General features: G+C 41.9%; 39 protein-coding genes (1 of these 39 cut by a window edge). 8 read left to right on the top strand and 31 right to left on the bottom strand.

Features of this window, described 5'->3' with window-relative positions; genetic code table 11:
* On the bottom strand, nt 1-293 hold a 293-nt coding region (locus tag BLS28_RS03590; RefSeq protein ID WP_143020685.1), incomplete at its 3' end, for a transposase.
* 35 nt (nt 294-328) lie between these two features.
* A complete protein-coding gene (locus tag BLS28_RS03585; RefSeq protein WP_091162895.1) occupies nt 329-2,350 on the bottom strand; it encodes an ABC transporter permease in 2,022 nt (673 codons plus the stop codon).
* Between the two features lie 10 nt (nt 2,351-2,360).
* Between BLS28_RS03585 and BLS28_RS03580 the strand changes: the two genes are divergently transcribed.
* Nucleotides 2,361-3,242 (top strand): type I glyceraldehyde-3-phosphate dehydrogenase, encoded by an 882-nt coding sequence (locus tag BLS28_RS03580; RefSeq protein ID WP_218134337.1) that lies wholly within the window; start codon nt 2,361-2,363, stop codon nt 3,240-3,242.
* 447 nt (nt 3,243-3,689) lie between these two features.
* On the opposite strand, the gene BLS28_RS03575 is transcribed toward BLS28_RS03580, so the two are convergent.
* From BLS28_RS03575 to BLS28_RS03555, 5 genes are all read right to left on the bottom strand, one after another.
* Nucleotides 3,690-5,084, bottom strand: coding sequence for a TolC family protein (locus BLS28_RS03575; protein WP_091162894.1), 1,395 nt, complete (start codon nt 5,082-5,084; stop codon nt 3,690-3,692).
* On the bottom strand, nt 5,081-6,424 hold the full coding sequence (locus BLS28_RS03570) for an HlyD family secretion protein (protein WP_176844357.1): 1,344 nt from the start codon (nt 6,422-6,424) through the stop codon (nt 5,081-5,083). The genes BLS28_RS03575 and BLS28_RS03570 overlap by 4 nt, the downstream gene beginning before the upstream one ends.
* An 18-nt stretch (nt 6,425-6,442) precedes the next feature.
* The gene (locus BLS28_RS03565) at nt 6,443-8,104 is read right to left on the bottom strand and encodes a peptidase domain-containing ABC transporter (RefSeq protein WP_091162892.1); all 1,662 of its coding nucleotides are present in this window, start codon (nt 8,102-8,104) and stop codon (nt 6,443-6,445) included.
* Between the two features lie 4 nt (nt 8,105-8,108).
* Nucleotides 8,109-8,387, bottom strand: coding sequence for a hypothetical protein (locus BLS28_RS03560; RefSeq protein ID WP_091162891.1), 279 nt, complete (start codon nt 8,385-8,387; stop codon nt 8,109-8,111).
* 114 nt (nt 8,388-8,501) lie between these two features.
* Nucleotides 8,502-8,687, bottom strand: coding sequence for an isocitrate/isopropylmalate family dehydrogenase (locus tag BLS28_RS03555; RefSeq protein ID WP_091162890.1), 186 nt, complete (start codon nt 8,685-8,687; stop codon nt 8,502-8,504).
* A 208-nt stretch (nt 8,688-8,895) separates the two neighbouring features.
* Here BLS28_RS03555 and BLS28_RS03550 point away from each other — a divergent pair, with 208 nt between their 5' ends.
* Complete coding sequence (locus BLS28_RS03550; RefSeq protein WP_091162889.1) at nt 8,896-9,834, top strand: LysR family transcriptional regulator; 939 nt, start codon at nt 8,896-8,898, stop codon at nt 9,832-9,834.
* 256 nt (nt 9,835-10,090) lie between these two features.
* Here the strand turns inward: BLS28_RS03550 and BLS28_RS03545 are convergent, their stop codons facing one another.
* The 9 genes from BLS28_RS03545 to BLS28_RS03515 form a co-directional block, all read right to left on the bottom strand.
* Nucleotides 10,091-10,306 (bottom strand): hypothetical protein, encoded by a 216-nt coding sequence (locus BLS28_RS03545; RefSeq protein ID WP_091162888.1) that lies wholly within the window; start codon nt 10,304-10,306, stop codon nt 10,091-10,093.
* Between the two features lie 210 nt (nt 10,307-10,516).
* Complete coding sequence (locus BLS28_RS31525) at nt 10,517-10,681, bottom strand: hypothetical protein (protein ID WP_369596618.1); 165 nt, start codon at nt 10,679-10,681, stop codon at nt 10,517-10,519.
* Nucleotides 10,682-10,689: 8 nt separating this feature from the next.
* Complete coding sequence (locus BLS28_RS30460) at nt 10,690-10,845, bottom strand: Sua5/YciO/YrdC/YwlC family protein (RefSeq protein WP_143020683.1); 156 nt, start codon at nt 10,843-10,845, stop codon at nt 10,690-10,692.
* Nucleotides 10,846-10,887: 42 nt separating this feature from the next.
* Nucleotides 10,888-11,739 (bottom strand): DUF6671 family protein, encoded by an 852-nt coding sequence (locus BLS28_RS03540; RefSeq protein WP_218134336.1) that lies wholly within the window; start codon nt 11,737-11,739, stop codon nt 10,888-10,890.
* Nucleotides 11,740-11,749: 10 nt separating this feature from the next.
* Nucleotides 11,750-14,098, bottom strand: coding sequence for a DUF2309 domain-containing protein (locus BLS28_RS03535; RefSeq protein ID WP_091162946.1), 2,349 nt, complete (start codon nt 14,096-14,098; stop codon nt 11,750-11,752).
* Nucleotides 14,095-15,252: a proton-conducting transporter transmembrane domain-containing protein gene (locus tag BLS28_RS03530; RefSeq protein ID WP_256337332.1), complete on the bottom strand. Its 1,158-nt coding sequence runs from the start codon at nt 15,250-15,252 to the stop codon at nt 14,095-14,097. Before BLS28_RS03530 ends, BLS28_RS03535 begins: the two co-directional genes overlap by 4 nt.
* A gap of 561 nt (nt 15,253-15,813) precedes the next feature.
* Nucleotides 15,814-16,995 carry an MFS transporter gene (locus BLS28_RS03525; RefSeq protein ID WP_091162886.1) on the bottom strand — a complete coding sequence of 394 codons (1,182 nt, stop codon included), beginning with the start codon at nt 16,993-16,995 and terminating at the stop codon, nt 15,814-15,816.
* 64 nt (nt 16,996-17,059) lie between these two features.
* Complete coding sequence (locus BLS28_RS03520; protein ID WP_091162885.1) at nt 17,060-17,515, bottom strand: heme-binding domain-containing protein; 456 nt, start codon at nt 17,513-17,515, stop codon at nt 17,060-17,062.
* A 9-nt stretch (nt 17,516-17,524) separates the two neighbouring features.
* Nucleotides 17,525-18,226: a VIT1/CCC1 transporter family protein gene (locus tag BLS28_RS03515; protein ID WP_091162884.1), complete on the bottom strand. Its 702-nt coding sequence runs from the start codon at nt 18,224-18,226 to the stop codon at nt 17,525-17,527.
* Nucleotides 18,227-18,463: 237 nt separating this feature from the next.
* Here BLS28_RS03515 and BLS28_RS03510 point away from each other — a divergent pair, with 237 nt between their 5' ends.
* Nucleotides 18,464-18,946, top strand: a complete 483-nt coding sequence (locus BLS28_RS03510) for a 5-fold beta-flower protein (protein ID WP_091162883.1) — start codon at nt 18,464-18,466, stop codon at nt 18,944-18,946.
* Between the two features lie 416 nt (nt 18,947-19,362).
* Here the strand turns inward: BLS28_RS03510 and BLS28_RS31520 are convergent, their stop codons facing one another.
* The 3 genes from BLS28_RS31520 to BLS28_RS03495 form a co-directional block, all read right to left on the bottom strand.
* On the bottom strand, nt 19,363-19,572 hold the full coding sequence (locus BLS28_RS31520; RefSeq protein ID WP_176844356.1) for a TnsB C-terminal domain-containing protein: 210 nt from the start codon (nt 19,570-19,572) through the stop codon (nt 19,363-19,365).
* 21 nt (nt 19,573-19,593) lie between these two features.
* Nucleotides 19,594-20,703, bottom strand: a complete 1,110-nt coding sequence (locus BLS28_RS03500) for a deoxyribonuclease II family protein (protein WP_091162881.1) — start codon at nt 20,701-20,703, stop codon at nt 19,594-19,596.
* A 289-nt stretch (nt 20,704-20,992) separates the two neighbouring features.
* On the bottom strand, nt 20,993-23,731 hold the full coding sequence (locus BLS28_RS03495) for a bifunctional YncE family protein/alkaline phosphatase family protein (RefSeq protein ID WP_091162880.1): 2,739 nt from the start codon (nt 23,729-23,731) through the stop codon (nt 20,993-20,995).
* A gap of 158 nt (nt 23,732-23,889) precedes the next feature.
* Here BLS28_RS03495 and BLS28_RS03485 point away from each other — a divergent pair, with 158 nt between their 5' ends.
* Nucleotides 23,890-27,279, top strand: coding sequence for a DEAD/DEAH box helicase (locus BLS28_RS03485; RefSeq protein WP_256337331.1), 3,390 nt, complete (start codon nt 23,890-23,892; stop codon nt 27,277-27,279).
* 56 nt (nt 27,280-27,335) lie between these two features.
* Here BLS28_RS03485 and BLS28_RS03480 read toward each other — a convergent pair whose 3' ends face one another.
* Together BLS28_RS03480 and BLS28_RS03475 are read right to left on the bottom strand one after the other, a co-directional pair.
* Entirely contained in the window at nt 27,336-27,650 is a 315-nt protein-coding gene (locus tag BLS28_RS03480) for a hypothetical protein (protein WP_091162878.1), read from the bottom strand.
* A 95-nt stretch (nt 27,651-27,745) separates the two neighbouring features.
* On the bottom strand, nt 27,746-28,897 hold the full coding sequence (locus tag BLS28_RS03475) for a beta-1,2-mannosidase (RefSeq protein WP_091162877.1): 1,152 nt from the start codon (nt 28,895-28,897) through the stop codon (nt 27,746-27,748).
* 187 nt (nt 28,898-29,084) lie between these two features.
* Here BLS28_RS03475 and treA point away from each other — a divergent pair, with 187 nt between their 5' ends.
* Nucleotides 29,085-30,677, top strand: a complete 1,593-nt coding sequence (gene treA / locus BLS28_RS03470) for an alpha,alpha-trehalase TreA (RefSeq protein ID WP_091162876.1) — start codon at nt 29,085-29,087, stop codon at nt 30,675-30,677.
* A 136-nt stretch (nt 30,678-30,813) separates the two neighbouring features.
* Here the strand turns inward: treA and BLS28_RS03465 are convergent, their stop codons facing one another.
* On the bottom strand, nt 30,814-32,853 hold the full coding sequence (locus BLS28_RS03465; RefSeq protein ID WP_256337330.1) for a kojibiose hydrolase: 2,040 nt from the start codon (nt 32,851-32,853) through the stop codon (nt 30,814-30,816).
* 30 nt (nt 32,854-32,883) lie between these two features.
* The gene (locus BLS28_RS03460) at nt 32,884-34,212 is read right to left on the bottom strand and encodes a vanadium-dependent haloperoxidase (protein ID WP_091162875.1); all 1,329 of its coding nucleotides are present in this window, start codon (nt 34,210-34,212) and stop codon (nt 32,884-32,886) included.
* A gap of 246 nt (nt 34,213-34,458) precedes the next feature.
* Between BLS28_RS03460 and BLS28_RS03455 the strand changes: the two genes are divergently transcribed.
* A complete protein-coding gene (locus BLS28_RS03455) occupies nt 34,459-35,388 on the top strand; it encodes a GyrI-like domain-containing protein (RefSeq protein WP_091162874.1) in 930 nt (309 codons plus the stop codon).
* A 7-nt stretch (nt 35,389-35,395) separates the two neighbouring features.
* Here BLS28_RS03455 and BLS28_RS03450 read toward each other — a convergent pair whose 3' ends face one another.
* The 5 genes from BLS28_RS03450 to susR all read right to left on the bottom strand — a co-directional run bounded on the left by BLS28_RS03450 (nt 35,396) and on the right by susR (nt 48,811).
* Nucleotides 35,396-38,743 (bottom strand): FG-GAP repeat domain-containing protein, encoded by a 3,348-nt coding sequence (locus BLS28_RS03450; RefSeq protein ID WP_176844355.1) that lies wholly within the window; start codon nt 38,741-38,743, stop codon nt 35,396-35,398.
* Entirely contained in the window at nt 38,730-42,032 is a 3,303-nt protein-coding gene (locus BLS28_RS03445) for a VCBS repeat-containing protein (protein WP_091162872.1), read from the bottom strand. Before BLS28_RS03445 ends, BLS28_RS03450 begins: the two co-directional genes overlap by 14 nt.
* 70 nt (nt 42,033-42,102) lie before the next feature.
* Complete coding sequence (locus tag BLS28_RS03440; RefSeq protein ID WP_218134335.1) at nt 42,103-43,641, bottom strand: RagB/SusD family nutrient uptake outer membrane protein; 1,539 nt, start codon at nt 43,639-43,641, stop codon at nt 42,103-42,105.
* Nucleotides 43,642-43,651: 10 nt separating this feature from the next.
* The gene (locus BLS28_RS03435; protein WP_091162870.1) at nt 43,652-46,693 is read right to left on the bottom strand and encodes a SusC/RagA family TonB-linked outer membrane protein; all 3,042 of its coding nucleotides are present in this window, start codon (nt 46,691-46,693) and stop codon (nt 43,652-43,654) included.
* A gap of 507 nt (nt 46,694-47,200) precedes the next feature.
* Complete coding sequence (gene susR, locus BLS28_RS03430; protein ID WP_143020682.1) at nt 47,201-48,811, bottom strand: SusR family glycan utilization regulator; 1,611 nt, start codon at nt 48,809-48,811, stop codon at nt 47,201-47,203.
* Between the two features lie 456 nt (nt 48,812-49,267).
* Here susR and BLS28_RS03425 point away from each other — a divergent pair, with 456 nt between their 5' ends.
* Both BLS28_RS03425 and BLS28_RS03420 read left to right on the top strand, forming a co-directional pair.
* The gene (locus BLS28_RS03425; protein WP_091162868.1) at nt 49,268-49,516 is read left to right on the top strand and encodes a hypothetical protein; all 249 of its coding nucleotides are present in this window, start codon (nt 49,268-49,270) and stop codon (nt 49,514-49,516) included.
* A 171-nt stretch (nt 49,517-49,687) separates the two neighbouring features.
* Entirely contained in the window at nt 49,688-50,098 is a 411-nt protein-coding gene (locus tag BLS28_RS03420) for an RNA recognition motif domain-containing protein (RefSeq protein WP_091162867.1), read from the top strand.
* 81 nt (nt 50,099-50,179) lie between these two features.
* Here BLS28_RS03420 and BLS28_RS03415 read toward each other — a convergent pair whose 3' ends face one another.
* The 3 genes from BLS28_RS03415 to BLS28_RS03405 all read right to left on the bottom strand — a co-directional run.
* A complete protein-coding gene (locus BLS28_RS03415) occupies nt 50,180-51,916 on the bottom strand; it encodes a phospho-sugar mutase (protein ID WP_091162866.1) in 1,737 nt (578 codons plus the stop codon).
* 277 nt (nt 51,917-52,193) lie between these two features.
* The gene (locus BLS28_RS03410) at nt 52,194-54,344 is read right to left on the bottom strand and encodes a hypothetical protein (RefSeq protein ID WP_091162865.1); all 2,151 of its coding nucleotides are present in this window, start codon (nt 54,342-54,344) and stop codon (nt 52,194-52,196) included.
* Nucleotides 54,341-55,426 carry the 3' portion of a S8 family peptidase gene (locus tag BLS28_RS03405; RefSeq protein ID WP_091162864.1) on the bottom strand. The gene runs 15 nt beyond the window's last position, so only the last 1,086 of its 1,101 coding nucleotides appear in the window; the start codon falls outside the window, past its right edge; the stop codon is at nt 54,341-54,343. Before BLS28_RS03405 ends, BLS28_RS03410 begins: the two co-directional genes overlap by 4 nt.

Here is a 55,426-nt window from a genome sequence, read left to right as displayed (position 1 = left end):
AAAATGCCCAATGCTTTTTTTAAGATATCCCTTTCCTGCTCCACTTCTCGCAGACGTACCTTCATTCGTTCATATTCTTCTACCGATACAATCGGCGTTTCTGACCCTGGCGATTTCAGCGCCGATGATCCCGTTGTTTCTTTATAACGGCTTTTCCATTTGTGGATCAAATTCTCCCTGATCCCCAACGAAGCGGCCACGTCCACAACCGAACGACCACTAAAAACCATCTTCAATACATCCGACCTAAAATCCGCATCGTAAACACGGCGGCTTGACTTTTTCTTGTCCATTGATTTGCTAAGTTAAGCATCTCGACTGTCCGGCTTTACCGATGCATCTCAGGGAAGCTAACAGTTAGCAAGGCAATGACGATTGCAGCCAATCCTGATAATAAGAAAACCCATAAATTTATGTTAATGCGGTAGGCGAAATCCTGTAACCAATTATGCATTAAATAAAAGGCAATCGGCGAGGCCACTAACAATGAAATAATAATCAATCCTAAAACCTCTTTACTCAACATCGATACAATGCTTACAGCAGTTGCTCCAAGCACCTTCCGGATGCCTATTTCTTTTACGCGCTGCTGTGCGGTAAAAGTTGCAAGGCCAAACAGCCCCATACATGAAATAAATATCGCAATCAGCATGGCCGTATTCATCAATTGCGAAGTTTTCTGTTCCTTGTTATAGAAATTAGCGATGGTCTGGTCGAAAAAAGTATATTCGAATTTTTCATTTGGATACACTTCCTTCCACGCTTTGTTAATTTGGTCTATAGTTGTTTTAAAATCATTGATTCCTTTCCCGGTTGATAATTTGATACTAACAGTCCTTTCACTTTTTGTAACCGAGGCCATAAAGAAAGGGGTAACCGTTTCATGCAACGATTTTGAATTGAAGTCTTTTACGACCCCAACTATTTGCCTTGTAGAATTGGGCATGCCTATCCCGACAAATTTCCCTACAGCATCCTCCGGTTTTTTAAACCCAAGGGCTTTAGCACATGTCTCATTTATCAAATACTCCTTAATAGTATCCGAATGGATAAGATTGCGACCCGCTACAATCTTTAAGCCGAATAACGACACATAATTTTCGTCGCAAAAATCAAATGAAGCTTCGGTCTTTGAGTTTTCCGCCCCCTTGTTAAAAATGATTGTTCCGCCGTGCCGCTCTGCCGCGGGTGTCGTACGGTGGCGGCTTACTACTTGAACTCCCGGTATTTCTTTAACTTTATTGCAAAAAACATTTAGTTGATCGATGCTATTATTCCATTCTGTATGCATCGTTATAATTGCATCTTTGTTAAAACCCAGATCCTTATTTAATATAAAATTGATTTGCTTACCAACGATAAGCGTACCGATAATAAACACCAGTGATACAGTAAACTGGAATACGATCAATGTTTTCCTGAGATAACTCTTATTATTAAATTGTGTGGCCCCCTGTCCTTTCAGGCTTAATACGGGCAGATAAGATGATAACAGTCTTGCAGGGTAGAAACCGGCAAGTATGGAAGTTACGATAAGGATTAAAACCAAAAACAAAGACAATGCCGGGCTGAATAAACTCAAGTTTGCCCCCGGTGGAATAAAGGGATGAAATAAGAAGATTACCAGGTGTATGGCGAACAACGCAATAACTACAGCGATGAGGGTTAGTATAAAGGTTTCCACCATGAATTGCACCGTTAGGCTTGTTTTACTCCCGCCCAATACTTTATGTACACCCACCTCCCTGGCTCTTGCCAGGGATTGGGCAGTAGAAAGGTTTATAAAGTTGATAACCGCTATGAGTAAAATAAAAACCGCTATGGCTATCAGGGCATATAACGTTGGCAAATGTGTTTGCCTGGAATAGACATCGTGGTAGCGATTGTTAAAGTGAATATCAGCCAGGGGCTGCAGCAATAACCGCGGTGGCTTACCATACCCCGTTATATGAGCTTTTACAAAACCCGGAAATTGTTTTTCGATCTGTGCAGGCGTAACTCCTTTCGCAAGTTTCACATATCCCTGCGAATTAAATTCCCACATCCCCCAGTTATGCAGGTCGATATCGTGCTTTAAAAAGCTGTGTTCAACCGTTGCAAACGAAATAAAATCTTTAAAAGCGAGATCAGAGTTCTTAGTCCAGTCTTCCACTATCCCGGAAACTGTAAGACGTAATGAATCATTGTAAATAACCTGTTTACCTATAATAGCTGCTAATGGCACGGTGCCAAAATACCTCAATGCTTCGCTTCTGGACAATACTACCTTAAACGGCTCTTTTAAAGCTGTAGCAGAATTACCTTGTAGCCACTGGTATTTAAAAATATTGAAGTACTGTGGTTCGGTCACAATAAACGATTTGACTGATATAGATACATTGGTGCATTTGCTTAAATACGATACAGCCCACAGCCGTTTTCCTGGTGAGGTTAGCGCTGATGGCGACTACATGGTTGTTAACAGAAACCGAATTAAACTATTGAGCGAAAGAGATCCTGAAAAACTGCCTTGGGGTAAGTTAGGAATTGAACGGGTGATTGAGTCGACCGGAAGATTTACAGATAAAATATCTGTCGAAGCTCATATCCGTGCAGAAGCCAAAAAAGTGTTGATCACGGCACCTGCTACAGGCGGCATCAAGACCGTTGTACATGGTGTAAATAATGAATTAATTAGTGATGACGAGATTTACTCTACAGCCTCATGTACCACAGGCAGTATCGCACCGATGCTGCACATATTAGAAAAAGAATACGGAATAGAATCAGGCTTTATGGTTACGGTTCACGCATTTACAGCTGACCAAAACTTACAGGATGCGCCGCATAAAGATCTTCGCCGGGCTCGTGCCGCCGCTTATAATATTATTCCAACAACTACCGGCGCGGCAAAGGCTATAGGCGATGTTTTACCGAATCTTAAAGGTAAGTTGGACGGTTACTCATACCGTGTTCCGGTAATTGACGGTTCAATTGTCGACCTGTCGATCAACCTGAAAAACGAGGTATCAGTTGCTGAACTCAATGAGGTATTAAAGCGCTATTCAGACACCACATTAAAAGGAATTATGCAATATACTGAGGAGGCTTTTGTATCGTCCGATATTTTGGGTAATACACACTCTTCAATTGTAGATGGCACTATGACCAAGGCTATCGGAAAATTGGTTAAAGTGGTAGCCTGGTATGATAACGAAGTTGGCATATCTAACCGGATCTCAGAACTGATCAGCTCAATATAAATGAGATAGTCACGATTTAATCTGACAGTTACGATAAATTAAAGAACGTAACTGTCAGATTAAATCGTGACTATCTCAGAGAAAAACATGCACTTGTCAGATTAAATCGTGACTATCTCACATTATTTATTCCTATTACATCATTTGAGAGATAAACTTTACTGCTTTCATTTATTATTATTTTATTATACAAATCAGTAATTTATAATCAAAGTCTGCGTTTGTTTTGAAAATATCTATAGACGCTAGCTTCGGTAGAATATTTTTCACAAGCTAATTTCTTGAAGGTAAACTCTTCAAAACCCAGTTAAAAAATTAGATATACTGCCTTTTTCAGCATTGACCGCCCTGATACAGTACTTTGCGGATCTCCTAAATATAAAATTTCATTGATAGAATGCTCGGCCTCTACGTTCGTGTTATATTAAAATTTAACTTTTGAGCCGGTCACCAATTGTTGGTCAGCCAATTAAGGTATTGTATTGTTTTAAATCGCTTGGTATAAATTTCATTCAGCTTTTCCTGTGTATCCAGCACTTTTTGTTCCCGCGAATTCACCAGGAACAAAGAACTTTCGCCCATCTTAAATTTCGTCTCCTCGCCTGTCAATAAAGTCCTGTTGTTGTTTTGTATCGCATTATTGATCAGAATCTGCTTTTCGAGGTTCATAAATTCGTTACGGTAATTATTCCACTTTACAGTTATTAGGTTTTGCTTGTCTAAAAGGTAATATTCCGCTTCCTTTATCTTTATTTTACTTAAACTGTAGGCGGCCCGTTGTTTGGTGAACGTCAACGGCATCGCAATAGTGAAACCAAATTTCTGGTTGTTTTGCAACCAATTTGAATTCAGGTTATTAAACAACGCGCCGCCCGAGTTCAGGACACCGATATTTACGTTGAATATTGGTTTGACCTCTTCTAATTTCAGTTTCCTTTCAATATTTAACTGATCTATTTTAAACATATATGCTTTTACATCCGGATTTTGGGCATACACCGCAGCCGGTTCTTTTAAAAGCAGGCTATCGGATACAGCCATTTTAAGAAGGCTGGTATCTGGTTTAATTTTTAATTTTTTCGGGTCTGCAGGTTTTAAATTATCCAACCATAAATAGGCAGCCAGTTCATTCTTTTTGTTTAAAACCAAATTCTGATATTCGGTTAGCTTTTGCTGCCTGCTTTGAAGAAGCGTCAGCGCCTCTAAGGTGTCAATTGCCGGTCTGTCCCCATTTTTATAAAGCAGATTTACACCCTCAAGCCTTACTAAGGCCAGATCAACTGCTCTTTCGTAAACCTTTGTATTTAACCAGGCATTTAGCCATTCTGCATAGGTATGTGTAGCATTCACAAACAGATCGTTCAGCATTTGCCGCTGTTCGTTGGCTGCGATGTTTTGGTAGATCGCAGCCCGCTTCAGCGCAGCTCTGCGTTCATCAATCAATAATCCGCGGCCCAATGATAAGCTTACTCCTAAGTAACTTAGTCCTTCTTTGGGTACCTTATTTTCGGAATTTACGTAATAACCGTCATAGTTTGTATAACTTCCTTTCAAATCGATGCCATACCAAAGCGGCAATTTAATCTCCGGTGTCACGTAATCGTAGTAACTGATTCCTCCAAACACTTTTTGCTCCCGGTTAACTTCCAGCTTTGGGTCAAAACCACCAATCGCTTCCCTGCGCGTGTACCGGGCTTTATCTGTATTTAATCCCGCCTGCAAAGCAATAGGATGATAACGCTTAATTGCTGCCAGGTATTCATTTAGCGTTAATAACTCATCTTGCCCTAGCGCATGTAAACAAACCATACACAGGGCAAAGGCTAACGGTATTCGTTTCATTTCTTGTTAGTAGTTTTACCTTTATCTGTAATAGTTGATGTATAAAAATTGGGCGGAAAACCGTTGAGCTGGCGCCACAGTTCATACCATACCGGCACATTATTGAGCAAGGCGATAACCTGGCAGCCGGTGCCATAACGTACTCCAGCAGGCCATTTCTTGCCTCCTTCATCCGGCTGTATCCATACTTTAAATTTGCCAGATGCGTCGATACTGTTATCGATGGCGGCAACACGGCCGGTAAATAAACCGTAGGATGCCTGCGGCCAGCCCGAAAAAACAATGGCCGGGAAACCGTCAAATTGAACACGGACCAGCTGTCCGTTACTTATTAGTGGCATATCGTTAGGTTCAACCGCTATCTCGATAGCTTTTTGAAAATGCAGGGGCACTATGGTGAGCAGTTGTTCGCCATCCTTAACAGTTTCGCCTATACCCGCCTTGATGCTTTGTAAGACCTGGCCATTTTGCGGGGCGATAATGTAATGGAAATTACTCCGGGCATTATAATTGAATAATTGGTTCTTGAGCTTTGAGATCTCACCTTCGCCGGTTGCTGCCTGAGAGAGTGCGGTAAAACGATCTCCTGACACTTTAGATATCTTCTCTGTGTAATCCTGAGACGTGGCCGAAAGTTCCAGCTTAATATTTAGCAGTTCATTTTTGCTGTTGTAAAATTTATTTTCGGTACCTGTTCTTTTAGCTAAAGCATCCTGATAATATTGCTGCCGCTGCTCATACTCGGTCAGCGATTTTAAACCTGCCTGATAAAGTTCCTTTTGCCTTTTTAATTGAAGATCTGCTATATTTAGCTGGTTGGCAGCGGAGACCATAGCTATACTGTCTGATTGTACCTGTAGCCCATATTGCTTAAGCTTATTTTGTAATTGACGTATTTTTAGCTGCAGGCTCTGCTGCAGGGCAGAAATCTGGCTATCAGCTGTTTCTACTTTACTTTTATAAAACTCAGTCGCATCGTTTTTAGCACGAAGTTGTTCGGAAGTCCGCTGGATAAGTTCCGGATCCAGGTATTCGTCTTTAGTTTCGGTAATTTGCAGCAAAGTATCCCCTTGCTTTACCATGGCGCCATCACGTACATACCATTTGGCTATTCGCCCTGCTATCATGGTATTTACCTGTTGGGGGCGCTGTTGCGGTTCAAGGGTGGATACATTTCCTTTTGAACGGACATTTTGCGTCCAGGGCAGTAGCAATGCTACTAGCATGATGATGAGCATAGCAGCCATCCATTTCACCTTGGGTGTGTCAGGGCTGGCATCCACCGCTTTTTTGAATGAACGGTAACCCAGAAAGCGGCTGGTATTTGTATTTTTTTCCAAAAACATCTATTTATCAGTTTATGTATTCAGTGTAATTAGCTTATCACATACGCCGGAGAACTCTTCCGAGTCAGATATGGCGATCAGACTAAAACTTTTATCATTGATGAGTTTATCAATTATCAGCCTTCGGTTTTCGGTTTCTATCCCCTGCAAGCCGTTTTCCATAACGAGAATTGCCGGTTTTAATAGAAAGCATCTTGCCAATAATATTTTTTGTATTACGCTGTAAGAAAGCTTTTGACCCTGCGGGTGAAGCACTGTTTGATAGCCATTTGCGTTCGCGTCGATAAAAAGTTGTAAGCCTACTAGCTGACAAATATCTGCGACAAACGTAAAGTCTGATTGCTCGTTACCCAGGGTAAGATTATCCCAAAGCGTGCCGCTGAATAATTCTTCCCTTGCAAAAAATATCGCCACACGGGAGCGCCAAACTTCGGCAGGTATGTTTTGAAGTGGCAGGCCGTTGATCAAAATTTGTCCGCTGTAACCGCTGTATAACCCGGCGATTATCCGCAGCAGGGTGGTTTTGCCGGAACCTTCTTTCCCGTTGATGCAAATTTTCTCTCCTGGTTTAACTTCAAAAGTCAGCTGATCAATAACAGGTTTGCGATGGTTAAAAGAAAAGCTTAGGTTTTGAACAGCGATCGTTAAAGGCTGATTAAGATCGATATTTCCGGCAGTTGCGGTGCTTAATTCAATATCGTGCGGTTTTTGCAAAACCTTGTCCAACTTTTCAATCGAAGTAAGCACATCATACAGCGTTTCCAGGCTGATAATCAATTTCTCTACCGAGTTGAGTACGGCAATAATAATGATCTCCGAAGCTATGAACTGGCCAAGGTTAATCTGCTGTTTCAGGAACAGCAGCGTGCCAATTATTAACATGGCGGCTGTGATGATGACTTTGAACGCTATTAACGCCCGGTATTGAAATACAAGTACCTTAAAGTGCGCGCTACGTGCATCAAGATACCCGACCGTAAGTTCGTCGGTTCTTTTGATGTGCAACTGATGCTTCTGTGAATACTTGAAGGTCTTGATGGCCCGTGAGATCTCTTCCAGCCAGTGGCCAACCTCATACTTGTACTCGCTTTCTTCCATACTGGTGGTAAAGCCTTTATGGCTGCTAAAATAAAATATCATGCAAACTATGGCCAGCAACATCAGGCCTAATATGATGAAAACCGGGTGGTAGAAACTTAACAGAACCAGACCGAACAATATCTGAATAGAAGCTGCGGGGATATCAAGCAACAGTTTAGAAAGCCCTTTCTGCAAACTTGCTGTATCAAAAAAGCGGTTTACGAGTTCGGGAAGATAATAGCTGTCAACGCTCAAAAGATCGATACGGGGTATGCGATATGCATAAGCGAAGGTTAGGCGTGTGAAAATACGCTGCTGGATACTTTCTGTTACCCGCATTTGCAACACTTGTATCATGCCGTTTAGCAGCACACCTCCTACGACAAACGAAATGAGCACTACTAATGATGCAGATAATACACCGCCAAAAAGCATACCGATTATTGCTTGTATACCTAAGGGTAGCGAAAGCTGAATCATTCCGGTTAGGGTCGCAAAAAAGTATATCTGCCCAACTTCCTTTCTTTCCAGGTTGATAAGTTGAAAAAGCTTTTTTCCTGCACTTCTTATAGATGCCTGGGAATTGTCAGACATAGGACTAAGAATTTAAATCAATTTCGATATATCCCATCACTTCTACCTGATGGTCGCCTTCAATGCCATCTGTTAAAAGTTTTCTTATTTCTTCCCGGGTGTTTTGCAAGCTTTTTAATTTTTGTTCAATGGCGCTAACGGAACTGTCATTATGTTCCATGGCACCTAGAAGCTGAATATTATGGTAATTTATTTTATGATTATAAAAACTCATAATGATAGACAAGGCCTCATTGGAGTTGAATTTGCCTGAAATAAGCGGATAACTTTTTTTGCCGTACATGATTTAATTTTTTAATTGATATGTTTAATAGTTATTTATATTTTCTTCATGTATGATTGAATTTATTGGAAATTTACAGGATATTCTCCCGATAATATGCCGGATATCAACGAGTCATTGTGTAACTACAGTCGCCTGTATAGATACATTCCCCGAAGTATTTCCTGATAAATATACTTGCTCACCCACCGATACCTCTTGGATTTCGATTTTTGCACCTGCTGCCAGAGTGATGGATAAAGTGGCGTCCATGATCTCGGGGCCTATTCCGTCACCTTTAGCTACAGTAATTGTTGTCATACGCTTTTAATTTATTTCAACAAAATTCGGGATTGCAAATCATAAATTTTCATTTATATTTGTAATTTTATGTATTAATATTTTTTATAAGTTAACTTGAAGAAGATATGTCCAGTTTCGTTCATCACTTAAAAAATATCAATTTTAACCAAGCAGCAGTTTTGTGTTAATGGTTCTTATTCATTTTTTCTTACTTCTATAATCAATTATGCAATATACCCTGCACCAGTTACAAATATTTTTGAAGATCACACAGACGATGAGTATCACCAAGGCTGCTGAAGAACTTCATCTGACACAGCCCGCCGTATCCATCCAGCTGAAGAATCTGCAGGACCAGTTTGAGATACCGCTTACTGAGGTCATTGGAAGACAGTTATACGTGACGGATTTTGGTGCGGAGATCGCTGTAGCGGCTGAAAAGATCCTCGCTGAGGTTCACGCGATCAACTATAAGACCCAAGCCTACAAAGGCCAGCTTACCGGCAGGCTAAAGTTGTCGGTAGTCTCGACCGGAAAATACGTTATTCCTTATTTCCTTTCTGATTTTTTAAAGCAACACCAGGGCATCGAATTGGTGCTGGACGTAACCAATAAAGCACGTGTGATCGAAAGCCTGGAAAAAAATGAAGTCGATTTTTCGCTGGTATCGGTATTGCCCGATAAGCTGATGGTAGACGCCACAGAGCTGATGCAGAATAAATTGTATCTGGTAGGCGGAAAAGATACGGAATCATCAAAAGGCAGTACGCATCATATATTGGAACAACTTCCGATCATTTACCGTGAAGAGGGCTCAGGCACCCGGCACACCATGGAAAGATACCTTTCCGCTCATAACCTTAAGGTCAGAAAAAAAATGGAGCTGACATCTAATGAAGCGGTAAAGCAGGCGGTCATCGCGGGCCTTGGCTATGCGATCATGCCGCTGATCGGCATCAAGAACGAACTTATCAATGGTGAAGTTAAGATCATTCCGGTCAAAGGGCTTCCGCTGAATTCGGTCTGGAAAATGATATGGCTTAAAAGCAAAGCCTTTTCTCCTGTAGCAGCAGCTTTTCTGCTGCACCTGCAGAAAGAAAAGACCAGGATCATCCATGAGAAATTTTCCTGGTTCGAGCAGTATGTAGCGCAGCTGGAGGCCTGAATACTATCGGACCTTTTTTAAAAACAAGGCGCATCTTTGCACTATGGTCAAACTTTCTGTTATGAAAAGCCAGCCTGCCGTTTATCCAGGTATGGCTTACTCGTGCTTTGAAAGGTTTCGTCCTACAAAGACGTCCAGCTGCACTTGTAATAGAACGGATCCTGCTGTAACTGTGGCCGGCAAATCCGGGCCTGCCAGTACGAGATCTGCGTAATATCACTCCCGGATATACGCCCGGTCCAGAATTCGGTAAACTTCAGCAACATGATGGCTTTTCTTCTTTACGATTTCCGTCAGTCTGATTTTCCCCTGGTGATATAGTTCCATCATCATCTGCAGCGCATGCCGTACAAGCGCCCTCCGCTTTTCCATCCAGGTAGCTGCCTTGTTTTTCCGCCGGCAGGTGCGGCGCATGATCGGTCGCGATCATGCCCAGGTGACCGGCTAACACTTTTTGACCGCCGGGTTCCACTTTTTGATGTTCCCCGGTCGATCATAATCCTGATCTGAGAAATATAAATGGGGCAGTCAGGCCTCCGCAGTGATATGCTTTTCACGTACATGCTTGTTGTCCAAAAGCAGCGCCTCCTCCAAAGTGGAAGTGTGCAGCAAATGTAACCGGTCAGCATTTTTTCCGGCAGCGGCAAGTGCCCTCTTTGTCGCTCCTATGCACGACTCTGCGCTACAGGTTCTCGCATGTTACCGGCAGGGGGCTTTTCCGTCGTCTATCAAAGGATGTTTTTTCAAAAACCAGGGTCAAAGGTCCGGGCCAGAATGCTTCCGTCAGGTACGTCGCAAGCTGAGGGACTTCAACCGCGACATCGGCCGGCTTTGCAGACGACGCGATAGGAACGATCAGGGGGAAGCCAGCCTTCGTTTCAGCTCAAATATTTCAGCTACTGCTTTTTCATTCAGGCCATACACTGTTTCAGTGGGAATAGCGATGACACTGCCGCTATTTGAGATTTCAATGCCCCTGGCCATTGCCGGAGAGAGGGGTATATGCTTCATGTTGAAATTGATTAATTGTTTAGGTGTGTCTTTACATGATGATCAGGGATTGCAATAGTCGCAATACTGCGGGTCTTCAGTTTCTTCTCCAAAGGGATAAAGCTTTAAAACGCTATGCAGGCATTTTTTGCATTGGTAACGGTGGGACAGCGTTTTTTTTGTCGGCAGGCCGCATTGACTGCATTGCAGACCTGGTTTGACCTCGATGACGTCAAATCCGGGAAACTGGCACCGGGGGCAGGTCCGTAATATGATTTCAACCAACTTTGCCGCGACCTCAGCAATAACCTGCATGCGCGTTGGGTTGTACATCGCACGCATATCGGTCTCCAGGAATACTTCTCCGTAATTTTTCAGATGGGTTTCAAAATTTGTTTCAAGAATCTCCCAGCTCTGGATTCCTTTCAGCGTATCGGATCGCTGCGGACCTCTCAGGATCAGACCATGGGCAGGAAAACCCGCGATATGGGCAAACTTAACAGCATCCGGCCAGTCTGCGAATTTGCTTCCGCCGAAATTTGTTTTAGGGCTTACTACTCTTGCCCTGACATAGATGTCATTTTCAAGGTCCATAAATACCATGATCTCGTCATCGGCTGGTATGAAAAAGATTGTGGGATGCGCACCGAAAGATCCTTCACTCGCCACCGCCAGTGTACAGCCCGTCATCCTACAGGCGTCCAAGCACTTTGTCCTGGCGGTTTCCAGCGGGTCTTTTTCCCGTTCGATCTCGCCGGAAAATGTACCGTACCGGTCAGTATTGAACCCTTCGGGCAGTAAGGCTTCTACACCCAGCGCCTTTTCCAGTAATGGGGCAATGACTTTTTCTTTACCATGCATAGTCGCTATAACCAGTTTCCTCCCCTTGAACAGCGCGGCTGATCGTTTGTTCATGATGTGATGATTATGCAAGCAAATCCGACCATTCCTCAGTATTGATGACGGTCCAGCTGCAGTCATACTGATATAAACTGATTTGGTTACCGTACAAAGGATCCATGACCATCAGGTAGATCCACTTGTTGTCGACCAGGTTCTTTATATGATCATTTCTTAACAGTATCTCCGCTATCCGCGAGACCGGCGCTTGAATAAGCACCGACAATCGCAGAGGATGGTGATAAATAATATTATCGGAACTATTGACGGACTGCAGGGGCAGACCGGATTTCAGATCTCCGCCGTTTCCCTGTACGACACCGAAATTCCCTGTGACATTATGGGTAATTTTTGATCCCCCGCCAAAGCGTTCGTTATCAACGGTGGAAAAATAGTAATGGTTGTTGATCCATTGAGTGACCACCATCGGGCCCTGCATGATCATCTCCAGGAACAATCCCTGTTCATCGGCTTCCCAATCGTAGGAATGCAGAAAGCACTTGCCTTCAAGGTTCATGCCCCTGGTCAGGTCGCGCGGTGCCACGATAAATCCTGCATTGCCGGCAAGTCCCCATTCGGGCCTGGTTTCTGCCCAGTTACTCGCTTTTTTACGAGCCGCATCAAGTCCGTTCAATGATCCCAGCCGTTCGCTTGTCGCAATTCGCTGGACATCGGCAAGATCTTGCTTTATCTGTTTTAGCATCGATAGATGAGATGCCGGTGCTTCGGAATCGAAAATAACAAGTTCATCGGTTGCTGTATTGTGTTCGGCACCAACAAAAAAAGTGCCGGCGGGAATGGAGATCCCGCAGTCACTCTTTAAGAAAGTTCTTACATCGGCTTGATTGGCCAGTTCAGCCAGCATACGGGCATTATGACGTCCCGGACTCGCCGCACAGGCACCGCAGTCGAGGCTCGATTTAAACGGGTTATTAGCTGATTGACCAGCGTGGCCGGCAAAGATAACCAGTGGTGCAAATTCCTTCCAGCCAAGCAGGTCAAAAGCTGTCTTAACAATTAAAGCCCTTTCTTTCAGCTTTATCCCGTCCTCGGTGTAATCTCCCTGATTTTTCTTTAACTGCGGTACGCAACTATTTTCATATTGATCCGCTGATTTGTCTGTACGTGATTTTGCGACAGATGGGAAAAACGTCCTTCGAATCAGGCTAAAACCATAAAAAAGACCTGTTCCCTCTACATAACCGAAAGCCGAAGGCAGCATGTTTTTCAGGCGCTGGCTAAGGAAGCTGATGAAACCCTGGTAGTTCTTCTGCTGCTGATATTGTGCCAGCTCAGCTGATTTTTCCTTTAGCGCCGATTCTGTGATCATGTACGCGGAGTCCAGGATCGGCGGGCATGACTTGCGGATCAGTCCGCTGGCCGGGTCGCAGTAATTGGTGGCAATGCCAAAAAAGCCGGCATAACCGAAGGTTTCGTATTGTCCTTTGGCTTCAATATGCCTCCTGATTGGCTCCGACCTGGTGTCGATGCAAAATACCATTTGCGCCAAAGTGCTTTTACTTAGTTTACTCACAGATTTAAGGCTCATCAGATTTTCCTGAAGCCTGCCGGCCAGCCTTTTCTGCCAGCTGCTTTCCCAGGCTGCGAGCCAGATCAGCTGCAATTCGGAAACTGCCTGTTCGTCTTCCGCAATTTTTTCTTCAGATCGAATTCCCCCGTTGATCTGTTCCGCTAGCCAAAGACGGACAGCCAGGTAATCTTCCAGCGTAACTGGGTTCTGCTGCTGCCATGGCGGGCACTCGCTCATACGGTACTTGATATAGCCGGTCCAGCCCGGCAGCGCCGACAAATGATATTTGAAGATAGCTGTTTGTTCCTCCGCACTGCATCCCTTCAAGATAACGCGGAGCGTTTCAACCGCGGTGTGGGGCATCGTATGAATTGAAAAATTACGCAACTCACTGTCATGAAGCGCGATTCTCCGCCAGGCTGTAAAAAAGCCCGCTGATCTGCCCGGCATTTCCCATTCCGCCATACCTTCATCCATAAATACGCTGAGCCATTTGGCGGTGATCCTGTCGAGCTCATGGGTCTCGTTGGTCCGGTGCGGACAACTGGTTACATCCATTTCTTCCAGGTAGTACTCGGGTTTCTGGTAACGACCACTTTCTGCCAGCTTTTCAGCAAGGATTTGGTAATCAATTTCTCCGGACATAAAAGCTTGGCGAAACATGGCCGCACCGGGTAGAGCTAATACCTGCAATGTTCTTTTAGCCTCCATAACAGCCTCTCCAAACGGCAGGTGTTCATAGCCGGACAGCGGGTTAGCGGTCACAAAGCCGTATAAAGGCCAGGTTTTGTCAACCACGGCGGAGGCCTCTTTTATTGCGGCCGTAAATTCAGATCTGATCATAGGGATTGGTTTTTTGATAGTAAGATGGTTTTTTTGTAGGGCTGTGAATCGTTCAATAATTTTACGTAAAGCCAGGACCATTTTTTATATATGCCTAACTTCATGACAAAAAAGCCCGACAGGAAAATTAAACCAAACAGTATATGTAGGGGCGATAACGCAGTCGGGCTTTCAACATCCGGCATATCGCTCATGACCCTGCTCAGACCATTATAGATTAGGGCATAACTGCCCATACCGGCAGAGTATAGCAGCACCGGCAGGTAAATTTTACGCCCGACCGAAAGCGACTGCTGCTTAACGATATTATAAGTTGCCTGTCCTACGGTTATAGCCACGATAAGCGTTAAAAAAATACCGCTATTGATAATGATGCCTTTTCCAGTTAGTATAGCGAAACAGCCGGCTCCAAGGATGCCGGCAATTAACACAGCCACTGCATGTTGGGGACTGATTTTTATCGCCAACGGTTTGCCAGGTGCGGAAACCTGTACCTGTTCTCCAGAGGAAAGAAATAGATAAGCCTTATAAAAGCCGTGCAGGATCAGGTGGGTCACCGCAGCATTAAAAAAACCAAGTCCGCATTGCATAATCATAAACCCCATTTGGGCGATAGTGGAACAGGCCAGTTTTTGCTTGATACTGGTCTGCAGTAATTTGCTGAACTGGGCTGCGATCGCAGTTATCCCGCCTGTGACAAAAAGAATTGAAAGTGCGTCCGCTTTTAAAAGCACGGGGGCAAACAGGGTGAGCAGAATACCTGAGCCGTTAACAAAACCGGCGTGCATCAGTGCTGAAGCCGGTGTTGGTGCGGTCATCGCCGAAAGCAGCCAGCGGTGAAAGGGATAAATAGCGGATTGTATCAGGGCGGCAGTGATGATCAAAATGGAAGAGGAAAGCCAAACAGCTTTTGGAAGGCTGTTTAGTGTCGCTGTAATACCGCTTAACGTAAAATTGTTTGTTGCAAAACCAAGTATTAACACCCCTGCAGTCAGCGCTGCGCCAGAGCACAAAAAATACTTTTGTGCAAACCCGGCTGCCTGCCTGGCTTCGGGCCATCCGTTGATTATACCGATCAGCCTTGCCATAAAAAAACCCATCGTAAACCAGGCGAGCGACAATGCAATGATATGATCACAAGTGACAAATATCATTACTGACAACGTAAATCCCAGGCACAGGCCCGTAAAGCGGGAATGATACTTAAAGCCCTTGAGGTATGTGGAGCTGTAAACACTGATAATGGCACTGAAAAAACTAACAACCGACCATATCAAGAGCGTGAATGCTTTGATCTTAAATATTCCAAAGTAACACCAGGGTAGATTCTTATTGGTAGTTGTGGCCAACAATACGATTGAGAACAGGCACAAAACCGACAAGAAAATATTTATTAGCTGGTTGAATAAATTGGCGGGTGATTTTTTAAGATTTTTTAAATTAATTGGCTGGGCATTTGTTTTCGATTGCATTTCGTTCTTGTTTTGATGAATACGCTGCAAAACTGAAAAGAAATATTTATTAATTTTTATTTATATATTAAATGAATCATATAAAATTATTTTATGATAATAAATGAAGTACAATTGCTTACTGTACGCCGGCACATAGGCTATATTCTTAATTGGACATATTAACTAAAACAACTGATTTTCAATTGACTATACAATTTCAACTACACGATAGCAAGAGGAAAGAATCCGTTAATATATACCTTACCCAACAGCTTTCCAAGGTTCAGCCGTGGCCCGTGAAAGATAAAAAGCAACAATCAGCGTCATTAAAGCTGAAACTGTAAATGCAGGCCCGGCCCCGAACCGGAACCATAACCAACCGGTAAGTGTGCTGGCCAACATTGTGCAGATGCTTTGGAATCCTGTATAAGTTCCAATGGCGGTTGCTGTATCGTTCTTTTCAGTGATATTGCTTATCCAAGCCTTAGATATACCTTCAGTCGCGGCCGCATACAGGCCATACATAAAGAATAGGAGGCCATACCAGTACCAAACCCCGGTTACCGTCATGCCGCTATACACCACCACAAAAAGTAGTAGTCCGGTAATAAATACTTTCTTCAGGCCTATCCTGTCTGCCAGTATACCAAGCGGAAAAGCTGCAATAGCGTACACTATATTGTAAAAAATATACATCCCTATTGTGGCCGTGTCACTTAGTCCGGCCTGCTTTATCCTCAACAGAAGGAATACATCAGAACTGTTGAACAAAGTAAACATCAATAATCCGCCAACCAGCTTTCGGTAACTGGCGGGGCTGGTTTTCCAGTATTGTAAAAAAGAGAAAAATGAAACTGTAGCCTCATTCTCTTTTGGCTTTGCTTTGCTGTCTTTTAAAAAAAATGACAAGCCTATAGCCAATACTCCGGGAATAAATGCCAGCAGGAACAAAGGGCTATAACTGGTAGGATAAACATATAAATACAATAATGCCAGCGAAGGGCCGGCCACAGCTCCTATTGTGTCCATCGAACGATGAAAGCCAAATACACGCCCCTTTGTATCTGGCGTGGCTTCATCAGACAACAGGGCATCTCGTGCACCGGTTCTTATTCCTTTTCCCAGGCGGTCAACAGTGCGGGCAAGAAAGATCCATACCGGAAAAATAGTTACGGCCATCAAGGGTTTTGACAAAGCGCTTAACGTATAGCCCAGGCGGATGAATGGGGCACGTCTTCCGCTACTGTCAGACACCTTTCCAAAATAACCCTTGCTCAATCCTGCGGTAGCCTCGGCAATCCCCTCTAATATGCCAATTAATAATACAGAAAAGCCTATACTCTTCAGATAAATGGGCATAATAGGATAAAGCATCTCACTGGCAACATCCGTCAGCAAACTTATAAAAGAGAGAATCCAGACAGTCCGCGTTAAAAATTTCATGTAGGTCTATTATCCGGGATATATAAATAACACTTCCATTGGGTAGATGCCGGTTGCACAGCTGTTAATTCAATGTACCCTTCAGGCTATCGGCCCAGGTAATAAGCCTTTGCTTTTCGACCTGTGAAAGAACGGCATTGCGATGAATTACTGTATAAATGCTCATTGGCATTTCTCCCTCCTTCACCTCTTTGGAAAGATCGCTTAACTTATGCCGTTTTTGGGAAAGGCTATAGTTGTTAAATTCGTCGAAATTAATTTCCTCCTTACCTTCATTAACGTCATGTGCAAGCAGCCAGGCCACCGGCTGGATGTTATTGTACCAGGGATAATAGGTATTGTTTGAATGGCAATCGTAACAGCTCCGCTTTAGCACAGCCTGAACATCCTTAGGCACGGTATAGTGTTTATCTATGCCATTGGCATAGGGCCCGGAAGAAATATTTTTCTTTGGGTGGATGAATTGGATTGCGACCAGTATCACCAATAGCGCAAGGAGTATTTTTTTTATTGCTTTCATAATGTATGCCTAAATTTTCACACCAAATAAATAACCGACTATTGCAGATAGTCCCATCGCCAGTGTTCCCCATATCGTGATGCGTAAAATTGCTTTACCAATGTTTGAACCTCCGGTTCTTGCTGCTATGGCACCCAATATGATTAGGAAAATAATCGTGAACCCATACAGGTAATATTCCATTAGTTTGACCGGAGAAAGCAGGATCACCAGCAGTGGCAGCACACCGCCTGCTGTAAAAGACGCCCCGGACGCTAATGCAGCTTGTATTGGTTTGGCCTGGCTGATCTCATTAATTCCAAGTTCATCACGGATGTGCGTGCCTAGTGCGTCTGCTTCCGTCAATTCCTTTGCCACCTGCATGGCAGTTTCTTTTTTCAGTCCCCGTTTCTCATAAATCTGCGCCAGTATCCTGAGCTCATCTTCCGGCATCTCCCGGAGTTCCATCTCCTCGCGTTTTATGTCCGCCTTTTCTGTGTCCGTCTGCGAACTAACGGAAACGTATTCGCCTGCGGCCATGGACAACGCACCTGCAACCAGGCCGGCAACTGTAGCCAAAACAATAGGCTCTCTGGTACTACTTGCTGCCGCAACGCCGATCGCAAGACTCGAGATGGAGATGATCCCGTCGTTGGCACCTAAAACTGCAGCCCGCAGCCAGTTACTCCTATGGATATAATGGGATTCCAGGTAATTATCTATCGTTAACATAAATGATGATTAAAGTGTTACGAATTAACGGAAACTATATCGCATTTTTCATGACCAATATTTGTACAATAAATGACAGTTAACAGCTTGCGGAGTAATTTACCCAGATAGTTATCAACGTGATTGAAAGAAAAGCAACAAAATCAAATACCTTTTATGAGCAATATCATTTTTTACAACGTTGGCAGTCATACTTTTAACGATGGGTGGTTGCTTTCTTTGTAAAAAACTCTCATCATGAAAAAGCTAAAACACCTACTCACCGTTGCGGCAATTATAGTGTTTGCGGCGGGTGCATTTGCTCAAAAAGCAAAAGATTCAACCAAGTATAATTTTATCACCATTGATGGCAAAGGCGGTATACATAACCACGCCGGTACAAAACTTGGTTACATCACCAAAGACAACATTGTTAATGACAACCAGGGCCACAAATTGTATTTTATCGACCGCGACGGCAACGTTATAGATGCCAAAGGCAACAAGCTCGGCAAGGCTGCAAAAAACGGCAATTATTACAACAATAATGGCGAAGAAATATTGCAGTTAAAGAACGTTGACGAAGCAAAATGTGAGATACTTGACCCCAAAGGTCATAGCTGGGGCTATGCTCACCGAAACTATAAGCTTCACGCTTGCGCTGCACATTGTTTTTTCCTGGAAAAGAAAAAGTTGGAAGAAGCGAAAAGAGATTCGTTGGCTAAGAAAGGTAAAAGCTAATTAAATCCCATTTCAAGGTGAAAAGAGTTTATCCACGACATCCATAGCCCCGTTACCGCCCTAAACTGAACCTATACGCCTTGAACCACCACTGCAAGAATCATCCCCAACGTGTCAGCTATGATATGCCTTTTTATCCCTTTTATCCTTTCTTTGCATCAAAACCTTTGCTTTCACACTTACAATGTAACCCGCCCTTAGTTCGGACTGGTGTTTGTAGACTTATTGATTCAAAAATATAATTATCATTGTTGTTGTAACCGTTGAGATATTGGAAACCTGATCGAGTTTCCAATATCTCAACGGTTTAGCAGCTTGTACAGGTCAGGAGTTATGTGTCACAGTGCTTCATGCGGCCTACGGTAATTGTAATCTTCCATCCATTTATCGGTTAAAACTGTACCCGATGAATATCTTTAAATAGGTAAGCATTCCAAGATGTTTCCCCTAAAGTTTCTGTTAAAGCGTTCGATATGGCCGTTCTGCATTAGCTTGCCTGGCTGGGTAAATTGAACTGTAAAATCTTTACTCTCGCACCAATCCTTGAACCCTTTGCTGTTGAATTCGGGCCCTTTATCTACCCTGATACATTTTGGTTTGCCTTGCTCACGAATAGTTTGCTCCAAGATTTGTGTTACTCTTATCGTTTACTGCTGTTCCCTCAATGGTGCTTCCGCATGAAGGTGATGTGTTTTTTGGATCAGAACGTGCGCTTCGGTCCTGTTATGCCCCGGGGGCGCTAAAAGTAAACTTGTTTTGGATAAACCCGACCACAAAGTTTGATTTTGAAACGCGATTGTACAGCCGCCGCGCCTCCTTTGCGAAATCATGCGGTTGATATCGCCAACACAAATCCAGGGGTCATGCAATGTGACTCCCCATTTGGCATGGTCATGTGTTTCGGGCCAGGCCCAGTGTGCGCCCATGAAACCTAAATTGATATACTTGATATCAAAAGTTTTATGAATACCATCGCTATCAGCGATAGGAGGAATAGGACCGCGGATCCAGGTTTCAATGTCTAAATCATCGTTTAGGATAGGCCCTACCAATTCGTTCCAAAAATCTTTATTCCATTCACGGTTCTTGGCTATAACTTTGAATGACATACCGCCAATAGACTTTAAATCAATGGAGTCGCCCAGAGCAATCGGGTGGCTCGCCAAAGGCTGTGTCAGCGAATGCAACTCGGCAGTTGCGGGCAGATTAGCGGTATTATGAAGATAGATTTGCGGCTCCTGGTGGTTCAGCATCTGTTTGGCAATAAGATTAGCGGTATCCAAATCCAATGAAATGCACAAATAGGTTTGCCCGTATTTGGGAGTAGGATCTTTGATGGCACCAGGGTCTGCAAATTTCGGCCATGAGTGAAGTAACCAAAATGCAGTTTTAGATTCGGTATCAAATGCCAATACTCCCTTAGTATGCCCTTTGGTGCCATCATCATGTTTATTGGCACTTTCGGGCATCTCGTCATTATAAAGAACCCATCCGGTACTCGGAGCCGGTGATTTAATGTTTTTGAACACGGAGTCCATAGTCAGGTTGAGTGCTCCTTTATCGCCATTCAAAACATTGGGAGACTTGGTAATCGTCCTTTTTCGGGCGTCGGTATTGGCATCGATAGTTGAGTCGTAATAAACATATTCGTACCCTGTAGCTTTGTCATTACCCACACCTCCGTCAAGTTGAGGAACTTTGTAGATAAACCACCAGTCGACTGGTGCGCCGTTCTCATCAAGCGCAGAAATTTTCATAACTTTTTTGGTTAGGTTGAAAAATTAATTGATTAATTGTTTGCAGGCGTTGACGAGGTTTGCAATAAAGATAAAGTAATATCGTGCATAAATGACCACGTAATTTCACGGAATTTTCAGAAGAGTTTCCCGTATTTTTACGCATAAAACAATTAATCGATCAATAGAAATTTAAGCCAATCAGGTATAAAAAAACTCGCTATCTGGTTAAGAAAGCGAGCTCTAAGCATCCATATAATATGATACAGATAACCTGTGGAAGAGAGATTAAACCTAGCTATTTTCCCGATCAATCATCATCGTCTTCATCTTTGCCGGCCAGTTTAGCAGGATAAACTTTTTTGCCTTTGGCTGCAAACCATAGTATCCTGTTCATCACATCGTCATTACCACCGTCAATATGGTCATATTCGGGCCTCGATGATAACTGTGCAAAATGCAAAGCCGAGCCTTTTAGCGCAGAAAAAGGCTGGTTGATTTTATTAATCGGCACCCTGTTTTTTAAACTGGTATAAGTGTATAGTGATGGTTTACCGGTAAAACATTCAAACATAGGTAATGCAGTAGCATCGATGATATTCATTGGTGGTAAACCCAATATTTGCTCAATAGAACGTACTACACAGGTTTGATTATAGTTTTTACTCACCTTGTGCTGCAACCTGCTATAAGGACTGATCACAAACCCTGTAGTACGATAAGCGGACACATGGTCCCACCCAGCCTGTGAATCATCTTCGGTGACAAATATTACCGTATTTTTCCAGAAACGGCTTTTTGAAATCGCCTCAACAATCCGGCCAAGCGCCAGGTCGTTATCAGCTACCATAGCATCAGGTGTCGGGTAGCCTGGCCGGGTGCCTACCGTATGATCGGCCGATAGGGCCATGATCATCAGTTGCGGTAACTGGTCGCCGGGCTTTTGCTCATATTCATGTAGCTCTTTAATAAAAGCGGTGGCCCTTAACTGTTCATTGATCTTATGCTCGTCGGATCCCGGGAAATTTTGTGACAGCATTGGCCTCACCCGAGAAATAGTGCTGGTATTTTTAAAAGCGAATGGTTTACCTGCTGTGTAATTGTTATAAATATCGCTCCAGCTTAACTTATCATCAAAATGTACAGCGCAGGCTTCACCGTAAATTCTGACCGTTTTGCCGTGATCGGCGGCATTATTCCAGATAAAACCGTTCCCGTCATAAACCAAAGCATCCTCCTGCACATGCGGATAACTCCTAAACCAGGAGCGTACGCTTTTTTCAACATAATCGGTAACCATCGCTGCGTCAGTCCACTGGTGCCCTTCGGCAGAGCATTTTCCAGAGGCATAATAATTATCAAGCAATAAAAAGTTGCGCGCCAAATTATGTTGATTGGGGGTAACACTATCACCATAAATACAAAGCGATTTATTGCCGTCACCTTCAGGCATATCGCCCAAAACCTGGTCGTAGGTTCGGTTTTCTTTGATAATATAAAGTACATGATTAAAAACCGAAGGCTCGCCAATACGCTCAGGTATGGGTTTAGGCGCAATGTTTTTACGGGGCAGCAGCTGCGCTATCTGCTGGCGGAAACTGAGATTTAGGTTTTGGACTTTTTGAGTATACTTTTTAAGCAAAGCATCATCGGGAATGGCTATCATTGATACCGTAGCCTTTGAATGATGCGAGTTGTAAGCTGTAACGTCTGATCCCAAGGGTAAATCACCTTTTAAATTGCTTTTACCTATCTCATCGGCACTTACCCTCGAGCCTTCTCCTTCCAGGTTGGTTACAAATAAATTATTGCCGTCAACAGCCAGGCCGCCGGGGTATGCTTCGGTTGGAATAAAGCCTTTCACTTCGTTATTGCCGGTTCCTTTAAGAGATGTTTTACTACCCAATTTAACAACGGCAACAGCATTATCTAAACCATTTGCTACATAAAGTATTGTGCCATCGTTATTTATAGCTAACGCATTGGGCGTATCACCTATATAACTTTTTTTACCGGGATTTAATTTAACATCAATCGCTGCTACATTTTGTAATGAACTTGTCGAGATTACCGATACCATGTCACTATTGCCATTCGCCACATAAACAAAAGCTTCATCAGCGCTATTGATAATGGCATTAGGATGCAGCCCCACAGGAATTTCTTTGATCACATCTCCCTTAGCCAAATCCATAACCATTACTGTACCCTGCACTGTTGCCCCGGTTTTGGGATCGACATAAGCCTTACCATAGGGTACGCCCGCTGTTTCACGCTTCAATGTATCAATAGCTTGCGGGCCGGCCCAATTGGTTAAAAATATCTTATTCTTTGCAATCGTCAGTCCATAGGGTGCAACACCGGTTGATCTTATCCAAACGGTTTTATTATCAGTTAAATTGATCTTTGCCAGTTGGTTATTTCCGTTTAAAACTACATATAAATAATTTATGCCATTTTCTTTATTGATGGCTAAATCGTTAGGTAATGCCAATGGCGATTCACCTTCAGCTTTAAAATTGAAAGTGTTTTGTATGCTGATGTTGCCATCTTTCCAGATGGCCTGGAAAACGTATGATTTTGAATCCTTACCCTTGCCTGCCGCGGCGCTCCAATATATTTGAGTTTGATTGTCAATATTCACAACTTTTAAGCCGGAGTAAGTGCTTGTAAGTTCGCGGTAGCGGGTATCTTGTTTATAGGTCCAGCGGGTGGTTACTTTCTTAGCTACAGTATCGATTATAGTAAGCCCATACCGGTCTTCGACAGCGATAAACCTGGTGCCGGGGATCAGCCTTACATCCATGCTATGATTTTCATCAGCAGCGTCACCAAATGAGATCACTGTTCCTGCCGGATCAATAATACGGTTGTAAGGCATTAAAACCGGTAGTATATGGCGGTTTAGTGTGCTGTCATCATAAGCGCTATGCATATTAACCTGTTCATTATCGGAGGTTTGTTTGTTGCCAGAAACGGTATGGCAGGCATAAAGGGAAAAAGAAATTGCTAATATGGATAGATGCAATAAGAATTTTGGATACTTCATAGTACTGAACTAAGTGGCTAAATTAAGGCAGATAGGTTTACTAAAGGTAAATATTTGATAAAGAATATAATTGTTACATAGTTCACGAAAATGCGTTGGTAATTATCTTCTTTTATATAATTGTTATGATATTTACCGGGTAACACATCAATGTACGAGTGATCAGGATAATCAGCTATCAGGAAGGTGAAAGCAACCATAATGTCATCATCAAAGGCGCAACCATAACCGACCTTAGTGAAAGTGTTATTGCCGCTCATGCAGCCGTCAGCATTTATTTTGATAAACAAAGCTACAGGCAAATACTGGCCAAACATTTGGAAACTAACCATGGGGCTTTTACTAACCAATCGGGCACAGTAGCTTTTCCTGAGGTAGTTGTCACCAGCCACGAAGGGCAGCTGGCACTTTCCTGCGGATGCCATGCAACAGGTAATAAGCTTTGCGAACACCAGGCCCAGGTACTCTCTGCTATAACACAGCGTGATGAGTTTAGGGTGTTTTTTGATGATGAACTACGGCATACAAAACTAAAAAAAGCAGCGGTCGATTACGGGCTTGAAGAAGAGCCTGATCTCGACAGGTTTTTCGAGGTAAGATCACTGTCGAAAAATTTCGAGATAGTTCCCCGCTCCGCCGCGTTAACAGCCATTACCAAAGAGAGCCTTGCCAATTTGCAAAGCATTATAGTTAATGACATTTCTGAACCGGTTGGGCAGCCCGGCGAGGACACTGATAAAACAACCTGTATCGTACTAAAGCAGCATAAATACTATAAATATTTATTTGTTGAACTATACACCGCACAAAGCACCAAAGATGGAAAAATCAAGAACCCCCTTGTGCCTATAGCTCCTTTAGACCTGATCTGGGAAACGAATGACGCACAACAGCTCAAATTTTTTACCGGGGTACACAAGTTTCAAAATCATATTAACACACAAAGAACTGCTGCGGGTATCGCAGCACTAAAAGCCATTGTTAAAAACCCATTGGCCTACAGTTTTTACGCGCATGACAACACTGTTTCGGATAAAGTAACAGCTGGCTCGATAAACCCTGTATTGGTTAAAAATTTAAAAAGTGACCTGGAGCTAAAAGTAAATACCTGGGATGAGTTTTATGAAATAAGCGGTATTTTTAATATAGATGGTTTGCTGTATGATATTAAAGATCTTGATATCAGGTATACCTATTTTATCGGCATAGGCAATGTGCTTTATCTTATTGAAAGCCTGCAGGTATTGAATATCATTGATTTGCTGAAAAAGAAACAGGGTAGCCTGCAGGTGCATAAGAGTAAGTTTGCAGAATTAAAATCACACTTGCTTAATAAGCTGGAAAGCAAACTCCGCATTGATTACACTTACATTAAGCCTGCAACACACGAACAGATAATAAAAGAGGGCTTTGATCAACCTGCCGAAAAGATCATTTATTTGTCGGATTTTGGCGCTCATGTAATGATCATCCCCGTGCTGCGTTATGGCGAGGCCGAGATTCCTATCCGCACGCAAAAGCAGATCTACGGAACCGACGAAAAAGGCAACCAATTTTTAGTTAAACGGCGCGATGATGAGGAAATAGCCTTTACAGCTCTGCTTGTAAAACAACATCCTTATTTTAATGAACAACTGGATAACGGCCTCGACTACTTCTACCTGCATAAAAGGCACTTTTTAGATGAAGAATGGTTTTTAAATGTATTTGACGAATGGCATAACCACAATATCGAAATACTTGGCTTTAACGAACTGGAAGGCAACAAGCTGAACCCTCATAAAGTAAAGATAACCATCAACGTAGTGAGCGGGATTAACTGGTTCAATACAGTTATCGATATAAAATTTGGCAAAAGAAGAGCTTCGTTAAAACAGGTTCACCAGGCTGTAAAAAATAAAAGCAAGTATGTACGCCTTGATGATGGAACCCGGGGAATTTTACCCACCGAATGGATAGAGAAATTCACCGATTATTTTAATTCGGGGGAGATTGCTGATGATGATACACTGCACACCTCAAAAAGTAATTATACAGCTATACAGCAATATTACGACGAGGAAATGCTTGACGAGGATGTGCGAAACGAACTTGCGATATACAACAAAAAACTTACCGGTACAGAAACCATTGATGAAGTACCGGTTCCTCCCGGATTAAACGGAACGCTTCGCGCTTATCAGCACCAGGGATTAAACTGGTTAAACTTTTTGGATAATTTTAATTTAGGTGGTTGCCTTGCCGATGATATGGGTCTGGGCAAAAGTCTCCAGGTGATTGCCTTTATCCTTTTACAGCGCAGCAAAACCGAAAACAATACCAACCTTGTTGTAGTGCCAACCTCGCTCCTGTTTAACTGGCAGCAGGAGGTACAAAAATTTGCGCCTTCTATAAGCATCCATACCATTTACGGTGCTGAACGGCTTAAGCATACTAAACACCTGCACCAGTATGAGATAGTGCTTACCTCCTACGGCACGTTACTGTCAGACATTAATTTTTTAAAGGATTTCAATTTCAACTATATTTTTCTCGATGAATCGCAGAATATAAAAAATCCCGAATCGCAGCGTTACAAGGCTGTAAGGCTCCTGAAATCGCGCAATAAAATTACGATAACGGGCACTCCGATAGAAAATAATACGTTCGATTTGTATGGCCAGCTATCATTTGCCTGCCCCGGTCTATTGGGGAGCAAGCAATATTTTAAGGATATTTATGCTGTTCCTATCGATAAATTCAAAGGCAGCAAACGCGCGGCCGAACTACAGGAAAAAGTAAGGCCTTTTATACTTCGGCGTACTAAACAGCAGGTTGCAACAGAACTGCCCGAAAAAACCGAAATGGTGCTGTATTGCGAAATGAAGCAGGAGCAGCGTCATATTTACGACTCATACGAAAAAGAATTTAGAGAGTACATTTCGGCCACAACAAATGAGGAGCTAAAAAAAAGCCCGATGAACGTATTAAAAGGGTTAAACAAATTGAGACAGATCTGCGATTCGCCGATGCTCATAAAAGGCGAAAAAATGCCCGGTGATGCATCGGCCAAATTGGAAACGCTGATTGAGGAAATAGAAAGCAAAAAGCATCAGCATAAGATCCTCATATTTTCGCAGTTTGTTTCCATGCTTGATCTTATCCGCACGGAATTGATACCCCGTGAGATTCGCTTCTCATACCTCACCGGTCAAACCCGCAAACGGGAGCAAGTAGTTAATGAGTTTCAAAACGATCCCGGCATCAGGGTGTTCCTGATTAGCCTAAAAGCTGGTGGTACCGGTCTTAATTTAACAGAAGCAGATTATGTTTACCTCGTCGACCCGTGGTGGAACCCGGCTGTCGAAAACCAGGCCATAGATCGTTGTCACCGCATAGGCCAGGATAAAAAAATTGTGGCGGTAAGGCTTATTTGCCCCGGCACTATCGAAGAGAAGATCATGGTGATGCAGCAATCAAAAAAGGATATCGCCAAAACCCTGATCAAGCCCGACAGCGCTGTTGCAGGTTCATTGTCAAAAGATGACCTACTTGATTTATTGAATTAGTTACAAAGCTTAATAATAATTAAGCTGCTTAGGCCTTCCCATGCTATAAGTTATTATTAGCTTTTAGATTTCCGTAATAATGGAAGCACTAAAAAAGTAACAACAGCATGAGCAATCAACGATAGGCCAAAAGTAAACAGCACGATATACGATCTCCTCATCCAGGTATTAAAATAATCAAGGAAGGTTGACTGGTTTGTACCACTATACAGGGCAGCTAAAGCAAACACAGATAAGCCGGTAAGCCAAAGCGTTAGATGCGAGTAAAAGTAGCGTGAGGGAATAATGCCGGCATTTGAAAACGAAGTAAATAACAAAATAACGTGGGCAATAAAAAGAATAATTGCCACTGAGATTAAGATATAAAGCATGATAAAGATTTTTACTATGAAGATAAAACTTTAGCCGTCACAACCAAAAGTTTTACGTTGCATTTTGATCTTCAACAATAAACAAATGTCAAATACTATTCAACCGGATCAGGAGGCGCCGGTTTAGATGGATCATATACAGCCACAGCTACCCGTGAATCGGCACAGCCATAGTAAAGGAACCACTTCTTTTTAAAATAAACCATCCCTTCAATAAACACTGTTCCGTTAATATACTGACCACTTTTCTCGAAAGGTTCCATTGGTCTTAAGAAAGGAAAATCAAGGCGTGTTTTGAATTTAGAAGGATCTTTTGCATCAAACAAGGCCTGTCCTGCACAGTATGAATTGGCGTTAAACCGGGTGTCTCTGCCTTCGGCGGGTTTGTTTTTGCCGTTGTAAAATAGGATTACACCGTTTTTGGTCATCAAAGCAGGCGGGCCGCACTCAGTTAAGTCACTGTCGAAATAACCATCACGCGGCGACATCAGCTCTTTCAACTCTCCTTTATTATCAACCACCGGAGCCCAGTCCACCAGGTTTGTTGATGTTGCCGCGTATACATGATGCTCGCCCCAATACAACCAATATTTTCCATTTGTTTTAATAATCACTTGTTTACCGTTGATCACCCGGGTTAATATGGACGCCGATTTACTGGCGATATTGAAAAATTTGCCCTGATAAGCTGTTTCAAATATCGGCCCGTGTTTTTTCCAATGGATGAGGTCTTTTGATGTGGCCACACCTAATCTTGGCAAATCGCGGTTCCATTCGGTGTAAAAAACAACATAGGTGCCGCCGGGCGTAACGGCTACGCGGGGGTCTTCACAGCCTCCGGGCCATTCGTACTTTTTAGCAATATCATTATCGGGATACAGCACCGGGGTTTTCCTTCTGCTAAACTGAATACCATCAGCACTTTCGGCATACCCAACCCGTGAAGTACGGAAGCCAATACCGATACCGTACAAGTCCTCAGCCCGGTATAGTACTACTATTTTATTATTTTTTATGGTCGCGGCAGGGTTAAAAGTATCATTGGCTTCCCATTGAACCTGCTTTCTACTCATCGGATCAAGGAACCGGGAAACCGTATCTGGTGAGATGATAGGATTGATATTTGCCGGCCGGACAAAGCCGCCAAAGGCCCAGGAAGGCAGGGTATTAACCCGCGACTGCCCATAGCATAACTGGGCAAGTAATAATGAAAATATAATACTTCCCTTCCGTAAAAAGTTTATCATAATAAATGGCTTATGTGTTTGTTTTTAATTGGCCCATACCTTGATATCAATTATTTCCCCGCGATAATATCGCACAAAAACCCCTTAAAACAAATCAGATACCGGTTATATTCGTTCCAAAAATAGTAAATTTATAACCTGTTATAAACCAATTACCCATTCTGCAACGGGGTATAATTTTAGGCTGATGAGAAAACTTTTTTTACTCGCATTTTTATTCTTTGTACTTAACGCAAAATCGCAAACGCCTACACCCCGGCAACAATTCCCGGGATTGTTTGAGGCGGTTCAAACTTCAACTATTTTCCCGGATAACAAAACTTTTGTCGACGCTGTGCCCAAACAGGATCCAGCGCTGATCATGAAGGCTTATAACGAACAGAAAGATCAGCCAGGGTTTAACCTGCAGGCATTTGTATTGGCCAATTTTAACGTACCTGTATCGCACAACAATTTTCAAACAGATATATCTTCCGGTATCCGCAAACATATTGATACTTTGTGGCAGGTGTTACAACGCCGTCCGGATGAAGCAAAACCTTTTTCTTCAACCCTGGCGCTGCCTAACCCTTACATTGTACCAGGCGGCAGGTTCAGAGAAATTTACTATTGGGATTCGTATTTTACGATGTTGGGTCTACAGGAAAGCCATCAGGTTAAAGTGATCCGCAACATGGTCGAAAACTTTGCCTACCTCATTGATAAATACGGCTTTATCCCCAACGGCAACCGAAGTTATTATCTTACCCGTTCGCAACCGCCATTTTTTGCTATGATGGTAAATCTGTTGGCAAAAATTGAGGGAGAGAAAGTATTGGTACATTTCAGTCCGCAATTGATCAAAGAATATGAATATTGGATGCATGGATGGGAGGCCGTACAAGCCAACCAGGCTACACACCGGGTTGTACGAATGCCGGATGGGCAGATATTGAACCGTTATTGGGACGAAAGTGATGAACCCCGCGAAGAATCATATATAAAAGATGTAGATGCCGCCAAAGAAAGCAAACAACCGACAGCACAATTTTACCGCAACGTGCGGGCAGCGGCGGCTTCGGGTTGGGATTTTAGCACGCGCTGGTTTGATTCGTCGGGCAAGTTGCCAACTATACAAACCACCGACATTATACCGATTGATTTGAATTGCTTATTATATAACCTGGAAATGACTATTGCACGCAGTCTGAACCAGCTCTCAAATGCAAAGCTGGCCAAAATGTATAGGTATCGGGCAAATAGTCGAAAAAATGCGATCCTGAAATATTGCTGGAACCAGAAAACAGGCTGGTTTGATGATTATAACTGGAGGCTGAATCAACTATCAAGTGTGGAAACACTTGCAGGGGAGTTCCCGCTCGAATTTAAAATTGCCAGTGATGAGCAAGCCCGCCTTGTGGCCGATGGGCTCAAAAATAATTTCCTGAAACCCGGCGGACTGGTTACTACACTCAACTTTTCCGGCCAGCAGTGGGATGCACCCAATGGCTGGGCCCCACTGCAATACATAGCTATTGACGGGCTCGAAAAATACAATTACAATACGCTGGCCAAAGAAATTGCCACCCGCTGGCTTAAACTTAACATCCGGGTGTTTAAACAGACCGGTAAATTACTTGAAAAGTATAATGTGGTTGATACCCAATTAACTGCCGGCGGTGGTGAATACCCCCTACAAGATGGTTTCGGCTGGACGAATGGGGTACTGCTGCATTTAGTTAACAGGTATCATATCGATACCCAGCAGTTAGAAAAGGCACCTGCAGAAGTTCAGAACTAACTACCTGGTAAAGCAAGTTTCAGAATCCAGACTTACGAAGTTTTTGAAACTTCGTAAGTCTTCCAATCGCCAGTTCGTTCTCTCTGTCAAACGCAGGAGATTTTAAAGGGGCATAATGTATAAAGTTATAAAGCAGTTACTTTATTGTATAAGTAGCCCTATTCATCCCTACGCCGGTAATTTTTAATGATTTCCAGTTAGCAGGCAACTTGCTTTTAACTTGTACTATGCCGGTTAGTGTAATATCCAAACCGCCAAAACCCATCAATAAACTTTGAATAATGCCACCTGCACCTGTAGCAAAATACGGATTGGTCCCGCCTTTTGTTTCGGCAATTACCCGGAACGGCGGGTTGAGATTAGGTTCATAAGCATCCTTAAAAAAGTGAAATGCCTTTTCGCCATTACCCAACCGCGAGTATAATAAAGCAAAAACGGCCTGGGTCATGGCAGGTGTACCTTCGTTAGGTACACGGGTTTCGTAGTATTCAAGATCTTTTTTTATTTGTGCCGGATCGGTTATTGTTTTAAGCGGGTAAGCCAACAGGTTAACATCAGCCTGTTTAATTCCTTCACCTTTGTAAGAAGCGTGTTCGCTGGTAACGCCATTATCCAGCTTCAGGATCGGGATGTTTTGAGCAACATTTACCCAATCGGCATCAGCCTTTTCACCCAGGATTTTGGCAGCAGCGGTAGCATTTAGCAAGTTAGCTTTCGCTGCGGCATTGGTGAAAGCATTGTTGTCAATGTTTTCGGCCCATTCATCTGCAGCAACTACGTTTTTAATATCGTAATGACCGGGCCCATTGCGTTCAACTCTGCTTGCCCAAAAATCGGCAGTGGCTGAAAGTATCGGCCAGCCTTTTTCTTTCAACCATTGTTTGTCCTGGGTTACACAATAGTAATTCCACGCGGCCAGCGCTACATCCGCAGTAATGTGGTGCTCAAACGGACCGCTCAATGCCCAAACCGGTGTTTCCTCTACCCCGCTGTCAGCGCTTTCCCAGGGGAACATCGCTCCTTTATAACCATGCGAAAAAGCATTTTTACGCGCGGCATCCAATCGTTCAAACCGGTATTCAACCATTGATTTGGCAATGTCGGGGTGTAAAACCAGCATAGCCGGATACATCCAAACATCACAATCCCAAAAAACGTGGCCATTGTAACCCAACCCTGAAAGTCCCATAGGCGAAGGTGAGTATGCTGTACCAGCCCTCGAGAATGAATATAAATGATATAACATGCTGTGAATATCCTGCTGTGACTGGTCATCACCCTCAATTTGGATATCACTTGTCCACAGCTCATCCCAAGCTTTGTTATGAAATTTAATTAGCCTGTCCCGACCTTCCAGTTTGGCAAAAATGGTAAGTCGTTCAGCTTCGTTCAGCGGGTCGGCATGGTGGGCTGAAGTTATGGACGAACCAGTTACCGCATAATTATAAGTTTGCCCGGCAGCTATCGCTTTGCTAAACTTCATAAGGTGCATATTATTGTCCCACATTTCATGAATAATCCGCGGCTCATGTCCATGCGGTTCGCTGAATAAGAACGAAGTAGATGCACATAACTGCATTTTACCTGTAGGGCTCTTTGCCATTGAGGTAAGCAAACTAATGGTTACATGCGGTCTGTCGATTTCGTTATAATAGTTCTGCACTTCTTTAAGCGCATCGGGCGCCTCCATTACACTGGCCGAAGTAATGTTGATAGCCTGTTTTGCTGTTACCGAAACATCCATCAAAACAGTAAAAGGCAATTGCCGCAGCGAGTAATAGGTATATTTTATAGTTGCTTTATCAGCATAATCAAAAGTAATGGTGAACGCAGCATGCTGCATATCCAGTTCCTGCCTAAAATTGCTGATACTTTTGGCATCGATCCGCCTGCCATCTATTTCAAGGTACATATTAAGCAGGTTAAAGCTGTTCAGGAAATTGCTTACCCGTCCCCTGCCGTACAGATCATAGGCGCCGGCCAGTACTACATTTTTAACCTTGAAAGGCTCCGGCGCTGATACTATCCCGATCATCCCGTTGGCCACCGTAATTCCGTAATAGTTTGCTGGATCAATTTTGTCGGCTTTAATTTTCCACGGATCGATGCTTTGCGCCCCCGACACAGCCGGTACCAGCAAAGCGAAAAACAAACCGAATTTAAATATCTTATTCAAAATCAACTATCTAAGTAAATAATTAAAATACTACTTAATCTTTAATTGTAGCTTTTTCACCACCAGTTGCCCAATCTCGGCGCCTTGTTTATTGCCCACAATACAGGCATTTTTAAAATGGATCCCTCCCATTACCCTTGACATCCCTGCCGATTTCGCGGCCGCCCGGAATGATTTAAAAGAAAGCGGATCGATCCCAAACTCCATTTCTGATGAATCTGTATATGCAAAATTATCACCAATCCTATTGGTAAGCACCTCGGCTGCGGCTGCCGAAATTACGGCATGGCCGCTACTATACTCCGGAAATGGAGGTGTTTGAATATATGGGCGCCATTCGGCATCCATATATTTAGTAATTATCGTTTCGGGGCGAACGTAATTTGAGCGGTATTTAAGGTACCAGCAATTAATAAAGCCGTCAAACAGCGCAATAGCAGTCTCGGTATAAACGCTTACTGTGGTTCCAAAATCAAACTTTTTACTTCTTGTACCGATTGCAGTAATATTCATCCAGTGCCCCCCGGGGGAAAATTTCTTGGTCGCGAACGATGCATGGCCAACTACATTGAGTTTAAAAGCATTATCGTCCCAAAAATCTGCCTGGTGTTTCTCTTCTTTGGTTAAGCTGTCAACCATTTGTTTTACCTCAAGCGCTTGTTTGTAAAAGGGACTATTATGGTCTTTAACATTGAAGGCCGGCGGATCGGGCGGAATAAATTGGGCTGTGGAATCCAGCACCATGGGCCTGATCTCACCCCAATGGGCCTCAAGGGCCTGCGCGTACATGGGCGGCGTGGGGATCCAACGACCATCCTGCTGTTTTACCGTGTATTTACTTGCCGACCGGGTTTGTGCATAGTGATCTCCTTTGCTCCACTTCAATATAAATTTAGCGACTTTATCAGCGTAGTTTACGGAACCTTCAAACAAAACCGACGGCATACCTGCATCTTTGGCCTTCTTTTTAAGCTCATCAACATATTGATCCATACTACCTTCCGGAAACGTTACCGCATTGCCGACTGTGCAAAAGGCAAGCAACGAAGCAAATTGGTAATCAACAGCAGTATCTTTTGACGCTTTGGGTACAGCCGGTAAGTGCTTAATTTGCCCGGCTAATGATCTAAAATGCTCAGGATCGCCGGAAGCTATAACTTCATAAGCGGCTATATTGGCATATACATAATTACGGGAAGCTGTAACCGGCGGAAAGTTATTTTCCAGTACAATATCATTAAGTTTTTTAACGGTTATACGATAAAGTTCGGGATCGTGGAGTACTTTTTCATAGTAGGGCTTTTTACAGGATGTGAATAAAAATAATACACCGGCAAGACAAAATAAAAAGGATCTCATAAGTTATAAAATAGGTTAAAAACCGGGCAGATACACAAGGAGAAAATCTGTTGGTTTTTTTGATTGATCAACAGCCAATATAGGCTTTTTTCAGTACGCTACAGCATATTTACATTAGTTTTTTAACCCGATCAGGCATTTTTTTTATTTAATCAAAAGGCAACATATTTTATAACAATATACACATGTTAATCCACCCGATATTATTAAATTTATCACCCCGGGTATCCGTCTTTTATAAACTAAATGAAGAAGATCTTTTTTATTGTACTTACCGTTATTATAATTATTGCGGCAGCTTATATTTTGCTCCCCGAAAAACCTGTTATAGCACAGGACCTGTCAATTGATACCTCCGATGTTATTGCCGGAAAATTCCTGACCACAGAAGGTGGATGGGATAAATGGTGGCCCGGTACCAAAACCGGGGACGGGCAATACAATTTTAAAGGTACAAAGATCAGCATCGATAAAATGACCAATAGCAGTACCTATCTTAAATTGAAAAAAGATAACCTGACTTTTGATGGCGAAATAAGTTATTTTGCCGACGCCGAAGGTTCTGTCAAATTTAAATGGGATGCTGTTGATGAGAATAACACCCAATTTTTTTCACGGATAACTAATTATTTCAAAACCAAAGATGCGGAAAAACTGGTTGGCGAAATTTTACTAAGCCTTAAACACTTCCTTGAGGACGAAAGAAACGCATACGGTTATAGGATCTACTTAAATCATGCTAAAGACACAGTTTTGCTCGTTTCAGCTAACACCTATCCGATATATCCTTCATTACAGGTAATTTACAACACCGTTACAACCCTGCAACAACACGCTGGCAGCCAGGGGGCCAAACAAACAAACTTCCCTATGCTTAATGTTACCCAAACAGATGAGCACGAATACCAGGTTAATGTCGCCTTACCGATTGACAAAAGGATAATTCCTTTTCAAAAAACAAGTTTAAATAACATACCAAAGGGGGGCAATTTATTGGTGGCTGACGTACGTGGCGGCCAAAACACGGTCAATAATGCATTGTTGCAAATGAAAAGATACATGAAAGATCACAGGCTGGTATCACCTGCCATGCCTTTTCAATCGCTTGTAACCGATCGGCTGGCACAAAAGGATACTTCAAAATGGATCACCAAAATATATTATCCAATATTGTGATATTACGCTACTTGCTTAATAACATTAATCGGCCATCATAGGTAACCGCGAGATAAGTATTCAAGTTAGCTGCTGTTTTCACTGGCACCAGATAATTGATTTCCTGTGAGTTGATTGCACCGTTAACATAGTATGTCGGCGCATCAAATTGCTTTTGCTGTTTGTTGTAGTGTAAACCAGCCAGGCCGAGTGCATCGTACTTTCCTTCATAAGGCACAACACCCCAAAAGTTTCCGTTCAGTAATATATCTCCATTGTTATATTTTAGCATCGATTTAATTGGAGCCTGCTGATAAAGAAATGGCAGTGCAGTAATCGAAGAAGAATGCAATACGTCGCTCACAAAAATACTATTGAACTGGTTTACACTTAAACGATCATTGTCATCCAGTTTGTCCTTAAATACCTCAGTGGTGGTTTTGTCAGCCATTTTTTGATAACTAAGCCATTCTTTTTTGAGATATGGAAGTTCCTGCTCCAAATCATTTTTGGGACGAAAAGGGAAATAAAGGCCTTTATAAAAATATGATAATATCAAATCGTTTTTACCATCCTTGTCCAAATCGGTATTATAGGCATACAGCGGCTGATCAGCAGTAACATTATATTTGTTATTCAATCCCCAATTACCGGCAATAAGGTCGGCCTTGCCGTCGCCATCCATATCGCTTATTATAGCCGACTGCCACCAGCCCTTTTCCTTATCCAAAACCGATGATGAAAAACGACTTAATTTTTTTCCATCATTCAGGAAAATGTAAATGGGCTGCCACTCGGCCGTAATCAGCAGATCAGACTTGCCATTGTGGTCGATATCGACAGTTGTTATACTGGTGACATATTGCAGGTTCATGATTTGATCGTAAGCTTTGTCATGACTTATTTCAAACTTTCCATTGCCTTTATTAATGAGTATTGAGGAAGGGATAGTAGCTGTATAATCCTTAAATGAAACAGCGCTGGTAAATAAAATATCGTTCACTCCATCTCCGTTAAAATCAAACAACGTAATTTTTGAAGCCTGGTAATTGAGCTTTGGTAAATGTTGATCTTCAAACTGGAAATTGCCTTTATTGATATATAACCGAGGCTGTATCAATTTCTCGGTTTCCTGAAAAGGATGGTTAGCGCTGATCACGATCAAATCGGGCTTGCCATCGTTATTTACATCAGCCCATGTAGCCTGCTCGTCCGCAATATATTTATCCCGGTCAAATAATGACACTTTAACTTTGGTAAATCCACCCGATTTATTACCTGCAAGTATGTATTTTTCTTCGTCGGCTATGCCTCCTACGTAAATATCATCAATGCCATCATTATTGGCATCAGCTACAGCAATTGCGGGAGTGTGCTGCAAATAAGTGTGCGGTAAAAGCGAATAATAATTAAAGTCGGGAGTGTCAAAAGTTTTAACGTTGGCCAAAAGCTTTGCTTGTATAGATTTGCTGTCAAACTGTTTTTTATCGCTGATGAAAGCTTCGATAACCTCAGCTATAGGTTTACTATTTTCAACTGCTTGAGGGTTATATCTTAAAGTAGTTTTCTGACCGGGCCTGAAATCCTTCACCACTTCGTAGCTATTGTCAGGCCAAACCACTAACAGCGATTCTGGTTTATCGTCAGGGGCAAATGTAAAAAGCAGCTCGTTATTCAAATTACTTTCGTACGCGTTGCTGGTTTGTATTTCCTGGTGATCGAGATGATGATTTGACTTAAGGAAAAATTTAGTACCTATGCCATCACGGTTCAAAAGGTTATATTTTACAGTGTATTTAAGATAGCCCGGCTTGCTTTCTTTGCGGCCTTCCATTGTGGTATTATTATAGATATATGCCGGCTCATCCATATTGTTGGTCACAATATCCAAATCACCATCATTATCTAAATCAACGGCAACAGATCCTGCCGATATAGATGCCCGCTGCATATCGTTGCCGTTAGAAACATCTGTAAATTTCAATTTATCCTCACCGTGATAAAAGTAATTATGTACGCCGCCTTCAGGCATTCTGTTGATCTTGTCCTTGTCAAAAACGCGATTTTGTTTATATGCCTGCATAACCATAGGGTCACCAAGGTATTTCAGGTAATCCATATCATTGAGACGGCGTTTGATACCGTTAGAGAAGAACATATCTTTCTTTCCGTCCATATCAAAATCCTGCACCAGTGGCGACCATGTCCAATCTGTAGCAGAATTCCCGCTATACAAGCTCAGGTCGACAAACTTATTGCCGTTGCCCACGTTCAATTGCATGCAATTTTTTGAATATTGATAGTAATACCCGGCATTAACTTCCTGGTTATAAATATCCAAGGGTTCATCGTTGATGGTTGATCGTAACACCTTCATTTCTTCCGGAAGCATGTCGGTGCTAAGCACATCTAAATGGCCGTCCTGATTGACATCACTGATAGTATTCCCCATTGAAAAAAGGCTGGTATGTCCGAACGCATTTTTCAACTCTTCCTTAAATGTGCCGTTATGCTGGTTGACATAGTAATAGTCCTGCTCAAAAAAGTCGTTACTTACATAAAGATCATCCCAGCCATCGTTATTCAAATCACCTACGCTTACACCTAAGCCGTAACCGATCGGTGCCGAATAAATACCTGAACCCGCCGTTACATCTGTAAAGTGCCCATTGTCATTCCTGAAAAGATGATCGCCGGCATCATGGCTGTATTTAAACCTTTGAGTTGAGTCACCATAGGTATCATTGCTATGAACTGATGAAGTAAGCAGGAACATATCCAGGTCACCATCCTTATCATAATCAAAAAAAGAAGCCTGGGTAGAAAGTCCTGCAAAATCGAGCCCGTATTTGGCCGCGCTTTCGGTAAAAGTTAAATTACCGTTATTGATATAAAGCTGATTTTTACCTTTAAAGGTTTTATAACCTGAAACCACGCTTACGTAGATATCTTTAAATCCATCGCCATTGATATCAATTACAGTTACACCGGTTTTCCAATTCCCGGTACCTGCAACACCCGCTTTATCGGTGATGTCTTCAAACTTCATCCCTCCTTTATTAAGGTAAAGTTTGTTAGAACCCTGGTTTGATACGAAATAAAGATCGGGCAAGCCGTCGTTATTAAAATCAGCGGTAGCTACGCCGGCACCGTTGTAGAAATACAAATAATCTAATACATTAACTGAATCGGATACTACGTTCCTGTTTTCGAAGCTTAGTCCCGTTTCATTAGCTGGGAGTAATTTAAATACACCTTCTCCTGTTTTTTGGGGTTTACAAGAAGACAAGCCGACCACACCAATACCAAGAAGGAGAATGAAATATCTAAGAATATATTTGGCAAACAGCATTAAATTGATGTTAACGTAGTTCATAAGCTTTAAGCGGTTCATCATTAATGCCAAACAGATAATAATTTTTACCGGCTGCATTTCTTATACCTAACGATGAGCGTACCTGTCCGTTTAAATTGAGGCCCGTTTTGGAAGCTGGAAAATAAGTAAATCCATTTTTTGTATATTGATAAACAAGCCCCCGATTAGCATCAAGCCGCCCGACTTCAGGTTTAAAGCCGTAAAAGTTGCCCCCTAAGATGATCTTCACAGCTCCGGTATTATCAAAATCTGCACACAAAATAGTATTTATCATAGATAACTGTGCATCGGCAGGCAGTGGTTTACAAATAAATTTTCCGCCTTTATTAAAAAATACCGCCGAAGCCAGGAAATTCATCTGGTGCTTTTCAGCGCCATCAAGCATCTCAGCAGGAAATACCTCGTCAAATGGTTTGCCCGCATAGTCAATATAGCGCAGAAAACGTTTTTTGAAGATTGGCATCTGGCCCACTAAATCAGGCTTCATATGAAAAACATAGTTTACTCCATCACTTTTATACATGGAAGTTACACATTCTTTTGTACCATTATTATCAAAATCCTTTACAAAAATTTCCATGGGCCGCTCAAACGAAGCCCTGAATTTTGAGTTAAGCCCGATGTTACCGCCAATAATATCAAGGGTGCCGTCGCCATCCACATCAGCAATTTCGAGACTGCTCCACCAGCCTTTGTAATTAGCCAATTGTTTATCTTCCGCAAATTTCCCTTTGTTGTTTTTGAAGATCTTAATCCCCATCCAATCACCTGCAATTATCAAATCTGGCGAACCGTTATGATCAATATCAGCCCATTTGGCTGCCGTTACCATACCAATCTTTGTATCCGTGCCCAATACTAATTTTGATACATCGGTAAAATGCCCGTCGCCTTCATTATGAAAAACAAATGATTGCGGCGAACATCCGTAAAGCCCGGGCACACTTCTGCCCCCAACAAAAAGGTCGGGCTTGCCATCGCCATCATAATCGGCCGAAATAATCACCGAGGCATTAACAGCCGCATGTAGTGTTCTCTCAGGGTCCCTATGAAAATTCCCCTTGCCATCATTCACAAAAAAACGAGGATTGTACACTGGTGTTTCGGCTTCATCGGCGTTACCTCCTACTCCTATTATCAGGTCCTGGTCGCCATCGCCATCAAAATCTCCAAAAACAGCCCCGGCATTTTCCAGGTATTCCTGCTTTTTAAAATCTTCAGGAATGGTTTGTTTAAACTTACCGTTCTTTTGTTGGATATAGATGCTGGCAAAACTGTTTTTTGAACTTCCGAAATAAAAATCAGTCAGCCCGTCGCCATTAACGTCACCGGTAACCACATAAGGGTTTTCTGTCGATAACATCTGGAGCATCAGGCGCTCGTTGTCGAAATCGATAAAATCGTCCTCCTTATGCTTAGGAATGCTGTCAAATATTGATTTGGTAACATCGGCAAATAGTGTTTTAACAGCAGGCTTTGTCCAGTTATATTTCAAGACGGCATCGGTTTGCTTAACCGTGTAAACTTTATCTGCGTTTACGTTTTTTAACAACTGATAAGTATTACCCGGCCAAATCACCTGGATCGAATCAATAGATTTGTATTTACCTATACCTATTGTAAGTAAATTGGGCGATGTGCAACTTTGAAAACCACGTGTTGGCTGATTATAATAAATTAGCGAACTGCCCTTCATAAACACTTTTACCGTAGTACCTATTCCAAAAGTATTCAGGCCTGTTCCCTTTAATTTTATCTGGATGTGGTGGTTCCCATTTTTTTCGGCATTGTTTTTAAAGATAGAAACGGGGGCATTTTCATTATTTATAATCAGGTCATTATCCCCATCATTATCCAGATCTGCATATGACGAGCCATTACTAAACCCAGGCCTATCCAAACCAAAATCAGTTGATTTATTGGTGAAAGTAAGGTTGCGATTGTTCAGATAGGCATAGTTAGACAAAGGCGATGAAGCCATTTTATCGGTAAAATCTTTATAATCAAATTTTTTCCGGCCTTCGGCTATTTTGGCCATGTTATCGCGATTACCCAAAAACTCAATATAATCTTGATCGGTAAGGTCTTTATAGATGCCGTTCGACACAAAAATGTCTTTCCATCCGTCATTATCCATATCAAACATCAGCGCGCCCCAGCTCCAGTCGGTTGCTGCTACGCCCGAATAGAAGGCAGTTTCGGAGAACGTACCGTCGCTATTACGCACCTGCAGGCAGTTTTGCATGTATTGGTTATAATAACCATCGCGCTGCTTAGCTTTGATCACATCGTACGATTCAAACGAGGTCATTTTTTTTAAACGCCGATCGCCTTCGGGCAGCATCTCCGTAGTAAAAATATCATACTGCCCATCGTTATTAATATCGGCAATATCCGATCCCATTGAAGCCAGGCTCAGGTGGCCGGTTTCATTTTGAATATCCTCTTTAAAAGTTCCGTTTTTTTGGTTGATATAAAGATAATCGCGTTCAAAAAAATCATTGGAGACATAGATATCAGGATATCCATCCTGGTTGATATCGGCTACAGAAACGCCTAAACCAAAACCTATATCACTTGAATATATGCCCGCTTCTTTGGTTACGTTGGTAAAATGGCCGCCATCATTACGATAAAGACGGGCACCACCCAACTCATCAACAACAGCGCGCAGGTTTTTACTAAAATCAAACGACTCTATAGGCCTGAAAGAATTATTTAGTACAAAGCAGTCCAGATCGCCGTCATTATCGTAGTCGAAAAAAATGGCCTGGGTGGATAACCCATTATCTACCAGGCCATACTTTTGAGCTTCTTCTTTAAACGTACCATCGTGCTGATTAATAAATAGTTCATTACCCTTTTCGTTGCCCCGGGCATTACCGCTGTGACAAACGTAAATATCAAGCCAGCCATCGCCATTGATATCAACCATAGTAGCCCCGGTGCTCCAGTATTTAGTACCCCTAACCCCTGCCTTATCGGTTATATTTTCAAATTTCCAATTTCCCTTATTAATATAAAGTTGATTGCCGCCCATGTTTGATGTCAGATAAACATCATTGAGGCCATCATTATTGACATCGCCAATGGCAACCCCGCCTCCATTGTAATAATTACGAAAGGTGAACACATTGGTACGGTCCTGGTCATTGAGCTGATTAGCGAAATTGATGCCGATGGTTTCATTATTCTGCTCGGTAAACAGGGTTTGTTTATCCCCCCCATTACAGGCGCAAAAAACAGTTGGGATCAAGATAAGCAGAAACAGGAGTATTTTTGGTTGCATATACTTTGCGAAAAAACAAACGTAGCGGAAAATTCCGCTACGTTCCTTTCAATCAAATAAATCTCAATTATTAATAACCTGGGTTTTGTTTAAGATTAGGATTTGTATCCACCGCACGCTGAGGAATTGGATAAATTGTTTTGCTTTTATCTGTTTTGGCCGGGCGCTGATCAACCGGATCATTAAATTTCTCAAAACGGATCAGGTCATTCCTTCTCCAACCTTCCCAGTAAAGTTCACGGCCCCTTTCAGCAAGCATAGCAGCCAAATCAACAGAAGTTAAGGCTGTGGCACCGCGAGGTACGCGGATTGAATTTACAAGCTGCAACGCTGTTTGTCCCATAGGGTCAGTACCACCACGTAAAATAGCTTCCGCTTTTTCAAGCACCACGTCGGCGTAACGCAAAATCACATAGTCATTAGATGTATTATCATCGTTAACTGTGTTATCAGCTTTTGGTTGAGGGAAATATTTAAATACCCTGATGCCTTGAGCTTCGGTTGAAAAGTTAAGGTTAACATCCGGTGTAAAAATCAGAGGCTTGCCACTACGTTGTGTTAAAGCTTTGTGACCAGGGCCATATTGTTGCCCCACAGCAAAACCTGCCCTTAAACCAACTTTATCAGTTAATCCCGGATAATCTACACCACGGCGTTCGTCGGTAGCTTCAAATGAGTTATAAAAATCGGCCAGTGTGGTAAAACCGTTCCAACCATCCGGAGTTTGGTTATAATGAAGGCCCATCCTCCAGCGGTTTTTGGCAGGCGCAGGAGAAGATGTGGCGGTGTTGTAGAAGCCAAATATGTTTCCGTGTGATTGTTCTGAGTTGTCCCATGCAAAATCCTGGAAATATTTGCCGGCAGGCTCCAAAGTATATCCTGCCGCGGTAACCTTGTTGGCATATTCTATCACTTTATCCATATCTGCCTTAGCAAATGTAAACGGACCACCAACTGTGGTTGCGGCATAAACCGCCCTATTTAAATAAACTTTTGCCAACAGTGCCTGAGCTGCTGCTTTATTAGCAACACCAATATTTGCGGTAGTGGCTGCCAGGTTAGCTTCCGCAAATTCCAAATCTTTGATTATGAAATCAGTTGCTTCCGCCCGTTTCATAACTGTAGGAATAGATGAGGTTGGCGCATCAGGATCACGCATAGGTTGCTGTCCGTACAAATCAACCACCTGGAACATAAAGTAGGCCCGTAAAAAGCTTGCCTGTGCTTTGATATTGTTATCGGTTGCCTTTGAGATTACCTGTGTTGCACGGAATACACCAATATTTAGCTGGTCCCAGGTATCATTTACCTGGTTGTGGGTAGGTGTCCAGGTATGGGTGTGCAATTTACGCCATGTACCAAAATCGCCCCAGTCAGTACCGCGGGTAGGACCCATCATTTCATCCGTTGGATGTTCCTGTAGGGCATATGTATTGGCCTGATCGGTTTGTCCATATAATTGTGTGTAAACACCATTCAGTTCGGCCGATCCGGCATTGTTACCATATAACGATTTCGATCCGTAAAGTTTTTCATCCAGTTTTGCACAACCGGCTGCGGTTATCAGAACTAAGCTACAAAGAGCTGCTCGTGATGTTATATTTTTCATTTTCATGTTATTAAAAGCCTGCGTTTAAACCTAAAGTAAATATACGGGCCTTGGGGTAAGAGGTATAGTCGATACCCTTTGAAGCCACGTCATTACGTTGTTTATCTGTGTTAATTTCCGGATCCAAACCAGAGTAACCGGTGATCAGGAATAAATTCTGCCCTGTAAATGACACCCTTAAAGTTTTTATCGCCTTAGATTTAAGCGAGAAGGTATACCCTAAGGTGGCATTGCTTAATCTTAAAAAATCACCTTTTTCAAGAAAACGGGTTGATACCTCACCAGAGTTAAGCGGGTTTTCATTGGTTGCTGCTACTTCTTTTGTTACGTTACGACCACTAACAAGGTTGCCTTTGTAAAAGAACGCGTTTGCAGTGTTGTTGTAAATATAGAAGCCTGTAGCAGCATTTAGGAAGAAGCTTAAACTCCAGTTTTTATAATTAAAGTTATTGGTTAAGCTGGCAGTGAATTTAGGATTAGGGCTTCCTTGTAGTGAAGAAACATCGACACCCTGAGGATAGATACTAAAGCCATTTGCGTCAAGCCCTTTATAATTCGGAACGTTGAAGGTATATAGCGGCACGCCGTTGGTAATTAATTGCGAATAAGCGCCAGAAAGGCCTTGTCCGTCGATATTACCCGTAACAATATAATTTTTGAAGTTTTTAAGCGTGTTGCTTATAAAAGTCATGTTGTAAGCAACATCCCAATTAAAGTCCTTGCTCTGTATAGCAGCAAGGTTCAATCCTACTTCGACACCTTTATTGATTACGTCACCATCCAGGTTTTTATAAATTCTCGAAGAAAACGTTGGCTGCGCAATATCCTGGAAGAAAAGCAAATCTTTAATTGATTTGTTGAAATAATCAACCGAACCCGTTAACCGTCCCTTTATGATCGAGAAATCGAGGCCTGCACCATAGGTGGTGTTAGTTTGCCATTTCAAATCGGGATTAGCCTGGTATAACGGAGCAACTGAATTACCTGGAAAATCCTGTAATTGCTGCACAGGTAATGAAGCGTACGCCGGAATTTCCTGGTTACCGGTTTTACCATAGTTTAACCTAAGGCTCAGATCATCAAATAAACCATCTTTAGGCATGAAGCTTTCATTGGTTATACGCCATTTTACAGCCAAAGCCGGGAAGTTACCATATTTATGGTTAGCCCCAAAGCGCGATGAACCGTCCCTTCTGATTGTACCAGTAATAATGTAACGATCTTTATAAGAGTAATTTACACGAGCAAAGTATGATTGTAATTTATAGCTCGAGCTATCGCCAACCGGATAAGGAAGATGCGTTTTAAAATCATCATAATTTTTAACTAATACACCGGCAGTTGATGTGCCGAAACCAAATTCATTACGGTTAAAGTTTTTGAAAGTCTGGTATGAATAACCGGCCAAAGCTGTAAGCGAGCTTCCATCCTTCCACTTCTTGTCATAGTTTAAGGTATGTTCGGTTGTGTAATTTGTTAACTCGTTATGTGTAAGGATAGCAGTACCATTACCTGTTGGCGACGGGAAGTTTATCTGCCTGATACCGATAGCATCTGTATAGCCAACAATTTTAGGATCATAAAAAGTCTTTCTTAATCCCCTTGATATATCAGCTCCAAAATTGCCCTTGTATGAAAGACCTTCAAATAACTTCAAGGTAAGTGTAAGGTTATTCAAAAACCTGTTTATATTATCCCTGTCATCTATCTGATTTAATAACGATACCGGGTTCCTGAAACTGTTACCGTTAGGGTAACCAGCATCGTTATAGCCGTTAAGGTTAAAATATCTTCCTTGTGAGTCAAATACCGGGGCTGTTGGGTTTAGCTGTATAGCTGCACCCACTAAACTTCCGTTAAAACCGGCATTATTAGTAATTGGGGCATACTGGTTTTTAACATTTGAATAGGTTGACTGGAGATCTAATTTGATCCTATCGTTTAAAAATGATTTGGAAGCATTAATACGTCCGTTTAAACGTTTTAGGCCTGAATTTTTCACGATGCCCTGCTGGTCGTCATAGCCAAAGGAGGCACGGTAACTTGCAGTATTATCTTTGCTTGCGCCACCCAGGCTTAAGTTATAGTTCTGCGATATCGGACTGCGGAAGATCTGTTTTTGCCAGTCGGTATTGGCACCATAATCAATACCTCCATCAGCTACCGGACCCGCATTAGCACCAACTGCAGCTACTGCTTTCAAAAACGCATCCCTACCAAGTACGTCATAACGCTTTGCAGTACTTGAAACACTTGTATTTGATGAAAATTGGATACCCTGACCTTTACGCCCTTTACGAGTGGTTATTAAAATTACACCATTAGCACCACGTGAACCATAAATAGCAGCCGAAGACGCATCTTTTAACACAGAAATGTTTTCAATATCAGCAGGGTTCAAGAAAGCCAGCGGGTTGCGTGCAGATGAGCTACCTGCTCCAACACCATAACCACCGCTTGTACCTCCACCGTTATCCAATGGAACACCATCAACTACATAAAGCGGGCCATCGCCTGAACGAATAGAACCAGCACCACGTATTGCGATTGTAGCCCCAGCACCCGGTTCACCGCTTGATGGCGTAACCTGTACGCCCGAAATACGGCCCTGAAGTAATTGATCAGGAGTTGAAATAACGCCTTTGTTAAAATCTTTTGTGCTCAATGAGGCTACCGAACCAGTTGCATCCTTAACTTTCTGTGTACCGTAACCGATCACTACAACTTCATTCAGCGCACGATTCGCTTCTTCCATCTGCACATCAACAGAAGTCCGACCGTTTAATGGAATAGTTGCGTTCAGGAAACCAACATAAGTAAAAGTAAGACTTGGGGTATTTGCCGGGACCGAAATTTTGTACGATCCGTCTGTTGCTGTTATGGCGCCACCCTGGGCACCTACAGCTGTTACTACCGATACTCCTATTAAAGGGGAGCCATCTTTTTTGTCGGTTACTTTACCTGTTATTATCTTATTTTGGGCCATAGCAGGCTCCATCAAAAAGAGAAAAACAGCAAAGAAACATACGTTGAGTAAATGTTTAATTTGCATAAAACTTGAGATTTAGTTGAAATTGGTTGTTGTTTGGGTTTAGTTTTCAAACCGTAAAAGAGATCCCCAACATTTATACGAAATCATGCTAATATGGTTTCGGGTTATCATAATAAATAATACCCGAAGTATACGCATAATGGCCATGCAAACATCGCCCGTACCGATAGGTTAGCAGGTGAGTACAGGAAAAGGTTAACAATGACCGATCGTTTAAAAATGTAATGGTTTACAATTATTACAGGTTAAATTCTGATGCAATTTACTTATAAATAAACTCAGAAAAAGACTTATCCGTTGCGGTAAACGCGAAAAAGGCTTATTTTAATAATTTTATAATTTTTTTCAATGTTTTTTAAATTTAAAACATTGAAAAACAGATATTTATATAAAAAATGGCGACAAAAAATATAATGTTTTTTTAATCATTTATAATACTTTTTTTGCTAAAAACCCTGTAAGGTTTGGCTACTTTACAGGGTTTTTAGCATGTATCTTCAAAAAAAATCACTCGTAATCAAAAGCCTTAATATCCATAATCCGTTGTTCGAATTGATCAGGGTGCAACGATTTGGCTTTGATCCTCATTTTGTAAACATAGATTGTATTGACAGAATATTCCAATATTTTGGCAATAGTTTCATTATCAGCAATACCCATCCTTATAAGCGCGAATATGCGAAGATCAGTATTTAATACTTCGTCCTCATCAGGCCAGATCTGATCTTTCTCGGCAAACAAGCTATTGAACACCGTAATAAAGTTAGGGAAGATCTTTAAAAAAATATGATCAAAGCTATAATATAAGCTCTCCCTTTCTTTTTTAATATCAATATTATTTACAAAAGTATGAATGGCGTCATACTTCTTCATCGAGAGCTTGGCATCAATAGAGATTTTCAAATTTTCGAGCTTAACGATATATCCCGAAATGGCCTTAAAAAACTGCCCGATATATTCCTCTTTAATTTTTGCATCTTCAATTAGTTTCGCGTTTATGTGGTTTAATTGCACATTTTTCCCTTCAATTATTGCTTCTTTAACCTTCAACTTTTTTAATTGGTTAATGATCATCACCAGGAAAAAGACAACCAGCAATGCAAGCGCAGTAATAATTAACAGGAACACCAGGAAGCGGTTTTTTTGATGCTCGGTATTATTAAGCTCGGCTGCCGCTATTAATGGTAAAATTGAAGCAATTTGTATTTTACGCTGCCGGGCTCCGTAAAAGTCGGCATCAGTTTTTGCCAATTGAATAAAACTGTAAGCATCTTTGATGTTCCCCTGCTTATACAATAATTCGGCCAGCGTATAAAGCGCAACCGTTTCACGCGTTGATGATTTGATATCGGCTATTGCAGCCCTCATCATCAAATTAAGACCCTCCTGCCTTTCGTTATCTTCAAGGTAGATTGATCCCAATGAGCATGACACCATTGCACGCAGGTGCATGGAAATTGGCATGTCCTTTTCCAGTAATTTTTTAAAGCGTATGCGCCCTTCTACGTAATTCTTTTCCTGATAATCCTTCAAACCAAGTAAATAAGTATGCATTATATGGTCGTTGCCGCAAAACGAGACCGCTGAATCAATGTATTTATTACCGGTCTTAATATAATCGGGGCTAAAATATTTGTCATTACTGTAATTCGCCAGGTCATAATTGCACCTGGCTAAAAAGAAATAGTAATCAACTTTATCGGCATTACTTAGGGCTTTTACATTTACTTTTCGCAAATAGTCAAAGGTCTCGTTAAACATCCCCGACGAAAGAAGAATAAAAGCCATCCTTACGTAACTATAATACTCCTTTGGTTTATTACCGGTTACCTTGCTTAGTGATATCATTTTATCGACATAAACATACGCCGAATCAAACTGATATGATTTGTATTCGATGTAAAGCTTGTCCCAGGTATCAAACCGCGCATCATAATTGGTTTGCGAAAGGGTTGATTGATATGCCTTTAATTTTCGGATCCTTGCTTCTTTACTGCTATCATATATATTTTTTTTTGCGATTTCAGTTTTTAATTCTTCGAGTAAGGTATTAGGATCAGTGAATGCATTTGCCGAAAGAATAATTAATGAAAAAAGCAAACAGAAGATATATTTCATTTTTGTTATAAAGGTTTTTAATAACGCACCGATCCGATTAATCAAACACACAATTTCTGCAAATCAAATACGGCAATAAATTAATTAAACTGCAACCAACTAAGGCTATCATTTTAGAAGATAAATTGCACACCTATCCCCGGTTTATATTCTCAAATATATGGATTTACAGTATTGCTAATGCGTTTTAGTTTTGTTTTTTGATCCACAGAAATTACACTGTCCGAACCTGAAAAAGATTGAGTCATGCCACCTAAACGACGAGTTTTATTTTTAATCTATTCCGGCCCGTGAGCTTATCTGTTTAGATATTGATGCTAAACACAATGCAGACAATTGTATTCGTTATCAATATAAAGACAGCGGCCATTGATACAGGGAGATAGTTTGTTATTAGATGCAATAGGTTTCCGCGTTTACAAAAACAAAATAGTGAACATTTATCTTTTTTTTTAGGTGGCTGACGCCTATAAAATACTGGACTATTTCTTAAAAGCATTTGGGCCATTTACCGGGCGTCCGAACGCTTATGCCGATATTTATAACTGGGATACAACCGCACTGAATTTGTCATTGAGATACCAGGTAAAAACCGAGATGGGGGTAGCTGTATTTAGCAATAAAAACCTTGAAAACGCAATTGCAGCCAACGGGCCTTCAGTACTTCTTAAAGATGTATACCAGTCGTTCTCTGTTTTGTATTGATGACGTTCTATTATTAAGAGTCACAAAATGCCATTTTTTGACCATTACTGACTTGAAAACAACGAATTATTAAATAAACTTTGGTTTTAACGCGAAAACATCCTTTATTTAAAAAAAATCAAACGAAATTTGTGTACGGTGGTTATCTATCATCTTAATCTCAATTTATAAATGGTCAAATTATTTGTAGGCGGCTTTCCTCTGGAAATGACAGAGCTGGAACTTGTTAAAATGATAGGTCCACATGGCGATGTGGAAACGATTAAAATTGTACGCGACAAAAAAACAAGAATATGTAAGGGGTATGCGTTTCTTGAAATGAAGGACCGCACCGGGGCAGAAAACGCGGTGATCGCCTTAGACGGTACGCCTATTGCCGATCGGGTATTAAGTGTAAAAATAAACGACGACTTTATAAAGAAAACTCCTCCACCACGTAAGTCATTTGGATACGGCAATAACAGAGGCGGCGGGGATAGAACTAACAATACCCGAAGCTATAATAGCCAAAGCAATTACCGGAGCAATAATGATCAGTCGCCCGGAAGTGACAGACCAAGGCGCCCCAGAAAAACGATGTAACGAACGACTGATAAATCATACATAAAAAATCCCGGCCGATTGAGATCTGGCCGGGATTTTTTCAAACATCATTATCCATAGTTAAACACCGAGATCCTGCATAATTGAGGCAATCTTAGCGTCAAGGTTTTTATCTGTTTCACTATATGTCTCTTTACTTTCAAGTTTACCGTTCACACTGCAATAAAACTTAATTTTAGGCTCCGTGCCTGACGGGCGGGCCGAAATGATACTACCGTCCTCTGTAATGAATTGCAAAACATCAGATACAGGCAATTCAATTGGTTTGCTTGTATTGGTTGCTAAATCAGTTTCAATACGTTTTTCATAATCCTTAAGTGTGCTTACTTTTGAGCCGCCTAAGGTAGCCGGAGGATTGGTACGGAATTTCTCCATCATTTCCTTAATTTCTTCGGCACCGGTTTTACCTTTTTTAGTCAGGGAGATCAGCTTTTCTTTGTAAAAACCATATTGCACATAAGTGTCGATTAATGCTTCAAAAAGGCTGCTTCCTTTGTCTTTGTAATAAGCAGTCATTTCTGCAATGAATGCGCTTGAAACTACAGCATCCTTATCCCTAACCAGTTCGCCTATCAAATAACCATAGCTTTCTTCACCGCCACCTATAAAGGTTTGTTTACCCTCAAAATGGGTCATTAACTCGCCGATATATTTAAAGCCGGTAAGCGTGTTATAGTAAGTAACATTCTTGGCTTCGGCTATGCGTTCGATTAGATTTGTGGTAACAATGGTTTTAACGATGTATTCTTTACCGGTAAGCTTGCCTTTTTCTTCCCATGCGGTTAATAAATAATTGATCAACATAGCGCCGGTTTGGTTACCATTGAGCAGGATAAACTCGCCATCGGTATTTTTCACAGCAATACCCACACGATCTGCATCCGGATCTGTAGCCAATACCAGGTCGGCGTCAGTTTCCTTTGCTTTTTTAAGGGCAAGTGTAAGCGCTTCCTTTTCTTCGGGGTTAGGGTAAACTACTGTTGGGAAATTTCCATCGGGAGTTATTTGCTCATCAACCAAGATCACATTTTCAAAACCAAACCGTTTCAAGGCTTGGGGTACCAATGTGATACCGGTACCATGGATTGGCGAATAAACTATTTTAAGATCTTTTTGACGTGCAATAGCATCAGGCGAAACAGAAAGCTCAGTGATCTTGCTCAGGTAAAGCTCGTCAATGTCCTCCCCTATTTCTTCAATATTAGCATCAACGCGGTTAAATTTGATGTCATCAATGCTGCTGATTGCAGCAACCTCGTCCATCACGGCTTTATCGTGCGGAGAAACAAACTGCCCACCATCGGCCCCATAAGCTTTGTACCCGTTATACTCTTTGGGGTTGTGTGATGCTGTAAGCATTACACCGCTTTTGCAGCCTAAATGGCGTACCGCAAACGAAAGCTCGGGCGTAGGACGTAATGCCTTAAAAAAATAAACATAAATGTCATTAGCTGAAAAAACTTCGGCCGTAATAGTCGAAAAGAAATCGGCGTTGTTACGGCTGTCATGAGCAATAGCTACTTTGATTTTTTCGCCGGGGTAGGTTTTTTTCAGATAATTAGCTAATCCCTGTGTGGCGGCGCCTATAGTATACTTATTGATACGGTTTGAACCCGGCCCCATAATACCGCGAAGGCCACCGGTACCAAACTCCAGATCACGATAAAATGAATCCGTCAGTTCGGTATATGCCTTATCGTCAATTAATTTTTGAATTTCCTGCTTTACATCAGCATCATAATTTCCTTGAAGCCATGAGTTTGCTTTTTGAAGAATGGTGGGGTCTAATTCCTGCATAAGTGGTTGTATATTTTCAATTTATCAGATTCGGTTTTGTTTTAAATATGATAATAAATAATCAAAACAGAACGCCTTAAAGTTAAATCATCTTTTTAATTATGCCAGCCCAATATGCAATAACTTTTAAATATAATGCACGGCAAGAGCGGCAGTCGCCGAACCGTTATCTGAACAAGATACTCCAGTAAAAGTTTTATCAATTTCAAGCTATAAATGGCGCTGCCATCCTTCGCCCTCCATTTATCGTTGGCCGACGAACCGTTAATCAAATCTATTAACGTCCTTTAGTAAACAAGTTGAGTATCGGTATATCAACTAAAACCCCAACCGACCAACGTGTATATAACTTATTATCGCCGTAAGTGTTAGTTATCACATCTTTATTGGCTCCTGTTAAACTAACGCTACGCAAATTTGGCGCAACCTGGAAACCACCCGAAATTGAGATTGGTGTAGATGGTATACCTATAGATAAAAACAAACCGGGGCTTATGATATTCTTCAGCTCAATTTTGGGCACCTGCGCTACAGTGGCGCTGGTATCTTTTGCTACTGGGGTACTTCCGGATGTAAAACGGTATGAAGCAAGTGCGCCGATATCAATTAAAGAAACAAAAACAGAAGTCGACCATTTTTTATCGCCCGTAGGAACAAATAATAAACGGTGCCCCCAGCTAAATGAAATTCCTACCGGTGCTGAGAGCCCGTATGTACCTTTATACTTTTCATCAATGCCATGCACTTTTTCTTTACCTACATAAGGGCCAACATAGGCGTTTAGAGCAACATTAAAAATAGCCTCGCGTTTAACGGTTGAACTGCCTACCGGTAAAGCAATTGCTTCAATAGCATTTTTTACTTCGTCACTGTTTTTCGCTTTTGATACCTCAGCGGCAAAATTGGCATATTTAATAAACATTTTATTTATTGCCGGCCACTCGGTGAACGCTGCAATTTTCGCTTCAAGTTCATTTATTTCTTTCTTTATGGCAGTTTTGGCGACTGCATCCTGCAGTTTATTATATTCTGCTTTTTTTTCAGCAAGTTTTGTAACCAAATCCTGTTTTATTGGGTTGGTAACGACTTTATTAATAAACAAGTTATCGTAAACGTCGCTAAGCTCAACTATGGCCGATGGGTACTGCTTTTCGTAAACATCAATGTAAACGTTGCCAAGACTCCTGGCTGATGACAGGTACTGATCAATCTTCGGATCGTTCCTGTCAATCATTGGTATAGTGATATTGGTCGGATTGATATTTAAAAGCACCGGTGATTTCAATAATTGCTCAAAAAGATTAAGTGATGAATTATAAAGCGCGTAATAATCCTGGTAATTAAAAGTATTTTCACCTTTTTGCTGAAGTTGCTTTAAATTAATGAAATACCTGTTTACTATTGTTGCTTTTTGGATAAATTCAATGTTATAACTCTGATAAATTTCCTCAAATTTTAAAAAGTCACCACTACGATCTTTGAGAAATTGCCTCATTGAACCCTCTTTGAAATTAATGTCTTTTTTTTCCAATTGCTGATAAAGTAAACCAAGGTAGATTTGGAAAGTTACAGGGTTACTAAACAGCATCTTCGCCGAATCGGCATCGACCCAGTATTTATCTCTCTGATTTGACCGTAATGATTGTGAAAAAAGATCAAAAGCTTGCAATGCCGGATATACATTTTCATTTACAAGCTTTAAGGTGCCATTGCCTGCTTTATTAACCAGATAGGTATGAAAAATATCCCCGGGATGGGAACCCTCATGAAACTCGTTGGCTATATACAAGGCATCGATGAAGATTATCCTGACGTGGGGCATGGCAGCAAACAATTGATCCATGCACGGGTCGTCAATCAAATTGGAAACATTGGGAAGTAATAGTGCCAGGTCTTTCTGAAATGACTCCCGCAGCAAATCCGTATAGGCGGCGTAATTATAGATCTCAACATCTATAGCTGTAAGTGATTTGTAAGTAACCGGGAATAATAACTGCAACTGCCTGGTACTGTCCAGCTCCTTTTTAAACCGTGAAAAAAAGGCAGTGGAAAGTTCCTGCTTTGTTCGTTCCACTAAAAACTTTGCAAGACCGTCGGCAAGATTGGTAACATCAAGTGAGCCTATGGATTGTAGTAATCCGGATGGGCTGGGTATTGTCCCTCCGCTTGCACCGCCAGCTTCATAAATCCCGTTCAGGCTAAAAAAAGGGTTTTTCTTGATAACAGTATCTACATTAGTGGTGTTCTTGAGATTAAAATAATAAGCAAACAACGGCTTGTTTTGTGGGCTGATCCTTATTTTTCCGTCTTTGTCGTAAAGACTTTTTAAATATAACACATCATAAAAAACGCGCCTTTCGGGTTGTTGCGCAAACATTTTGCAGGACAGAAGCAAGAACAAAAAAAGGGAGGCATATTTATATTTCATACAATATCGTTAAAAAAATTCAATAGAAGTTCGGGTTTTAGCAGTGGAAGATCGAAGGATGCTGGCGGGTTTCCATCTTCGGTTATAATGAAGGTTGTTTTCTGCGTCATAGCCGCCAATTTTTCAGTGATCATAGCAAATGAATAACTAAAATTCATTTTTTGAATCATCAGCGCAATTATGCCCGATGTAATAGCCGTCGCAAAACTACTCCCGCTATCAGCTATCAATTCGTTATTCTGATCATATGATTTTATTTGCGAGCCATTGATCACCAGCGACAGGAACTCATTTATACAAGGATAGCCATTCTCCTTATCCGGAACCATGCCGACCCCGATTGTATTTTTCAAACAGGCCGGATAATATTTTCTTGTATCTCCAAATACTATCGAATTTCCGATAGAACAAACAATTATTTTATTGTTAGCTACGGCATTGTTTATAGCCTCCTGAATTAAACTTAGAGTAGCAGCATTGCTTATACCCGACGACCAACTTATTGAAACTATATGAATATCAGGATTTTTTGCACACCAATTAATCGCGTCAGCATATCTTTGGGCATCTCTCTCCGTGTTTTCAAATGTTCTTTTTTCGGATATTTTACAAGCGAATAAATTACAGCCCGGAGCCACACCGACATAGTTGCCGCTGGTATTCCGTAGCCCAACAAGGGAAGCACAAAATGTACCATGACCGGCATTGTCTTTTATCTCAACATTATCTCCATAAACATAATACTTACTCTGATTATAAAACAGGTCTGTTATGCCTGGCGCAATACCGGTGTCCACCACAGCAACACCAACGCCTGTACCTGCATACCGGCCCCAAATCTCCGGGAGGTTCAAGTCAATCATCCATTGCTGATAATTGCCACCGGCACTATCTATTTGTTCGGCCCCGCCGCTCCAATAATGACTATTAGCATCGTCGCTCGCTTTATACCAGGTGTTGTTTCCGTCAAGTTCCTCTCCCTGCACAGTGCCCGTTACTTCTATCTCGTCACCCGGCTCTCTTATAGCACCGGTTTGATAGGTTGTATGAGCGCCTCCTACCCTGGTATTAAGCAGCTTGGT

The sequence above is a fragment of the Mucilaginibacter gossypii genome (assembly GCF_900100945.1).
Taxonomy (GTDB): Bacteria; Bacteroidota; Bacteroidia; order Sphingobacteriales; family Sphingobacteriaceae; genus Mucilaginibacter; species Mucilaginibacter gossypii.
Note: the sequence above shows the minus strand (reverse complement) of the source record. Positions and strands in the feature narration are given on the sequence as shown.

Excerpts from the sequence above, each read along its gene's own strand:
- BLS28_RS03455 (WP_091162874.1), top strand. The coding sequence starts at position 34,459 with ATGAAGAAGATCTTTTTTATTGTACTTACCGTTATTATAATTATTGCG.
- BLS28_RS03525 (WP_091162886.1), bottom strand. The coding sequence starts at position 16,995 with ATGAAATTTTTAACGCGGACTGTCTGGATTCTCTCTTTTATAAGTTTG.
- BLS28_RS03550 (WP_091162889.1), top strand. The coding sequence starts at position 8,896 with ATGCAATATACCCTGCACCAGTTACAAATATTTTTGAAGATCACACAG.
- BLS28_RS03420 (WP_091162867.1), top strand. The coding sequence starts at position 49,688 with ATGGTCAAATTATTTGTAGGCGGCTTTCCTCTGGAAATGACAGAGCTG.
- BLS28_RS03445 (WP_091162872.1), bottom strand. The coding sequence starts at position 42,032 with ATGCAACCAAAAATACTCCTGTTTCTGCTTATCTTGATCCCAACTGTT.
- BLS28_RS03500 (WP_091162881.1), bottom strand. The coding sequence starts at position 20,703 with ATGAAAATTTCTGCGCTTGATGAGAACGGCGCACCAGTCGACTGGTGG.
- BLS28_RS03410 (WP_091162865.1), bottom strand. The coding sequence starts at position 54,344 with ATGAAATATAAATATGCCTCCCTTTTTTTGTTCTTGCTTCTGTCCTGC.
- BLS28_RS03540 (WP_218134336.1), bottom strand. The coding sequence starts at position 11,739 with ATGAACAAACGATCAGCCGCGCTGTTCAAGGGGAGGAAACTGGTTATA.
- BLS28_RS03460 (WP_091162875.1), bottom strand. The coding sequence starts at position 34,212 with ATGAGATCCTTTTTATTTTGTCTTGCCGGTGTATTATTTTTATTCACA.
- BLS28_RS03495 (WP_091162880.1), bottom strand. The coding sequence starts at position 23,731 with ATGAAGTATCCAAAATTCTTATTGCATCTATCCATATTAGCAATTTCT.
- BLS28_RS03530 (WP_256337332.1), bottom strand. The coding sequence starts at position 15,252 with ATGATATTTGTCACTTGTGATCATATCATTGCATTGTCGCTCGCCTGG.
- treA (WP_091162876.1), top strand. The coding sequence starts at position 29,085 with ATGAGAAAACTTTTTTTACTCGCATTTTTATTCTTTGTACTTAACGCA.
- BLS28_RS30460 (WP_143020683.1), bottom strand. The coding sequence starts at position 10,845 with ATGAAGCATATACCCCTCTCTCCGGCAATGGCCAGGGGCATTGAAATC.
- BLS28_RS03515 (WP_091162884.1), bottom strand. The coding sequence starts at position 18,226 with ATGTTAACGATAGATAATTACCTGGAATCCCATTATATCCATAGGAGT.
- BLS28_RS03520 (WP_091162885.1), bottom strand. The coding sequence starts at position 17,515 with ATGAAAGCAATAAAAAAAATACTCCTTGCGCTATTGGTGATACTGGTC.
- BLS28_RS03435 (WP_091162870.1), bottom strand. The coding sequence starts at position 46,693 with ATGCAAATTAAACATTTACTCAACGTATGTTTCTTTGCTGTTTTTCTC.
- BLS28_RS03450 (WP_176844355.1), bottom strand. The coding sequence starts at position 38,743 with ATGAACTACGTTAACATCAATTTAATGCTGTTTGCCAAATATATTCTT.
- BLS28_RS03440 (WP_218134335.1), bottom strand. The coding sequence starts at position 43,641 with ATGAAAAATATAACATCACGAGCAGCTCTTTGTAGCTTAGTTCTGATA.
- BLS28_RS03510 (WP_091162883.1), top strand. The coding sequence starts at position 18,464 with ATGAAAAAGCTAAAACACCTACTCACCGTTGCGGCAATTATAGTGTTT.
- susR (WP_143020682.1), bottom strand. The coding sequence starts at position 48,811 with ATGAAATATATCTTCTGTTTGCTTTTTTCATTAATTATTCTTTCGGCA.
- BLS28_RS03480 (WP_091162878.1), bottom strand. The coding sequence starts at position 27,650 with ATGCTTTATATCTTAATCTCAGTGGCAATTATTCTTTTTATTGCCCAC.
- BLS28_RS03415 (WP_091162866.1), bottom strand. The coding sequence starts at position 51,916 with ATGCAGGAATTAGACCCCACCATTCTTCAAAAAGCAAACTCATGGCTT.
- BLS28_RS03575 (WP_091162894.1), bottom strand. The coding sequence starts at position 5,084 with ATGAAACGAATACCGTTAGCCTTTGCCCTGTGTATGGTTTGTTTACAT.
- BLS28_RS03560 (WP_091162891.1), bottom strand. The coding sequence starts at position 8,387 with ATGTACGGCAAAAAAAGTTATCCGCTTATTTCAGGCAAATTCAACTCC.
- BLS28_RS03535 (WP_091162946.1), bottom strand. The coding sequence starts at position 14,098 with ATGATCAGATCTGAATTTACGGCCGCAATAAAAGAGGCCTCCGCCGTG.
- BLS28_RS03555 (WP_091162890.1), bottom strand. The coding sequence starts at position 8,687 with ATGACAACAATTACTGTAGCTAAAGGTGACGGAATAGGCCCCGAGATC.
- BLS28_RS03565 (WP_091162892.1), bottom strand. The coding sequence starts at position 8,104 with ATGTCTGACAATTCCCAGGCATCTATAAGAAGTGCAGGAAAAAAGCTT.
- BLS28_RS03475 (WP_091162877.1), bottom strand. The coding sequence starts at position 28,897 with ATGATAAACTTTTTACGGAAGGGAAGTATTATATTTTCATTATTACTT.